Origin of the sequence: Bradyrhizobium sp. th-b2 (assembly GCF_000426785.1) — a bacterium.
GTDB classification, from domain to species: domain Bacteria; phylum Pseudomonadota; class Alphaproteobacteria; order Rhizobiales; family Xanthobacteraceae; genus Bradyrhizobium; species Bradyrhizobium septentrionale.
The window spans coordinates 105172-161558 of sequence record NZ_AUGA01000007.1 but is presented as its reverse complement, the minus strand read 5'-3'; the positions used below and the strand labels follow the sequence as shown (position 1 = coordinate 161558).

Genomic DNA, 56387 nt, shown 5'->3' with positions numbered 1-56387 from the left:
TTGACGCTGACGCGTGGCGAGACCTTCAGGATGATGCCGGTGTTGCGATAGTCGATGGTGTTGACCACCGTGTTGCTCGTGGTCAGCACTGTCGCGCTGCCGGTCGAGACCGGGACGACGTCGCCGACCTGCAGCGTCGCGACCTGGTTGTTGATCACGACCAGCGAGGGATTGGACAGCACCTTGACGCTGGTGACGGCATGCAGCGCATCCAGGATCAGGCTCGGCTGCGTCGCGGAGCCAACCAGGAAGTTGAAGCCCGGGAAGGTCTGGTTGATGAAAGCATTGGTGAGCGAGCCCGCGACCGAGACGGCGCCGGTGGTCGCGTCCGTGGTGGTGGCGGGCGCCGATGTGGCCTGGGTGCCAAGGATCGAGCCGGTGTTCGGCTTCAGGCCGAGGTTTTGGCTGGTGAGATAGGTCTGCACGCCGTAGGACAGGGTGTTGTTGAGCGTGACCTCGGCGATCGTAGCATCAATGGCGACCTGGAGCTGTGGCTCGTCGATCTGCAGCAGCGTCGACTCGATGATGCGGTAGTTGGCCTGGTCGGCATAGATCAGGAGATTGTTGTTCACGACATCGGGCGTGATGCGGACGTCCTGCAGCACGGGCTGGCCGTTGCCGCCGCCGACGCCGGCGCCGCGTCCGGCATCCAGCGCGGCATTGTTGCCCTGGCCCGCATTGGGATTGTTGGCTTGACCACCGGCGCCAAATCCCTGGCCCAGGCCTTGGCCCGTCGCACCTGTCCCCGACGTGCCGCGGGATGCGAAGCCGCCCATGCTCGAATTCGAGCCGTTGTTGTTGTTGAGCGACAGACGATCGGCGACGCTTGACGTCGACGAGGTGCCGGAGCCCGGCGCGAGCTGGCTGTCGGCACTGTCGAGCAAATTGCCTGAGGAGCCGCCGAGGAACATGTCGGTCAGGACCCGCGCGATCTGGCGCGCATCGCCATACTTGACGCGGTAGACATGGACCGTGGTTCGCGCGGTGTCGTTGCGGTCGAGGCGCTTGATCCAGGTTGCGGCCGTGTGCAGCATGTCCGGCTTCTTGGTCACGACCAGCACCGCATTGAGGCGTGCGATCGGCATGAACTTGATGACGTTCTGGCTGAGGCCGTTCTCGCCGGAATCGACGATCTTCTCCAGCTCGGCGATGACAGGCGCGGGCGAGCCGCTCGAGATCGGGAAGATGCCGACCGATTGACCCCGCATCCAGTCGACGTCGAAGCTGAGCACGGTGTCGACCGCGGTGCGGCGCTCGGCCCCGGTGCCCTGGATCAGCAGAAGATTCCGCGTGGTGTCGGCGCGGATTGCGCCCGCCCTGGTGGCAAAGCTGTCGGTCAGCTTCAGCAGAGTCTGGGCCGACACATATTGCAGGGGAACCACCGAGATGCCGAAACCGGGTTCGGGATTGGCTGCCGCGGTATCGATGCGTCCGCCGCCGACGGCGTCGCCGAGCGGGGTCAGGCGATAGCCCGCGGTATCCTTGAGCAGCACCACGCCGCTCAGCCGCAGCGCGTTTTCAAGCACGAACACCATGTCGGATTTCGGCACCGGGCGGACCGAGACCAGGCTCACCGTGCCCTGTACCCGTGGGTCGATGGTGTAGCCGACATGAAGGATGTCGCCGAGCACGACCTTGGCGACGGTCGCCACCGGCGTGCTCTCGAAATTCAGATCGAAACCATTGCCATTCGCGGTCGGCTGCGGCCGCGCGTCGGCGACGGCCGTCACGTCGCTGCCTTCATACATCGATGCGCGGACGTTCCCGCCCTGGTTGCCGGGTGCCGCCGCGAGTGCGCTCACCGGTTGCGGCTGGCGCGGCAGCAGATCCAGCGAGCGCACCTTGTCGGTGACGTCGAGCTGGGACGCATCCACACTCTCGCCGACTGTTGCGGAATTGCAGGACGCCAGCAACCCCAGCGACGTCAAGACGAAAATGGCTGTCAGGCCGCCACGGATCGTCGGGCAGCGGCCCACTGTGCCTACGCGTTGCATGAAGGCCCTTCGCTACTTGCTGGCTGATATTTCGATGGCTTGCGACGATCGGTCCTGCCCCGCAGGACTCTTAGCGAGCGTTCATGACAGAAATAAATTGGTTACATGATTGTCGTTCGCGACCTGCATCGTGTCGTGCCAAAATTTGTGCAGCCGGCGCGTTGCTTGTGTCCGCGATGCCACCTCAAAGTTTCTTGAGCGCGGCGGACGATGTGACTTCGCACAGCTGTCACACTTCGGGTCGATAACCGCGCAGTTAACGGGAGCCGAACGGTGCCAGCGGCTCGGCGCGAGCTGATCCAGGATAGCGTGGCGGGATAAGAGAATGGCCAACGACCTGTCCGTTCGGTTTGTGGATTATCTCCGTCAGAACAATCACCTCGCGCCGACCGATGGGCCGGTCGAGCGGGCCGGGCAAGGCGCCGACCACAGGCAATTGAAGCTGTGGGAGGTCACCAGTCTTTCGCCTGTCGAATTCGCCGACGAAGCCGCACGCTTCTTTGCACTGGGCCGCCTGACGCTCCAGGAAATGACCTCGGCCGAGCCGCTGGTCGGGTCGTTCTCGCCGCGTTTCCTGCGCGAGACCATGGTCTATCCGTGCCGGGAAGCGGATGGAACCACTGTTCTCGCGGTCGTCGACCCCACCGATCAGGCGACGCAGCGGGCGGCGCAGATTGTGCTCGGCGCCGGGATAACAGTGAAAGTGGCATCGTCGGAAGATGTCGCCATCGTGCTGAACAACCGCGCCAGTGCCGAGGAGGACGAGGCCACCGAACTGACGGCGGCGCTGCCCCGCGAAGACGACATCGAGAGCCTGCGCGATCTCGCCAGCGGCGCCCCGGTGGTGCGCGCGGTCAACGATCTGATCGAGAAGGCGGTCGAGCTTCGCGCCAGCGACATCCATATCGAGCCATTCGCCGCCGGCCTGATGGTGCGCTTACGGATCGATGGCCTGCTGCGGCCGGTCGCGGCGCTGTCGGGCGTGCTGCCCCAGGCCGTGGTGTCCCGCATCAAGATCATCGCCAATCTCAATATTGCCGAGCGCCGCCTGCCGCAGGACGGCGCGGCGCGGCTGCGGGCCGGGCGTACCGATATCGATATCCGCGTCGCGATCATGCCGATGCAGCATGGCGAATCCGCCGTCATCCGTATCCTGCCCAAGGATCGCGGCCTGCTGGTCGTGGAAAAACTCGGGTTCTCGCAGGCTGATGAAGCCAAGCTGCGGCGGCTCTTGAAGTTGCCGCATGGCATGGTCGTGATCACGGGACCGACCGGCAGCGGCAAGACCACGACGCTGGCGACGATCCTGTCGATCCTCAACGAGCCCAGCCGCAAAATTCTCACGATCGAGGACCCGGTCGAATACGAGATCCCCGGCGTCAACCAGTCCCAGGTCAAGCCGGCGATCGGTCTGACCTTCGCCACCGCCTTGCGCTCCTTCGTTCGACAGGATCCCGACGTCATTATGGTCGGTGAAATCCGGGATACCGAGACCGCGCATGTCGCGGTGCATGCGGCGCTGACCGGGCATCTGGTGCTGACGACGCTGCACACCGAGACGGCGGCGGCCGCGGTGCCGCGCCTGCTCGACCTCGGGGTCGAAGGCTATCTGCTGCGCTCGGTGCTGCGCGGCGTGATCGCGCAGCGCCTGGTCCGGCAATTGTGCGAGCGCTGCAAGACGGCGCGGCCGCTGGCATTGGCTGATTTCACCGAGGACCCCCGGCTTGCGGCGATCGGATTGCGGGCTGGCGAGATTGTTCACGAGCCATGCGGCTGCGAACGCTGCGGCGGAACCGGCTATCGCGGCCGCCTCGGCGCATTCGAGCTGCTCGAACTATCGAATGAATTGCGCGAACTGATCGGGGAGCGAACCGACGGACTGAAGATCGATACGATGGCGATCCGGGCGGGCATGACCACGATGCTCGATGACGGGGTCGCCAAATGCCGCGCCGGATTGACCTCGCCCGCCGAGATCCTCCGCGTTGCGACGGTGCGGTGACGTCGTGCCGAATTATCGCTATCGCGCTTTGACCCAGACCGGCGAGATCGTGAACGGCACGATCGCCGCCCCGACTGCGGCCGAGGTGGCGCGGCGGATCGAATATCTCAAGCTGCTGCCGATCGAAACCACCGAGGACAAGCGCGCGTCCGGCGCCGCCGGTAGCCGCAGCCTGTTCGGCGGGCCGAGCGCCGCTGAGGTCACCACATTCACGCGCGACCTTGCGCTGCTGCTCAAGGCCGGCGCGCGTCTCGACGATGCGCTGGAGCTGCTGTCCGGCGATGCCGATGTCGGGCGGATGCGTCCGGTGGTGGCAAAAATTCGCGCGGCCCTGCTCACCGGCGAGAGCTTTGCCGATGCGGTCGCGGATCATCCGACCCTGTTCCAGCCGATGTACATCGCCCTGGTCCGGGTCGGGGAAATCTCCGGCACGCTCGACTCCGTGCTGGAGATGCTCGGGACCGAGCGCGCGCGTTCCGAGCAGATGCGGCGCAAGCTGACTGACGCCATGCAGTATCCGGCCTTTGTACTGGTCGCGGCGTCCGGCGTGATGCTGTTCTTCCTGCTTTTCGTGCTGCCGCAATTCTCGACCGTGCTGGGCGATTTCGGCGGCAAGTCGGATACGGCGCTCGCCAGCTTCATCGCGGTATCGGATTTCCTCCGCGCCAATGCCACGGCGGCAAGCCTGATTAGTGCGGCCACGATCGCGCTCGCATGGTGGCTGCTGCGGCAGGCGCGGGTGCGCGCCGCGCTCGTCAACGCGATCTCGCGGGTTCCCGGCATCAGCAGCGCCTTCCAGTTCTATCGCGCCAGCCTGTTCTGCCGCAATCTCGGCGTCCTGCTCGGCAGCGGCGTCAACCTCACCGCTGCGCTGCGCATCCTCGTCGACATCATGGCGGTGACCGGGAGCGAGGCGAACTGGACCGCCGCCGCCGACCGCGTCCGCCATGGCGGAAAACTGTCGGAAGCGCTCTCCGTCGCGGACAGCCTGCCGCCGATGGCGGTGCGCATGCTGCGGCTCGGTGAAGAGACCGGGCAGCTGCCGGTGCTGGCCGGGCGGGTCGCGGAATTCTACGAAGCAAAATTGCAGCGCAGCCTGGACCGTGTCGTCGGCATCGTCGGTCCGCTGGCGATCATCACCATCAGCACCGTCGTCGGCGGACTGATCGTATCGGTGATGACGGCGCTGCTCTCGGTCACGCAGCTAGTCGGTTAGAGCAGAGGTCATCGGTCATGATATCGCGCAACACCATCATCGGGGCATTTTCCATGCGAGCGGGACGCGCTCGGGCGCGGTCGCAAGGGCCGCGGCGTTCGGGGCAGGAGGGTTTCACCCTGGTCGAGATGCTGGTGGTGATCGCGATCATCGGCCTCATCATGGGGCTGATCGGGCCGCGCGTGCTCAACTATCTCAGCGAATCCAAGGTCAAGACCGCGCGCATTCAGCTGCAGAGCTTCTCCAGCGCGCTCGACCTGTTCTATCTCGACGCGGGCCGCTTCCCGTCCACGGCGGAGGGGCTCGCCGCTCTGGTCCGGCGCACGCCGGGGGTCGCGGCCTGGAATGGTCCGTATCTGAAGGGCGGCAACGTTCCGAGCGATCCCTGGAATCACGCCTATCTCTATCGGTCGCCCGGCGAACACGGGCCGTATGACATCGTCTCCTATGGATCGGACGGTCAGGAGGGCGGCAGCGGTACCTCCGCCGACATTTCGCTCGAGAAGGCGACAGCCGCCAACAATGAATAACACGGGTGCATGGCGAGCATGAATGACGCGACGCAGCGCGGTTTCACTTTGCTCGAGATGGTGTGCGTGCTCGCCATCATCGCGCTGCTCGCGGCCGTGCTGCTTCCGTTCATTCCGCACCAAACCTCGCGTTCGCGGTTGCAGGCCTATGCGCTGCAGACCGCGACGCTCTTGAAGGCCGACCGCAATGCCGCCATCGAGCGCAGCACCAGCGTTGCGACGCTGGTCGATGCGGCGAGCCGGGTGATCCACTCGGGCGCATCGCGCATGGCGGTGCGAATTCCCGACGATGTGCGGTTCGATGCCGTGCTGCCGCAGCGCTGCCAGCGGCAGGCCGCGCTATCGACCATTCGTTTCTTCGCCAATGGCGGTTCCTGTGGCGGCTCCATCGCGCTGACGCGGCTCGATGCGGGATATGAAGTGCGCGTCAACTGGCTCACCGGAAGGGTTGAAATCGTTGCTCGTGACGTCGCCGCCAACTAACCGCGCTGACGCGGGGTTCACGATCATCGAGGTGCTGGTGGCGCTGGCGCTGGTGGCCGTCTCGATCGTCGCGATCGGCGCCGTGATGGGTGTCAAGACGCGCGGTGTTCGCGCCATGGAGCAGCACGTCGCGCTGATGCAGGCAGCGCGCACCTTGATGACGGTCGGCATTCCGCCCCGCGCCGAATTGCAGCCGGGCTCATCGACCGGGCAGGCGGAGGGCTACCGGTGGACCGTCGACGTCAGTCCGCTCGGTGGTGACTGGACGGTTCCCGAGGGCAACGTGCCCTGGGCCCCGGAGCTGGTGAGAATTCGCGTCAAATCTCCGGGCGGCGCATTGTCCGACGTCCGCACCGTGCGCCTGATGCCGAGGTCCTCGCAATGACCCCGGCGAACACAGACCAGCGCGCGCATGAGCGCGGCTTCACGCTGATCGAGACCATCGTCGCGCTGGCGCTGATGGGGCTGTTGCTGTCGGCGCTCGCCAGCATCACGGCGCAATGGTTGCCGAGCTGGAACCGGGGGCTCGACCGGATCCAGCGCAGCGAGCTGATCGGGATCGCGCTGGAACGGATCGGGGCCGACCTCGCCGCGGCGGAGTTCGTTGCCGCCAATCGCGACGCCCACAAGCCGCTGTTCGATGGATCGGAATTGTCGGTGACGTTCGTGCGGACGTCGGTGGGACCGAATGCGGGGCCGGGGCTCGACATTGTGCGGCTTGGCGAGATCAGGGATCGCGGCGAGTTCGTCACGGTGCGTTCGCAGGCGCGGTTTACACCGCTGGCCGACGGAGTGTCGCTATCGGAACAGGTGCATCTCGGCAGCCCGGTCGTGCTGCTGCGCGCGCCCTATCGGCTGTCCTTCGCCTATGCCGGTGCGGACCGGGCATGGAAAAGCGTGTGGCGGGATGCCGACAGACTGCCGGCGATGATTCGGCTGACGGTGCGTGATGCTGCCAGCGAACGGGTGCTGTCGGTGTCGACCATCGCGCCGGTCCATGTCCAGATTCCGAGCGACTGCACCAAGCCGGACGGCAATTGCGGCGACAAGCGCAATTCCGACGGCAACGCCGATCAGGGCAAGACGTCTACCGATCAGGGGAAGACGTGATGGGCGCGACCGGCAAGTGCGGCCGAACGCCGGCCGATCGCGGCTTCGTCATCGTTGCGGTGCTCTGGATCCTGCTGGCGCTGTCGTCGCTGGCGATCATCTTCTCGGCCTATCTCGCCGCGTCGGCGCGGGCGCTGGCCGCCAGCGACCTGTCGTTGCAGACCGAGGCGCTGATGTCGGCCGGAGTTGAGCTCGCAGCTTATCAATTGACGCTGACGGATGAGAAGACGCGGCCGCAGAGCGGGGCTTTTCATTTTGGGCTGGACGATGCCAGCGTCGGCGTGACCTTCACGTCGGAGGCGGGCCGCCTCGACCTGAATTACGCATCGAAGGAGATGCTGATTGGCCTGTTCGTCGTGCTCGGCGCCGGCAAGGACGCAGCCGGCGAATACGCCGACCGGATCGTCGGCTGGCGAACCCGGCCCGCGCCGGGCAGCGAGAATGTCGAGGCCGCCCGCTACAATGCGCTTGGCTACTCGCCGCGCCAGGGCCTGTTCGTCCATGTCAACGAGCTGGCGCTGATCGCCGGTATCCCCGAAGCCCTGGTCGACCGCGCGCTGCCGTTTGTCACGGTGTTCAACGGCAGCCCGGATGTCGATCTGAAGATCGCGGCGCCGGAAATCGTCAGGGCGCTGGACAAGGCATCGGGCAACGATCAGGACGGCTTCGGGGCGCGTTCGGCCTCGCCAAACGGCATCGCGGCCGGAACGCAGGCGCCGAACGCGCAAAGTGCGGCATCGACGGCGCAGAGCCCATGCTACCGGATCGCGATCTCGATCCGTTTCCGCAACGGCCATCGCACCACGTCCGAGGCGGTGATCGCGCTCGGCGACAAGGTCGAGCCCTATCGTGTGTTGTCCTGGCAGAACGATGTCGAACCGCGAAATCCGGTTCTGCTTCGCGGGAGAGGTTGATGGCAATATTTGCCGAAGCACGACAATGGTTCGAGCGTTGGATCGGCGCCGTCGCGGTCACCGTTGACGGCGTCGCTGATAGGTTCGTGCGCCGGCGTGGCGTCGCGCTCGACGAAAATGCCGACGGCACATTCACCGCCCGTCTCGCGGTGTCGAAGGATGGTTCACCCTCGGTGCCGGTTTCGTTTCGGCTCGATCACGATGTGCCACAGCCTCCACTGTCAACGGATTGGAAGACGGCGTTCGACGGCAGCCGGATCGAGGTGCGCTTGCGATCGGATCAAATCGTCAGCCGCGTGCTCGATTTCCCGAGTCAGGCTGGCGATTTCCTCGACGGCATGATCCGCGCGCAGGTCGACCGGCTGACACCATGGAGCGCCGCTGACGCGGTGTTCGGCTGGGGCGCGCCGCGGCCGGTCGGCAATGATCGTATTGAAGTCGCGTTCAGTGCGACCGCGGCGGCCAAGGTCGATCCGTTGATCCGGTTGGCCAGGACGCTGGGCGGCGCTTCCATCGCGGTCTCGGCGCCGGCGGTTGGCGGCGACGGCACGCTGCAGCAGGTGACGTTGCTCGATCGGCCGCTGCGGGGTCTTGCCGGACATCTGGTTCCGCGCCTGTTGCGCATCGGCCTGGTCTCGACGGCCGCCGCAGCCGCGGTCTCGCTGCTGCTGAACATCTATCTCGGCGGCTGGCTGCAATCGGAGCAGGACGATCTCCAGCACCGGATCTCGCAGCGCCGTGCCGCGCTGCGCCTTGACGCCAATGGCGATTCGTCCGGTCTCGGCCTGTTGGCCAAGCGCAAGCAAACGACGCCATCGAGCGTCATGGTCCTGGAAGCGATCTCGCGTGTATTGCCCGATACCACCTATGTGACCGAGCTGCGCATCGAGGGCAACAAGGTGCAGGTGGTCGGAATGACCCAGGATGCGCCATCCCTGATCAGGCTGCTGGAGCAGTCGCCGCAATTCACCCGCGCCACGTTCTTCGCGCCGACGACGCGCGCAGCGAATGAGACGGCGGAGCGGTTCCACGTCGAGGCCAACATCACCGCGAATTTTGGGTCCGGCACATGAGCACAGCATCCCGATCGCTGGCCGCCGTCAGCACCTCGCCACTGGTCGCGACCGCGAGCTATCTCGGCCTTTTCGTGCTTTTGCTCTTTGTCGTCATTTCGTCGCTGTCTGATATCGCTGGCCTGCGCAGCGATGTTGCGGCCTCGGCCGGAATGCTGGAGCAGCTCGAGGGACGATCCAGGGCGAACACCGCGCCAGGTCAGCCCGCGATGCCGACCGGCTCCGCTTATCTCGAGGGCGCCACCGTCACGGTTGCCGGCGCCACCTTGCTGCAACGTGTGTCGGGTGCCGTGATCAAGGCCGGCGGCAACGTGCTGTCGACGCAGCTAGACGTTCCCAACGTGCCGGCGAAGGCCGGCTTTCTCAGTATGGTCGCGAGCTGCGAGATCGAGCAGGCGCAATTGCAGCCGGTGCTCTACGATCTCGAAGCCAGCATGCCGTTCCTGTTCATCGACCAATTGGTCGTGCAGCCCGTCGCCGACGAGGCCGCCAAGGGCGCCGATCCCGGCAAGATGCGCGTGCTGCTCGGCGTGTCCGGACAATGGCGGGGAGCCAAGTGATGCGACGCTTTGCAGCGATCATCGTGCTCCTGGCCGCGTCGGTTCATGCTGCAGCGGCCGCCGTGCCCGACCGGTCCGGCGATGCGCTCGATGCCGGGCTGCTCGATGATACCCGCCTGGGCGGTCCGGTGCTGAGCTCGCCGCCGCCGTCCGAACCTGTAACGTCGGTCCGCGTGGCCCCTTCGCCGGCGCCGCCGCCGCGGCCACTCAGCGCAAATCCGCTGTGGGGCATCCCGCTCAAGACGCTGTCCAACACGCGCGACCGGCCGGTGTTCTCGCCGTCGCGGCGGCCGCCGCCCGCCGTCGTTGCGGAACCGGAGGTCAGCAAGCCAGCGCCGACGCCGCCGCGCAAGGTCGCGATCGAGCCGCCGCCGCTGTCGCTGGTCGGCACGATCGCGGGAGATGATGAAAGTTTCGGGATATTTCTCGATCAATCGAACAAGACCGCGCTGCGACTGAAGGTCGGTGACGATTTCCAGGGATGGAAGCTGCGAGCCATCAACGGACGTGAAGTCAGGATGCAGAAGGACGAGCAGGAGGCCGTGCTCTCATTGCCCCAGCCCGGCGGTGAAGAGAGCGGCGACGTCCGGCTCGTTCCGGTCAGCACGGAGCGGAAGCCTTTGGCCGCGCGGCGCCAGATGTGATTGCAGCGTCCAGCGGAAACTAGATCAGCGCGAGCCAGCTCTGAAGTGCCGCCGTCAGGAGAAGGCCGAGCGCAAGAAAAGGACCGAACGGGATCGACGTCTGGCGCTTCATCTCGTGTCCTGCGAGTTGCAGGCCTCCGGCAACTGCAAGTGCCGCGAGTGCCGCGATCAGCAGCAAGGTCGGAACCCCTGTCGCGCCGACCCAGATCGTGGCGGCGGCAAGAAACTTGACGTCGCCAAGTCCCAATCCGTCGACATGCCGCAAGGCGAAGTAAAGCCGCTGCAACAGCCAGAACACGGCGCCGACGAGGACCGCGCTCGCCATTGCGGTGAAGGCGGCTGTCGTGCCTTCAGTGACGACGACGTTCGCAAGACCGAGCGCGGCGATCGCAAGGTTCAGCCAATTTGGAATGATGCCGTGGCGAAGATCGATCAGCGCGACCGCGCAGCAGAGCATGCAAAGCGCGCCGTAAGACCCGATAAAATAAAGAACTTCGCGATCGATATGCATGGTGACGGGATAAGTGTGACGCGTGCTCAATGTGTTGCAACAACTCGCGCGCGTTGAACAGTCCATTCTCAATTGATCCGTCACCGCGCGACGGGTTTGCGAAATTGTGATCGTCATCGACGATAGCGAAGCAGAAAAGATGCGACAAAATGTCTGCGCTGTCACAAATCCGCATAGGACACCGACAATAGTCCGCACCACTACGTGCCGCGAGCCCTTCGTGGCAGATGAGTGGGTTGACTATGCACAAGATGCGAGTGGCGGCGTGCCTTGCTTTGCTGGCAGCGTTCGCGGGCGTGCGCGCCGCGAATGCCGGCGCTCTGGAGGAAGGTGCCGAGCGCTATCGGCCGTATTTGATCGAGGGCGTCGCCAGTGCGCTGACAGGCGCGCGTGCATTGCGCGAGCGCGCCGCGGCAGCGGATTTGCCCGGTGCGAAGAAGGCCTGGCTGTCGGCGCGCGCCGGCTGGGAGCGCTCGGAAGTGTTCACCGCAGGATTCGTTCCCGAGCTCGATGCGCAGATCGACGCCTGGCCGAACGCGGACAGCGGGTTCCACGCCATCGAGGCAAAGCTGTTCGGTGCTGCAAGCACCGACGTCGCCACTGACGCGGCGGGCCTTGTCGAGCATCTGAACGACCTTCACGGCAAGCTCAAGGACATCAAGCTGACGCCGCAGGGCCTCTTGGACGGCACGGTGCGGCTCGCTTACGAGGTCGGAGAGAGCAAGGCTGATGGCGGCGAATCGCGCATCAGCGGCACCTCGCTCGACGACATGCGCAACAACATCGCCGGCATCGACTTCGCTTACCACACGATTTTCTCTGCCGCGCTCAACACGGTCGACGGCAAGCTCGACGAGACGGTGAACAACCGGATCGAGCAGCTCGAGGCGATCGTCGCGACGCCCGACTTGCCGCGTGTCAACATTGCCGATCTGCGCCAGACCAGTGAGGAGCTGGTGATCGCGTTGCAGAGCGCATCGGCGAAGCTCGGCCTGCAGCGGCCGACCTTGGAGGCCCAGGCGCGATGACATCGCTTCAGCTGCGTCTGGCTGCACTGCTCTCCGGCGTCATCGCCCTTGCACTGCTCGGGCGCGCCGTGGCGTTTCCGGTCGATGGCGACAAGACCGTGCTGCCGGTTGCGACCGAGCTGAACGAGGATGCGCTCGACAAGCCGCGCGAGGTGTTCCAGTCCGAGCGCACCGGCAGCAAATCCTATCTGGTGAATCTCGGCGATCTCGCTTTCAATTCGCCCGGGTTGCTTGGCGAGGTGGCGCGGCAGGCCGGCGTGAGCTGCGGCACCTGTCACGTCAATGGTGCCAACAACGCCAAATTCTTCATGCCGAAGATGTCGAGCCGGCCCGGCACGTTCGACACCACCGGTCCTCTGTTCAATCCGAAGGCCAACAATCTGTCGTTCGATCCCGTGCGGATTCCGAGCCTGCGCGGCGCCCGCTACCTGGCACCCTATGGCGCCGACGGCCGGTTCGCCTCGCTGCGCGATTTCGTCCACAACGTCATCACCAGCGAGTTCGCCGGACCGGAGCCGTCGCCGGCAACGCTCGATGCGATCGTGGCCTATATTCACGACATCGACTTCCTGCCCAACCCGAGCCTGGGCCCCGCGGGACGGCTGGCTGGCAAGATCACCGAGCCGGAACGCCGCGGCGAGGCGTTGTTCTCGCGGCCGTTTCCGCACGATCCTGCGCTGAGCTGCGCCGGCTGCCATGTTCCATCGTCGGGCTTTGTCGATCATCAGCAACACGACATCGGTTCAGGCGGACTGTTCAAGACGCCGACCCTGCGCAACGCCGACTTCAATGCGCCGTATTTTCACGACGGCCGCTTCGACAATGTCAGCCAGGTCGTCGATTATTTCGACCGCACGTTTCAGCTCGATCTCTCGGCGCAGGACAAGGGCGACCTCGTCGCCTATCTCACGGCGGTGGGCGATGGCGTGCAGCCCTATGAGCGCGACGGTGCCGGCGCCACGCTGAAGGAGATCAACGATTTCTCGACGGTGCTTGCGACCGCGATTCCTGCCGGCGACAAGGACATCGTCGCACTGGCGGTCGATACGATCGGCCGTGAGCTGCGCGAATTGACCGAGCAATACCCGGATCGCAAGAACACCAGCGTATCAGGCGGCGAGCAGCAGCGCGTGCTTGCGCGCAGCGGTCTCAAGGAGCTGGTGCTCACGCTGCGGCGAATCGAAATGGCTGTTGCAGCGGGGCGCAGCGCGGATGCTGCAACCGAGTTCAGGAACTATCGCAATCTGATGGCCGCTGCTGTTCCGGCGTTGCTGGCCAGTGCGGAGCCGTGGTCGTTGTTCAATCAGAACGTGCATGATCAGCATTATGCTGCGCTTCGCCAGGTGATGCGCTCCAAGCATGTTTCGCATTGATTGGGCTGTATTTAAGCTCTTTTGCTGACCCGCTTCGCTGCGTGGATCGCTTGATCGTTTCTCAACCAATGATTGAATATTTGAATCGCGGAGTTGCGCGCGCTGCTGATGATGTCTCCGCGAAAATATTTGAACGTTTCGAAATTTCTTGCGCGCATTCATGTAAGCGAAAACCATGCGTCATATTGCCGCACTAAGCAGGGTGCGTTGCTAACCGCAAACACCTGAGGTCGACAATGAGTTTGAATTACAAAAAGCACTGGCGAACCAGCACCGCGCTCTGCATCGCGTCTACGGTGCTCGTTGCGACAGCCGCATATGCCGCTCACTATCCGGGCGGTCACAGTGATTGGGACAAGCGCCCGCATCACAACAACAAGGCGCACCACGACGCCGATCGCGCCAAGAATGACCACGATCATGGTGACAAGGATCACGGCGACAAGGTGAAGACCGCCTCGCCGATCAAGCACGTCATCATCCTGATCGGTGAGAACCGCGGCCTCGATCACACCTTTGGCATCTACAAGCCGAAGGGCAAGGGGCAGACGATCTCCAACCTGCTGTCGAAGGGCATCGTCAACGAGGACGGAACGCCGGGTCCGAACTTTGCGCAGGCGCAGCAGTACTCGGTCGCGGGCCAGACGTCCTTCTATATCGGCGCGCCGACCATCTCGAAGTCGCCCTACAACGCGACCAACCTGATGCCGCAGCCGAACACCAACGGCACGCCGACCGCGCAGAGCGACACCTCGCCCCCGTTCAAGACGATCGCCGAAGCCAGCGTCGAGAAGGACATGGACCCGGCGGATCTCGACATCCTCACCACCGGCTTCAGCGGTCTGCCGACCGGTGTGCTTGATACCCGCGTTCCCGGCGCCGGCGGTCTGAACGGACCGTTCCAGTTGCAGGGCGAGCAGCTCTCTGACGACGACTACACCGGCGACTCGACGCATCGCTTCTATCAGGACTGGCAGCAGGAAGACTGCAACGCCGCCAGCGCCACCAAGAAGAACAACTCGGGCTGCCTGAACGACCTGTTCCCGTTCGTGATGGCGACCTATTCGGCGTCCAACAAGAGCATGGCCAACTCGATGGGCTTCTACAACGCCCAGCAGGGTCAGGCCCCGGTCCTGAAGATGCTCGCCGACCGCTTCACGCTGAGCGACAACTTCCACCAGTCGTTCCACGGCGGCACCGGCGCGAACCACTTCATGCTCGGCACCGGCGATGCGGCGTTCTGGAGCGACGGCAAGGGCAACCCGGTGACGCCGCCGGCCAGCCTGATCGCCAACCCCAACCCGGCCGCGGGTTCGGTCAACCGCTACACCGTCGATGGCAATTGGAGCAACTGCTCTGATGTCTTCCAGCCGGGCGTGAAGCCGATCGTCACCTATCTCAACAATCTGCCGTACGCGGCCGAGCCGAACTGCAAGCCCAACCACTACTACATGCTCAACAACGTCAATCCGGGCTATCTGCCGAACGGCGCGCTGGCGGGCGGCAACAACGTCCCGCCGTCGTCGGTTCGCACGATCGGCGACGCGCTCATGGAGAAGAACATCTCCTGGGCGTTCTATGGTGGTGCGTTTAACGACGCCGTGGCGCTTTCCAACGCCGCGGTTGCCGCCAATCCGTCGAACCCGAACCTCAGCGCCGCCGCGGTTGCCGATCCGGCACACGCGCTCGGCGTTGCCTACTGCCAGATCTGCAATCCGTTCCAGTATGCGACCTCGATCATGGCCAACCCGGCCGTGCGCCAGGCTCACATGAAGGACACTGCCGATCTAATCACGTCGATCGAGAAGAACACGTTGCCCTCGGTGTCGTTCGGCAAGCCGGATGGCCTGCTCGACGGTCACCCGCAGAGCTCGAAGGTCGATCTGTTCGAGGCCTATGTCCTGAACGTGCTCAACGCGCTGGACAACAACCCCGAGCTGAAGGCTGAAACCGCTGTCTTCATCACCTGGGACGAGGCCGGCGGCTATTGGGACTCCGGCTACCAGCAGTCCATCGACTTCTTCGGCGACGGACCGCGGATTCCGACCCTGATCCTTTCGCCCTATTCGACGGGCGGCAAGGTCAACCACAACTACGCCGACCACGTTTCGCTGCTGAAGTTCATCGAACGCAACTGGGCCCTCCAGCCGCTCACGAACCGCAGCCGCGATAACCTGCCGAACCCGAGCTACTCGAAGAACAACGAGTATGTCCCGACCAACAGCCCGGCACTGTCTGATCTGTTCGACGCGTTCGACTTCAGCAAGCCGGTCACGTTGTCCTACACCGAGTGATCAAGCTCTCGCCCAGCGCGAGGTCTTGAATCCATCCGAGGCCGGCGCCGATCGAACCCATGGTTCGGTCGGCGTCGTCATGTTTTGCCTGCCCACCAGATGATCGATCGGGAATATGCGATGAAGCGTAACGAGAAGATTTGTTCGGGAAGCCCTGCGGCCTGCCTGCTTGCCGTTGCCGTCCTGGCCAATGCGACGATGCCGGCCCAGGCGCAGCAGTTTTCCGCCGACCTCGTCGCGAGGAAGGATGATACGGCAACAGCCATGGGAACCTTGCGGGTCTCGGACGGAAAAGCACGGATCGAGACAGCCGCGTTGCCCGATGGCTTCTTCCTGATCGATACGGCCAGGCCCGCGGCCTGGTTCGTCCGTCCGGGCGCCCGCGTCTTCATGGACGCAAGACAATCGAGCCCGCTCACCCAAATGTTCGTTCCGGTCGATCCGGACCAACCCTGCCGGCAATGGCAGGCGATCGCGCAACTGGCCGCGCCGATCGATGTCGCGACATGGCATTGCCAACGCGACGGAGAGGAGACGATCGCGGGGCGCGCCACCGATGTCTATCGGGTCACGGCGTCGTCCGGTCCCGGCTTCGTCGGGTGGATCGACCGCGCGCGGAAATTCCCGGTGCAGATCAAGACCGCGGATGGGACGGTGATCGCCGTCGATCACATCCGCGACGAGCCCCAGCCGGCGCAGGCCTTCGAAATCCCGGCGAACCTGCGCAAATTCGACCCGCAGACACTGATCCGCAGGATTCAGCAGAGCGACGTATGGGTTGCGCCGCCGGCTTCGGAGTGAGCCGATGTGTGCCGGTGCCTACTGCGATTGCCGGCTAAAGCATGATCCGGAAAAGTGCGAAGCGGTTTTCCCTCGCGACAAACGCAATGCGTTTGCGCGGAGATCATGCGCAGACAAGGAGCCATAGCGCGACGATGATTCATCGCGCATTGGTCACCGGCAGGATCCGGCCGAGCGCCGTGTAGTGCGACTGATGCACGTTGCTGTTGAACAGCGACCAGGGCTCGACCTTCTTCAGGGCGACGGGAACGTCGAAATTCACCAGCTGGGCGAATTGGCGATATTCGGCCATCGCATCGTCGATACGGCCGGCTCCAACGTCGAGATCAATGCGGCGCAGGGTGAGGACGAGGTCCTTCAGGATCGCGCGCGCCGCCAGCCGCTCGTCCTTGCCGCCGATCGAGCTGTTCCTGATGTCGGGAATCCGCTCGGTCAATTCACGCAGCTCGGCGCCGACGCCGGTCACGGCCAGCGACACCACCGCGGTATCGGCGGCCGGGATGGCGACCTCGAGGACGCTCGACAGTTCAAGCACTTCCTTCATCCGGAGCACGACGCCGTCCTTTTCGAACGGACGGTCGCCGTCACCGACCGCAGTCAGATAGGCGACGAGGTCCTGCGTGTCCTCGGTCGACAGGTCGAGGTCGAACACGCGGTCGAAATGCTCCACCACCTGCTCGTAACTGTCGTAGCGGCCATCGTGGAAATACGGCGCGTTGAAGTTGGCGTTCAGCAAAGTGGGGGTCTTGACCAGTCCGCCGGATCCGACGTCGTGACGCAGCTGGTCGTTGAAGGTTGCCCCCGGAACATGACAGCCGGCGCAGCTCAGCTCGGCCTGCTTCGGGAACGGCTTGAAGAACAGGTGCTCGCCGCGGCGCTCCGCAACACTGGCCTGTGCGGCAAGCCTGCCGCCGGGCCCGAGCTTTGGATTCGGCAGGAACTCGATGTCGTTGATATAGGCGACCAGGCCGTCGAGAATCTCGTCGCGCGGCTTTGGACCCGAAAATTCATTGACGATGACATTATAGACGAAGTCGCGGAGCGAGCCGATGCGCCCGTCATGTCCGTAGGGCGCGAGGAAGCGGGCGCCGCGCAGGCTCGGTATCCTGACCGGATCGAGGATGCTGTTGAACGTCTTGGCATTGAAGAGAAGGCTGGTCGTGTCGAAGGTGCCGGGACGCGAAGAGGCTCCGGGGACGAATAATTTCGGGTTCGATGCGCCATTGACGTGGCAGGTGCCGCAGCTCATCTCGGCCTGCCGGGCCTTGCCGCCCAGGATGGAAGGCGAATTGAAGGCGAGATCGCCGAGATTGACCAGATAGGACTTTCGGCCGCCCATCGCTTCGGAATGAAAAAGCTCGCGCGGCCGCGCCAGCGCCTCCTCGGAAAATTCGGTGCCGGCCGGCAGCACCGTCTGGTCGCCGCCGAGCGGGAACGCGGTCGCGCGCAACGGAAGGAAGGCCGCGACGAGCGTCAGCAGCGCGATCGGCGCGTGCTTCACGCCGCGACCGGCGATTGCGGTCCGACCTGCTCCGGAATCGCGCGCAACAATTTCGCAAGCCATCGCGAGAATTCGCCCCTGTCACAAATCGCTTCGTGCCGCCGCCCGATCGGAAGATGTCACGGAGGTGACAGTTTTCTGTCGGCGGGACCAATGACCGTCTGATTGGATAGACGAAGGTTGATTGCGGTTTGATGACGGCAACGAAGCCGAAACCGATGGTTACGCTTCTTACCGGGCGATACTCTGTCGCGGCGTGAACGACACGTCATGCCTTCGCGCGCGCGTCGAAAAACGGTCATCCCAGCGAAATGTGTTTTGCTTAGCGTGTAGCTCCATTTCTATTTCTTTCTAAATCAGGAGAGCACTATGCGGCTTTGGGGAGCCATTCCGGCGCTCGCAATTGTTGCTGGCACCGTTGCCACCGCACCGGTGGCAAACGCCGAGAATCTGGTCGAAAAGATCATCGATGAATTCAAGCACGAGGTCAGGGACGAGCTGCGTGATCTGCGCGATCGCGGTCATGAAGGTGTGCATCAGTACAAGCACATCGTGGTCATCTACCAGGAGAACCACAGCTTCGATAACCTCTACGGTCACTGGGGCGATGTCGGCCGTGACCGGATCAATGGCACCCCCGACGCCGATGCGGCGCACACCTTGCAGGTCCGGCAGGACAATCAGACCGTCTATGCCTGTCTGCTGCAGAACGACGTCAACCTGACCTCGCCGTCGCCGCAGCCGACGAGCTGCACCGACAATACGGGCACCGTCGCGATCCTGAGCGCCTTCAAGAACAAGCCGTTCGAGATCAACGACTTCATTCCGACCTCGGCCACCACCTGCCCGAAACCGGTCGGCGCTTTCGCTGCGCACGGCTTCCTCAACGGCACCGGCGCGCCCGGCGGCTGCACCGAGGATATCGTGCATCGCTTCTACAACGAGCAGTACCAGCTCAACGGCGGCCGGCAGAACCGCTACGTGACCGGCAGCGACGCGTCGGGCCTGACGATGGGCTACTACGACACCAAGAAACTGCCGATCTACAGCTATCTGCACGGCCACGGCGCCCCGAACTACGTCATCGCCGACAGCTTCTTTCAGGGCGCCTTCGGTGGTTCGTTCCTCAACCACCAGTTCTTTGTTGCAGCCGCGGCGCCGCAGTTCGTCGGTGCCTTGAGCGACGGCAGCGCCAACGACTTCCACTCGATCGTCGATGCCAACGGCATGCCCACCAGCACGCCGCTCTATACGCCGGTCTCCACCGTGAAGGATGCGCAGCTGACGGCAAAGTGCAGCCAGACCGGGCTGCCGGCGGGCCTCGCCTGCGGCGACTATGCGGTCAACACCACGCAGCCGACCTACCAGCCCTATTCGCCGGGCACCCCAGACATCAAGCGCCTGCCGCCGCTGCACACGCCGAACATCGGCGATCGGCTGTCGGCAAAGCACGTTGACTGGGCCTGGTATTCGGGCGGCTGGTCGAACGCCAATGGCGACGTCGGCGCTTCCGGCTGGACCAACGGCAACGGCACGACCTGCACCGATCCGAACCATCTTTCGACGGCGGTGTTCCCGAATTGCGCCGACGTGGACTTCCAGTTCCACCATCAGGCGCTCAACTACTTTGCCAACTACGCGCCGGGAACGCAGGCCCGTAGGGATCATCTGAAGGACGAGGCGGAGTTCATCCAGGCGGCCAAGAGCGGCCGGCTGAAGCAGGTCAGCTTCATCAAGCCGATCGGCGAGGAGAACGAGCATCCGGGGTACACCAGCGAGTCCGAAGGCAGCCAGCATCTCGTCGATCTCGTCAAGGCGATCGCCGAAGGGCCGGATGGCAAGGACACGCTGATCGTCATCACCTATGACGAGTTCGGTGGGCAGTGGGATCACGTTCCGCCGCCGCCGCACAACCGTCATGGTGCCGAAGCCAGGGCTGCGGACCAGTGGGGCCCGGGCACCCGCATTCCGGCGCTGCTGATCGCCAAGCGCTTCAACAAGTCGGGCGTCGCGCATGAGGATTTCGACACCACGTCGATCCTCAAGATGCTCGAAAAGCGCTTTGATCTCGATCCGCTGGTGACGCGCCCGGTGCGCAGCCTTTCGGCGGCGCTGAAGGCCGGCGACCACTGACAAGAGAAGCGATCCTGGCCCGCGTCAACGTCTGACGCGGGCCGGAGTGTGTGGAGGAGTAGTTAGACGATCAGATCATGAGGCGTATGGGTCACGACGGCGTCCGGCATGTGGTTTGAGAAGTAATCCGGCTGGTGCTCCGGGATAGCTGGCCCAGTTGCTGGCGCTCCGTCTGCAGCCCCTTGTGCCAGGCGAAATCCGGCGGAATCCTGATGGTAACCGAACCACGTGGCGGTTTGATCGAAGTCTGGAGGAGGCGAAGCTCCCTGCTGTTCAAGGCTCGGAAGCTCCGCCGCGAAATGAAAGGACTGCCCGGTCGTTGCGGATGTTCCGCCGTCTACAAAGGGCAACATGGCCTGAGACAAGGCCGCGTCGACATGGCCGCTCGTTGACGTCGGGCTAACGTCGGGCGCTGGAGCGCTGGTGCTGCCGCCGACCGGCGGTGCAGCACTGTCCGGGCTGGCCGCGAATGTGAAGGCATCCATCCCCGCCGTGTGGCACTGAATATCGACCTGAAGGTTGGTCGTGGCCGAGTCGCCGTCTCCGTCGACCGCAGTTACATCGAACAGGAGATCTGCGTTGATACTCGTCTTTTCAGTATAGCTGATGTTGTTGACCGCGAAGGTGGGGTGCCCGGCCTCCGCCCGATCATAGTCGACCTGGACTTGATTGAACGCCCTGTCAACGTACAGCGTGTACGTCGTCGTCGTGGCATTAAAAGTGTAGGTGTCGATCAGCGAAGCATCCGATGTCTCCTGGACCACGAAGCTGGCGCTGCCGCACAGCGGCTTGGGAACATCGATGCAGAAGTCGTGAACGTCGGAGCTGCCGTCAAGAACCTTGAGGATCACACCGGCCGTGCCATAGCCCTGCCATTGCGTGAGATTGAAACTGACCTGCGACTGCTGCCCGGTGAACGCGAGGTTCAACTGCTCGGTCGGGTCCATTTGCAGTCCGCTGTCGCCGACCGCGATACCGCAACTCGATGCCTTGACATCGAGCGGATGGCCGGCGCAGTCAGACCCGGTAATCACCAATTGCCCATCCGGAGCAGTCAATGACGGCGTGCCGCAGGGCGGCGCGTCGAAATCGGAGCCGCTAACGGTGACGTCCTTCGACGGCCCGGCGTGCTCGAGATCAAAGCAATATGTTCCGTCCGGACTGATCAGCAACCTGAAGTACGGATCGGCCAGCGTGCCGCCGCAATCCGCAAGATAGGCGTCCAGTTCAACGCCGCCGCCCACCTGATGGGTCGTATAGTAGAAGCTGTAGTCATCGCCATGTCCGGTGACGTGCACCGAGGTAACGCCGTCACCCAGGCAAGACGTAGCCAGATCGTATCCCGTGCAGCCGACTGCACCGTCGTGGACGGCAACGCGCATCGCGGCGTCGCCATCCGCGCCGAAATCGACATGGTAAGTGCCGGTCGCGGTTTGATCGTCCCGGGCGGTGACGAAGGTCTCCGGGAAGCCGCAAATGGTCGGGTGATCGTCCGTGATCGTCAGTTGCTTGCCGAGGTCGATGCACGCAGTCTGGAAGTCGCCATCCTTGTCCGTAATGGTGGCGACCAGGTTTACGACGCCGGCGGTTAGTGAGACGGCTTCGTCAGCGCTGGTGCAGGACGGATGCGTCACCGCGCGATACTCGGTGAAAGTGACGCTTCCCGTGGCCGGATCAACCGCGATGGTGAATGCCAGCTCCCCGCTTGCGGTGCCGACGTGACCTTCGATCGTGTTGCCGTGCTGAACCAGCACGTCGGCGAGGCCGGTATGCGAGTCGGTCAGACCGGACGGGGTGCAGTTACCTCCGTTGATCGTCAGCGCATAGTGGGTCGTCGCGCCATCGGCGCCCTGGAGCGAAGTGAACGCCGTCGAGAAATCGGCTGATATTGTCGTCAGCGCCGCGTCCGGCGCGGAGCCGGCAATGTGGCCGTCCAGCGCCGTTGCCGTCAGATGCGTCTCGCTCAGCGTCAGCGACGGAGCGGTGCCGTTGGCCCGGATGCAGGGGCCATCGTCGCTGATGGATAGCCTGCTGCCGAGGTCGAGGTTGGCGCTCTGGAAGTCGCCGTCCCTGTCGGTGATCGTGGCAGTCAGGTTTACGATGCCGGCGGCCAGCGATATGGCCTCGTCGCTGTCCGGGCTGGTGCCGAGCGGCTGCTCCACCGGCCGGTAGTCGGTGAAGGTCACACGTCCCGTAGCCGGATCAAGCGTGATAGTGAATGCCAGTGTGCCGTTGGTCGCGCCGACGCGGCCTTCGATCGTGTTGCCATTCAGAACCAGCAGGTCGGCGAGGCCGGTATGCGAGTCGATCAGCCCCGACGCTGCGCCGTTGCCGCCCGTGATCGTCAGCGCGTAGCGGATGGTCGCGCCATCGGCGCCTTGCACCGAAGTGAAGGCCGCCGAGAAATCGGCTGAAGTCGTCGTCAGCGCCGCGTCCGGTGCCGAGCCGGCGATGTGGTCGTCCAGCGCCGTTGCCGTCAGATGCGTCTCGCTCAGCGTCAGCGATGGGGCTGTGCCCGCCGCCGCAATGTGCGGGCCATCGTCGGTGATCGTCAGCTGCTTGCCGAGATCGATGCTTATGTCCTGGTACCGGCCGTCGCTGTCCGTGACCGTCGCGATCAGGTTTACAATGCCGGTCTCCAGCGCGATCCCTTCGCCGTTGTCGGGGCTGGTGCCGGACGATTGCTCCACCGCGCGGTGCTCGACGAAGGTCACGCGGCCCGTGGCCGGATCAACCGCGATGGTGAATGCGAGCGCCCCGCCTGCTGTGCCGACACGGCCTTCGATGGTGTTGCCGTTCAAAACCAGCACGTCGGAGAGGCCGGTGTGCGAGTCGATCAGCCCCGACGCCGCGCCGTTGCCGCCAGTGATCGTCAGCGCGTAGCTGGCGGTCACACCCGGTGCGGTGACGAACGCTGCCGAGAACTCGCCTGAGGTCGTCGTCAACGCGGCGTCCGGTGCCGAGCCGGCGATGTTGTCGTCCAGCGCTGTCGCTGTCAGATGGGTCTCGCTCAGCGTCAGCGACGGCGCCGGTCTGGCCTCGATCAGCGGGCCGTGGATGGTGATCGTCACCACCTGCGGGGTTCCGCCTATCGTGGCCACCGTGAAGCTGTCGGTCAGGGTTTGGCCGACATGGAGGGCTTGCACGGAGCTGTCGGCGTTGTTGAGCGTATAGGTCCACACGCCGGCCGTTGTGAGCGTGAATGAGCCGTGGCCGCCCGCGCTTGTCGTCGGCGCGTTGATGGCGGTGAAGGTATTGGCGGGATCGTCGACATCGGTGTCGGTGAGCGTGCCGGTCGCGATGAGCAGACCGGGCGAGGCCCCACTGACGCCGACTGCACCCACAACTGCGCCGGCCTTGGCGCCGGAAATGATAGAGGCGTCGTCGACACCAACAATGGGGATGTCGAAGCTCTCGCTGGTCGAGAGCGTGCCGTCCGATACGGTGATAACGAAACTTTGGGTCGAGTTGACCTTCAGCGCGTTGATCGCGGCATTGTTCGGAACGAAGGTGTAGTTTCCGGTCTCGCTGTTGAGGTAGAGCGTGCCAAACGCGCCGGTGCTCGACACGTCGTAGGTCAGCTGGCCCTGCACCACGTTGCCGGCACTTCCTCCGCCGATGCCGAATGTCACCGCACCGTTCTTGCTGCTCGCGGAAAAAGTTCCGCTCGCCGTACCGAAGTCATCAAATTTCGCGGTATCGATTTCCGTCAGTCCTGCTCCGAGGTTCAGGTGCGGCGGCACCGGCGGCGGCTTGAAGGTCTCGACGTTGGCAAAGATGACCACCGGCACGGGCGCGAGCGGATCTGGCGTCAGCGGTTGCGCGCCAGGCTGAAAATTGATCGGTTGCAGCAACGGCGACCCGTCGAAGGTCGACGTGCCGGACCCTTTCGATCCCGGTCCCTTCTCGAAATAGGCGAGCGTCTCCTGCTGGGCCTCCCGCAATTCCTGCATGTGCGAAGGGGAATTCGTGGCCTGGCTGACGCCGACGGAGGACCCCTTTCTGCTCAGGATGATCGTCTCTCCGGGATCCTCGACGATGATATGCCGGGGGATCGCCTCCTTGGTCACGAGCTCGAAGACGCCGTGGTGGAGGTCCTTGTAGTTGATGCTGTCGTCGTCCAGGAACGTGACGTTCGACTCCGCGGCCCGGGCTTCTTTCAGGAGCGAGAAGGTCAGCGCGGTGAGCGTCAGTGTGCCGAAGCCGCCCGCTCGAAAGTTGCCAACCGGTGGGTCCGCGGCCGGGGTGCCCGACCTTGCCAGCCAACTGCCAATGGAACGGAAGATGTCCCTGGTCCTCGCGAGCAGGCCCGGTCGCGCGATCTCGTTGGGGTCCTGCGCGCATGCACTTAGCTCGAGGCAGGTGCCACCTGGCAGATCGAGCACCCTGCCACCGATCAACCGTATCTCGATCCGCCCGCCGGCTTCGACCTCGATGACGTCACCCTCGCGAACGGGATCGCCAATCGTGCCTCGAACCGCGATGCCGCTTGCACGCCTGATAGTGCCGCAGCCGATCGCCGTCTGAATGTTGCCGATGAATCGGGGCGGCTGGCCCAAATCGGCCATGCACACGCCCCCGAACTCGACGCCGGACGCAACTGACATTGGCTTTTCGCCTGTTGAGCAGCTCAGACCGGAACGCGGTGCCGTAGTTTTTTGGTTTGGCTCGCCGCGAGGTGAAAAATCCTCGCGCCAGCAGCCATAGGCTTGCCCGCCGAAACGTCCTGATTGAAACTAAATTCGGTAGTGAAAATCGAACTCCAAGTAGCGGAGAGCCATGGCGAAAATGGCAGAACAGCTGTCCTTTATCGCGCGTGCAGCCCCGCAAAATTAATAGTATAGTTACTGAGTAAATTGTCCACTTATTAATTTTTAATCGAACTGCGTCAGGCACTTATGCCTGTTTTCGGTAGCTCATCTGGCACTCAAGGCCCTGCGGTCTCGGCCCGGCGGTTCCGATCACCATCGAGCCACGACACGACAAAATCTTCTCAAAGGAGGGGATCGTGCGCATTCATTTGATTGTTCAATTGCTTGCAAGCTTCGTCCTGGCGCTCGCAACTTTTGTGCCCGGCCAGGTGCAGGCGCAAACCGAGCCGGCCCAGCCCGCGGTCCAGACTTCTCAATCGAAATTCATCGGGAGAGTCGTGGCGGCCACCGGTTCGGTCACGATCGAACACGTGAGTGCCGTCGTCGTTCAGGCGGGGCTGCCTGACAAACTGCCTCAGACGCAGGTTGGCGACCCCGTCTATCTGGGCGATGTGGTGCAGACCGGAGCCGACGGGCGGGTGGGGATCAACTTCACCGACGGCACCTCGTTCAATCTGTCGAGCAACGCCAAAATGGCCATGACCGAGTTCGTGTACGATCCAAACGGCAAGTCAAACTCGACCTTGCTCAAACTGACCAATGGAACGTTCACCTTTGTTGCCGGCAACATTGCGAAGACCGGCGACATGAAGATCGACACCCCCGTCGCAACGATGGGCATTCGAGGCACCACGCCACGCATCGAAATATCTGAGGATGGCACTGTGAAGTTCGCCACGCTCGTTGAAGAGGGCAAGAGCAAGGTCCGGAAGACCGGGACCCGAACGACGCAGCAACCTGAGCAAAACCCCCTCCACAAGTTTAATCCAAACATCTGTCGAGGATGCTAGGGCAGGTGCAGGCCTTTTCGAGCATGCAAGGGCCGACATGAAACCTCGTGCAAGCGCCGGCGCAATTGTCAGCCTGATATCGCTTCTCGTTGCGATGCTCTCCGCCTGGCCGGCGATCGCGCAGAAGCCGAAGCCAAAGGACAACTATCTGCGGAATGTCGAACTGTGCAGCGGCCGCGACCGCGCGCCGCTCGACGCGCGCATTGGCGGATGCACTGCGCTGATCGATGCGGGGCAGGACATGACGACGGCTGGTCTGGCGATCGCCTACAACAACCGTGGCAACGCCTATGCCGCCCAGGGAGATTACGACCGCGCTATCCAGGATTTCGATCGGTCCATCGAGCTCAATCCGACCTACACCAAGCCGTTCAACAACCGCGGCGTGGCCCATTTCAGGAAACACGAATACGAGCTTGCGACTGCGGCTTTCGATCAGGCGATCAAGCTCAACCCGAACTACGGCCAGGCCTTCGCCAATCGCGCGGAAGCCTACCTGAAGACGAATGACTATGCCCACGCAGCGCAGGATTATGATCAGGCCATTCGCCTCGAGCCGAATCTCGAAGGCCTATGGAACGGACGCTGCTGGAGCCGGGCCGTCCTCGGCGCGTTGCAGGCGGCGCTGGAGGATTGCAACAAGGCCCTGCAATCGGGTTCGGCCAATGCCGCGACTTACGACTCGCGCGGCCTGATCTATCTGAAGACGGGCCAGCTCGGCTCGGCGATCGACGATTACAGCGCCGCACTCCGGATCGACCCGAAGCTCGCAAGCGCGCTCTATGGACGCGGACTGGCGAAGCTGAAGCAGGGCGACAAGGCCGGCGGCGATGGCGATATCTCGGCGGCCAAGGCGATCCAGGGCAGCATCGGCGACGATTTTGCACGCTACGGCGTGCAATAGACGAACTTGGCCGACAGAGGCACAGCAAGCGCGGGTGGTCCGCTTGACGCCGCCACGCCGGTGCGGCCCGCCCGGCCGGCTAGTCCATGATCTCGACCGTTGCCGAACGGCCGGCGACCAGCGCGATGCGATCCGGCAGGTGATCGAGCGCGATGCGCACGGGAACGCGTTGCGCGAGCCGAACCCAGCTGAAGGTCGGATTGACGTTGGCGAGCAGGTTCGCGCCTTCCGTGCGGTCGCGGTCCGCGATGCCGGCCGCAATGCTCTCGACATGTCCGGTGAGCCGGACCGGCTCGCCCATCAACCGGACCTGCGCCTTGTCGCCGACGCGAATGCGCGCGAGCTTGGTCTCTTCGAAATAGCCTTCGACATGCAGCGTATCGGTGTCGACCAGCGCCATCACGCCCTTGCCCGCGCTGACATAGGCGCCGGGCCGCAGATCCATATTGGTGATGGTGCCGTTGACCGATGCGTGCACCTCGCTGCGATCAAGGTTGAGCTGCGCGACCGCGCGATCGGCGACCGCCTGATCATAGGCGGCCTTGGCCTGGAGCTGCGTGGCCAGCACCTGCTCCTGCTTCTGCTGCGACACCGCATCGGTGGTCAGCGCGCTGTAGCGTTTGAGGTCGGCATCGGCCTGATCCAGCGTCGCGTGATGGCCGGCGACCGCAGCATCGGCCTGCTGCAACGCCAGGGCAAAGCGCGCGCGATCGATCCGGAACAGGATATCGCCGCGATGTACCGGTTGATTGTCCTTGACCAGCACATCGGTGACAAAGCCGGAGACGTCGGGAGCGACCTGAACCACGTCGGCGCGGACCTTGCCGTCACGGGTCCACGGCGACTCCATGTAGTAGACCCACAGCGCGCGAGCGACGGCGAGCGCGACAACCAGCGCGATCGCGGTCAGCGCGACCCGGCCAAGCCAGGCAAAATTCCCCTTCATGGCAGAAACTCCGAGAGATAGACGACAACGCCGAGCAGGCAGACGTAAAGGGCGAAATTGAACAGTGCGCGGTGCCAGACCAGCCGGTACAGCCCGAAGCGCTGCATGATCCGGCTCACGATGACGCTCAGCGCATAGGCCACGATCAGCCACAGCAGCAGCGCCGGGACCAGGACACCGTAGATATCGAGCTCATATCTCATGCAGCAAAACTCTCCTCGGGCTGCGATCGATACGCCGGCGCATCCGGAAACAGGCCGCGGCGGATGCCGACGAGGCCGAGCAATGCATCGTCCCGCGCGCCCGCGTTGGAATCCTTGACGACCGCGGTCAGCGCCGCATCGATGCATGACAGCAGTCCGGTCGGCATTGCCGCGTCCGCATGGCCGCGAAACGCCGCCGCGAGGTCGTCCAGCATGTCGTCGATGGCGCGCACGGTCGATGCGGCGAGGCCGTAACGGGCCCGCCTGAGATCGATGATGTTGAGCCCGATGCGCAGCTGGACCAGGCTGTCGGTATCGCGGCGGTCGCTCTCGGAGATGAAGGCGACGCGCTGGGCCAGGAGTCCGAGCCGATGCAGCATCAGGCCGGCAAACTGCGCGCGATCGCCGTGGCCACGCCGCTCGGCCGCGACCGCCAGCGTCTGCCAGCTCGACGTCGTCAGCCGCCTGGCGATCCATTCGGCGCCGACGCCGCGCGCGATCCGCGTCACGATCTCGGCAATCACGATACCGAGGAAGAAAGCGACGGACGAGTTGGCAAAACTGGCAAAATCCGCGCTGTAGGTCGATTGCAGCGCGAGCAGCGTTGCGGTGTTGACAGCGAGAGCCGAGCCGATTGGCGCGGTTTTCGGCCGCGCGATCAGGAAGCCGTACAGGAGGAAGGTCGAAGCCAGCGCGGCGATCAGCACCTCGACATGGGTGATGCCCGGCACCAGCGCGAACTGGTAGACCGCGACCACGACGATCGCGACCAGCGAAAACAGGCCGAAGGCCCGGATGCTGCGCGCCGGCTCATCCTGCGCGGCGAAGAAGGAGCAGGCGACGGCCGCCATCATCGGCGCCGAGGCGCCGTCGGGCCAGCCGGTCGCAATCCACAGGCCGCAGCAGATCAGGATCGCCACTGCGGCCCCGGCGGCCGACCACAGCGCCATGCCGTGATCGCGATGGCGGACCGGCGCGGCCCCCGACTCCGGGTGGAACGCCAGCGGGATGGTGGATATCTCCTGGCCCGCCGAAATCGCATCGCCCAGCGCGCGGCAGTCGGCCGAGATGTCGATGAGCTCGCGCAGCCGGAGCAGCAGGCTGATCGTGATAATGCGCTCCCGCGGCGCGACGCCGTCGAGCGCGGATTGCCGCTCGGCGATTGCAGCGCGGATCTGCTCGCCGGATTGCCGCTGGCGATCGTCGTCCACGATCCATGCGGCGAGATCGTCGAGCAGATGCCGGAGCTCCGGCTGTCTTTGCAGCGCCGCCTCGCCGAGTGCGGCGAGCCGGTCTTCGATCGACGTGATGATCGGCAACAGCATCAGCATGCGCAGCCGGACCTCACCGAGGCCACGGACCGTGCTGGCGTCGGCCAGCCGGTCATAGGCGACATGGGTCGAGAGCGTATCGATCTCGACGATGTCGGTTGCAAGCCGGAGGCGCTGAGCCCGGCGCGTCTCGCCGGTCCCGCGATCAAGCAGCACGTCGCGGGACAGACCGCGCGCATCCGACAGCCAGCTCCTGACGCGGCCGCCGACCGCAGGCGCGACGCTGCGGGGAAACACCACGGTCGACACCAGGCTCGCACAGACGATGCCGAGCGAGATCTCCTCGACCCGCGCCAGCGCCACGTCGAAGATGCTGCCCGGGTCGGCCACCGACGGAAAGCCGATCAGTGCGACAGTATATCCGCCCAACATGAAGATATAACTGCGCGGCGTGCCGTCGAGCAGCGACAGATAAAGACAGAGCCCGACCCAGAGCGCGATCGCAAGGCACAGCAGCTCCGGCGCATCGACTAGGTTCGGCACCATGGCGACCGTCATGCTCGCGCCGGCCAGGGTGCCGATCACGCGGAAGAACGCCTTCGAGCTGGTCGCGCCGGCGAGCGGTTGTGACGTGATATAGACCGTCGCCATTGCCCAATAGGGCCGCGGCAGATCGATCGCCAGTGCGATGACAAGCGCCAGCATCGACGCGGCGAACGTCTTCAAAGCGAAGATCAGGTCCGCGTGGCGGACCAGGAACGGCTCTTCCGCGCGCATGACTATTTCGCCTCTGCGGCAGTTTTCGCGTCCTGCAGGCGGCTCGCACGCTGTTCGATGCGCTGGAGCGTCTCGAAGGTTATCGCAAGTTTCTCGCTGTCGATATCCTTCAGCAGGCTGGTCCGCACGCGGCGCATGATACGGTTGATGTCCGCGGCCTTGGCTTGGCCGCTGGCGGTGAGATGCAGCGTCTTGGCGCGGCGGTCGGTGGGATCCTCGCGGCGCTCCACCAAGCCCTCGCTCGCGAGCAAATCGATCAGCCGCACCAGCGAAGGCCCCTCGATACCCAATTCATCGGCGAGCACGCCCTGCCGGACGTTTTCTCCCTGCCGCGACAGCACCAGCAGCGGAATCGCAGTCGCGTCCGACAGGCCATGATCGGACAGCGCCTGATCCGACTCGCGGCGCCAGATCCGCCCAAGCCGGGTGATCAGGAGCCCGATTTCGGCGTGGATATGAGCTTGCGACGGAGCCATGTCAGTTAGATAGGATACTAATGATTAGGCTGCAATCATATTCCCCAGAATATCTCCGTCGATCACGCAAAAGCGAACGCACTCTGCGGCGAGGACAGAGGTTTATGGTGTCAGACATGCTCGAAGAAAATTCATGGATTCGCGGCAGCAGCCATGGCGCCCACGATCAGCTTGTTTTCGTGTGAATTTCGTCGGAACGTCCGCGCGCCGTATCCGCTACGGATCGAGCTCAGTATCCCAGTAGAGATAATCGAGCCAGCTCTCGTGCAGATAGTTCGGCGGGAACAGCCGGCCGTTGCGGTGCAGCTGATGCACGGTGGGTGCGTAGGGCGTCTGCTTCGGAAACATCCTGGCCTGCTGCGGCGTCAGATTGCCCTTGCGCAGATTGCAGGGCGAGCAGGCGGCGACGACGTTCTCCCAGGTGGTCTGGCCACCCTTGCTGCGCGGAATGATGTGATCGAAGGTGAGGTCGTCGGCCGACAGGCAATATTGGCAGCTGAATCGGTCGCGAAGGAAAACGTTGAACCGGGTGAAGGCGGGGTGGGTGGTCGGCTTGACGAAGGATTTCAGAGATACGACGCTGGGCAGCTGGATTTCGAAGGAAGGACTTCGTACCGCGCGGTCGTAATATTCGACGATGTTGACACGATCGAGGAACACCGCCTTGATCGCGTCCTGCCAGGACCAGAGCGACAGCGGGTAATAACTCAGCGGCCGGAAGTCCGCATTCAAGACCAGCACCGGCCAACCGCCTTGCGAGACATGTGCGTTCAAATAACGCTCCTGACTCCCATTAGCTGCGAAGCAGCATGCACTCACATACTACAGGCAGCGTGACGGGATTGTGAAGAGCAATGAGCGGCTTATCCGCCGCGCACTGCCATGTTCCTGCCCCGATTGCCTCCCGCCCGCGAGGCCCGTAAAGGGAGCGCAAGGCCGTGTCGGCCAGTGACGGACCCTGCCGATGACCACGACGTCAAGCTATCTCGAGGCGCCGCGCCGGTTGCGCGCATTCGTACGCGCGCACGAGACGAGCCTCGTGGTGCTCGCGGTATTGATCGGCGCCATTGGCGGCCTCGTGGTGGCGGTGATGAGCAGCCTGGTCACGGTGCTGCATTCGGTGCTGTTCAATCTGCCGCTGGGCGACCGGTTGTCGAGCCAACCCAGCATCGATCCGCTGCGCGCACTGCTGGTTCCCTCAATCGGCGGCCTGCTGCTCGGCATTGCCTTTCTTCTGCTGCTCCGGGTCCGGCCGGCTCGCGAGATCGACCCGATCGAGGCCAACGCGCTCTATGGCGGTCGGATGTCGTTCCGCGGCAGCGTGATCGTGGCGCTGCAGACGATCTGGTCGAGCGGCATCGGCGGCTCGGTCGGGCTCGAGGCCGGCTACACCCAATTGTCCAGCGGCCTGGCCGCCTCGCTCGGCCGCGGCTTCCACCTCCGCCGCAACGACCAGCGAATCATGGTCGGCTGCGGCGCTGCGGCGGCGATCGCCGGCGCCTTCAGCGCCCCGCTCGCTGGCGCGTTCTACGCTTTCGAACTTGTGATCGGCGGCTACACGCCGGCGAGCCTGACCCCGGTCGGCGTGGCGGCGGTGACCGGCTACTTCGTCGCCCATGCCTTCGAGCCGCTGCCGCTCGGTGTCGGTGTCGGAACCGTCGGCGACGTGCTCGGACGGGACCTCGCGATCGCCGCGCTGCTCGGCATGGTCGCGGCCCTGACCGGCATTGCGATCATGCGTGGCGTGACGCTGTGCGAGGCGCTGCTCGCCAAAACGAGGCTTTGGCCGCCGCTGCGGCCGGCGATCGGCGGGCTTGCCGTCGGCGCGATGGCGCTGCTGACGCCGCAGGTGATGTCGTCGGGCCATGGCGCGCTGCGTTTTGCCGGCATCGTGTCGATGCCGCTTGCCTTCATCGCCGGCGTGTTCGCGCTGAAGGCGGTGGCCTCGATTGTCTCGCTCGGCTCCGGCTTCCGCGGCGGATTGTTCTTCGCCACGCTGTTCATGGGCGCGCTCGGCGGCCGGCTGTTCGCCGCCGGCGTCGACATCGTGTGGCCGGGGCTGAATCTCGATCCCAACGCCTATGCGGTGATCGGCATGAGCGCGCTGTCGGCCTCGGTGATCGGCGGTCCGCTGACGATGTCGTTCATCGCGCTGGAATCCACCGGCGACCTCTGGCTCACCACTGCGGTGCTGGTCGCGGTCATCATCTCGACCACGATCACGCGCGAGTTGTTCGGCTATTCGTTCGCGACCTGGCGACTGCATCTGCGCGGCGAGACCATTCGTAGCGCCGCCGATATCGGCTGGATCCGGGATCTGACGGTCGGCAAGATGATGCGGCGGGACATGATAACGGTGGACGCCGCGATGCCGATCGAGGCGTTCCGCGAGGAATTTCCACCGGGGTCGAAGACCCAGGTTGTCGCGATCGACGGCGAGGGACGTTATGCAGGCCTTGCGCTGGTCGCCGAAGCGCATGCGCCCGATCTCGAGGCCGACAAGGGGCTCGCCGGCATTCTGCGCTACGCCGACGTGATGCTGCATCCCGGCATGAACGTCCAGGAAGCGATCGCGGTGTTCGACGCGGCCGAAGCGGAATCGCTCGCGGTGGTCGAGGGCGATGGCGACCGGCGGCCGATCGGCCTGCTCACCGAAGCGCACGCGATGCGGCGCTATGCGGAAGAATCCGAACTGCGCCGCCGCGAGGTGATCGGCGAGATCTGATTTCGGTGGGGGGTAGCCGAGGCGTCGGGCAGCAAGCGGGAGTGAGGCTCTGTCCGTCGCAATCTATCAGACCCGTCATCCTGAGGTGCGAGCGCAGCGAGCCTCGAAGGATGCCCGGCCGAGCTGCGGCGGCGGGGGCCGTCGATGCTTCGAGACGCGCGTTCCGCGCTCCTCAGCATGACGGGGATAAGTAAGCGGGCCGGCGCTGCGCCGTCACCCGTTCCAGCTTCTGCAAACACCGCGTCACGCGCACGGCAGCCGGCATCTCGGTGTCCGGAAAGCTGGTCTTCCAGTCGGTGACGCCGACTTCGCCGACATAGATGTCGCCGCGTGAATCCAGTGCGATGCCGTGCGGCGCCAGGAATTTTCCGGTCTCCACGCCCGGGCCGTGCTCGCCGCCGAGCCGGGCGATCCGGTTGCCCTTGTGGTCGACGATCGACAGCCGCGGGCCGAGATTGGGCACCTTGCGATTGACCGCCATGCCGGGGCCGAGCTCGCCGATCACGAATTTCGGCTGCGTGCCGCCGCCGCAGCAACACAGCGCGCAAGGCCGGTGCAGATTGTTCCACTGCGTCTCGTATTTGCCGTTGCCGTCGAACACCTGGACGCGGTGGTTCTCGCGATCGGCGACATAGACCCAGCCGTCGGCGTCGGTCGCGATGTTGTGCACGATGTTGAACTGGCCGGGATCGGTGCCGGGCTCGCCCCAGGTCTTGATGAGTTTTCCGTCAGGCGTGTATTTGTGGACGCAGGCATTGCCGTACCCGTCGGAGACATAGATATCGCCCTTCGGCGACAGCGCGGTATGGGTGCAGCGATGGAACGGCTCGCCGCTCATGAATGGCGCCGGCTTGTTCGGGATGCCGATCGTCAGCAGCACCTTGCCGTCGGTCGAGCACTTGCGCACGGTGTGGTCGCCGTCGTCGGTGCAATAGAGATGGTCGTCGGCGTCGATGTGCAGGCCGTGGGCGCGCGAGAACAGGCCTTCGCCCCAGCTCCTGATGAAATTCCCCTCGCGGTCGAGCACCACCATCGGGTGTTCGCCGCGGTTGAAGACATAGACGCGGTCCTTGCTGTCGACCGCGACGGAGGCGACATCCGTCAGGCTCCAGCCGTCGGGTAGCTTCGCGAAGTTCTCAACGACGCGGTAGCGATGCTCGCCGGTGCCGAGGATGGTTGGCATTTTTGTTCCTCTCTCTCTTCTCGTTATTCCGGGATGCGCGAAGCGCAGGCCCGGAATCCATTTCTCCGCAGAGATTGTGGCCCAATGGATTCCGGGTTCGCGCTGCGCGCGCCCCGGAATGACGGTGGATGGTTAGGTCAGCCTCGCCACCGGCCCGACATCGCGTGGCAACAGCCCTTCCTCGATCGCCTTGATCTGCAGCGCGAGGGTGCGCGAGTTGATGCGGCATTGCGCGAGGCTGCCGGCGATGAACCAGAGGCCCGGCTGTGGCGTGCGGGTGTACATGTTGCGCAGCTCCTGGCCGTCGCCAAAGCCCCAGATCGGGCCGACGCGCGCGGCCATGGCTTCGCCGAACAGTCTCTTCACCAGCTCTTCCTGCGGCCGGTAGCCAGTCGCGAGCACGATGAGGTCGGCCGCAACCGTCTCGCCGTTCTTCAGCCGCGCGCCTTCGCTCACGAAGGTCTCGATGTCGGAGAACTGCTTCAGAGCGACGGCGCCGCCCGCGACGAGATCGGAGCAGCCGACGTTGAAATAATAGCCGCCGCCGCGGGTCAGGTATTTGAACTGCCAGCCGGTGCCGCCCTCGCCGAAATCGAGCTTGAAGCCCTTGCGCGCGAGGCCGTCGAGCAGCGGCTTGTCGAGCTCCTTCGACTGCTCGGTTATCAGCACGTGGCTGCGCTTGGCGAGCGCCAACGGCATCGAGGTCGCGATCAGATCATTGTCCTCGAGCGAGCCTTCATTGTAGGCGGCATAGGCAAGCTGCGCGGACGGCTCGATATTGGTGACCAGCGTCGAGGAGCGCTGCACCAGCGTGACCTCGGCGCCGGAGGAGTGCAGGTCCTGCGCGATGTCGTGACCGCTGTTGCCGGTGCCGATCACGAGCGCCCGCTTGCCGGCCCAATGCTCGCCGTCCTCGTAGCCGCTGGAATGCAGCACCTTGCCGGCAAAGTTCTTCAAGCCCGGGATGTCGGGCACGCTGGGGATGCCGCTGACGCCGGTCGCCATCACGACATGGCGCGGCTGCATTTTCCTCATCGTGCCGTCGGCGCGGCGCAGCTCGATGGTCCAGCGTCCCTGTGCGTCGTCATAGCTGCCGCCGACAAACTCCGTGCCGGTCCAGAAGTTCAGCTCCATGGCGTCGACGTAGGATTCGAACCAGTTGGCGAGCTTGTCCTTCGGGATGTAGGTCGGCCAGTTCGGCGGGAACGGCATGTAGGGCAAATGATTGACCTGCACCTGGTTGTGCAGGGTGAGTGCGTGATAGCGCTTGCGCCAATTGTCGCCGACGCGCGCCTCGCGGTCGACGATCAGCGCGTCGATCCTGAGCTGTTGCAGCCGCGCGGCGATCGCAAGCCCGGCCTGGCCGCCGCCGACCACCAGCACGTCGGGGTCGTGGTCGGCATATTCGGCGGCTGCCTTGCGCAGGTCGAGCCAGTTGGGTCCGCGGAAGTCGCGGGAATAGGCTTGTCCGCGCGGCCGCGTATGACCTTGCTGCTCTTCAAAGCCCTTCAACTCCTCGAGCGCCGTCAGCAGCGTCCAGGCCTTCAACCGATCGACATCGGCCGCATCGGGGACCAGCCGCACGATGCCGTGGCCGCGGCCAACAGCGGTTTCGAACTTGAAGATCGCCTCGATCGCATCGGTGCCGGCGCGCTTCACCCGGCGTGGCGCGGCGCGCTCGGCGTCGATGCGGAAATTGCTCGGCGTGCTGCGGCGGGCATGCGCGGGCATCTCCTCGAGGATCGCGAAGGCGCGGTTGACGGTCTGGATGTTCCAGCTCAGCGCCAGCACGTCGCGCCAATAGCTGTCGGGATGGAACAGCGGCTTCAGCAGCACATCTTCGGGGCTCGCCAGCGCATCCTCGAACTGCACAAGCCAATTGTCGGCGGCGACCGAAATATCGTCCGTCTTGTCGAGCATTGAGCGTCTCTCGTCATCGGCCGTCTTGGTGACGGCGTTCCCATTGCCGCAAAGCCTATACCTATCCGAAGGCCTGCAGAAAGGGCGTGACGGGATATCGCCTATTCGGCCAGCGACAGGATCAAGCCTTGATCGGGCGGGACCCGGCCCTGCAGGGTGTCGAGATAGGCCTCGCGCACTGCGGCTGGTCCCCGCCGCTCGACGACCTCGAGCCAATCGGGCAAATGCGGCACGAGCTCGGTCCAGGCGGCGCCAAAACGCTGATCGATGCCGCCGGGCCCCCATTCCTTGGCGCGCTTGCGGATCTGGTCGGGCGCGAAGAACCAGACCGGCTTGGCGCCGGGAAGCGCAGGTTCGTCCGGCTCGTTGGCGCGATGCGTCAGCCCGACCCGGCCGGAATAGACCATCTGCGCGCCGAAGTGCCGGTGCAGCGTTTCGCGCAGCGCGCTGTTGCCGGCCATGTCGACATAGGCGACCGGCTCGGCCGGCGGGATCGCGCTGACCTGGTCATAGGTGACGACCTCGTCATAACAGCCGAGCGAGCTGACGAAATCGACATTGCCCTTGGAGGTCAGCCCGATCACCCGGATGCCCCTTCTGTGCAGCAGATGGGCGAGGCCGAACGCGGTCTTGCTCGAGGCCGACGACAGGATGACGCGGCGGGCGCCGTAGAATTCGTTCTCGGCCAGGAAGTCGTCGACCAGGAACGACAGCATGAACAAGGGCAGCAGCAGTGCACGGAAATCGCCCTGCCGGCCGGCATCGGTCGGATCGCCGGAGACCCGGGCATAGGCGTTATACACCGGCGAGACCTCCTGCCGGTGTGCGGCTCCATCGCGCAGGCCGCGCTTGCTGACGTCGGCGGCCTCGATGACAAGATGGGTCGCCATCGGGAAATAGCCGAACAGGGTTTCGCCGACCGTGACGTTCGGATGCTTCGAGGCAAGCACCTCGCCAAAGCCCCACACCGGGATGATGCCGTAGCCGTCAGGCGCCGGGAACAGCTGCCAGTATTTCAGCTGCTCGCCGATCACGGCGTAGGTGATGTTGTTGGCGGTGAAGGCGAAGCGGGTGACCTTGACCAGCAGCGCGTCGGCCGGCAGCGCCGCGGCGTCGGGGAGCTCCGTCTCGATCACCTTGCACTGCTGCAGGTCGTTGCGGATGACGATGAAGTCGGTGGAGTTCATGGCGATGATCCCGGCCTCGGATGAGCGCCGGCATCGTCGCGTCGATTGCCGGCCTTTTGCAACAGCAACAAAGTTTCAAACGCCGTTCGGCGTCGCCGTCATTTCGCTCAGCGAAGCTGTCCTTCGCGGTAGAGGTCGCGCAGCTTGCGCTTGAAGATCTTGCCGGTCGCCTCACGCGGCAGCGCGTCCATGAAGCGGATGTCTCTCGGCACCTTGAAATTGGCAAGCTTGCCGCGCAAGAAATCCTGGATCGCTGCAACCGAGAGTGCTGCGCCCGCTTCCGGCTCGACGCAGGCGAACAGCCGCTCGCCATATTCGTCGTCGGGAACCCCGAACACCGCGCAGTCGCGGACGCCTTCCATGCCGATCAGGGTGTTCTCGATCTCGGCGGGATAGATGTTGACGCCGCCCGAGATCACCATGTCGCGCTTGCGGTCGCACAGGAACAGATAGCCGTCCGCGTCGAGATAGCCGACGTCGCCGACGCTGACGAGGCCGTCGCGGTCGGCCTCGGCGCGGGCCTTGGCATTGCCGTGATAATCGAAATCCGACGCCGTCGTCTGGCGCATGAAGATCTCGCCGGGCTCGCCGACGTCGCATTGCGTGCCGTCGGGCCGGAATATCTTGACGATGCCGCCCTCGATGGCGCGGCCGACCGTGCCGGGCTTGGCGAGCGCTTCCGCCGCCGAGTGCCAGACCGGGATGCCGGTCTCGGTCGAACCGAGATATTCGTTGATCACCGGTCCCCACCATTCGATCATCGCGCGCTTGACGTCGACCGGGCAGGGCGCCGCGCCATGGACGATGAAGCGCAGCGACGACAGGTCGTAGCGGTGCCGCGTCTCTTCCGGCAGGCGCAGCAGCCGCACGAACATGGTCGGGACCATATGCATGTGCGTGACGCGGTGGCGCTCGATCAGTTGCAGCAGATCCTCGGGATCGAAGCGCGGCTCGAGCACGATCGCGCAGCCGTTGCGGAACGCGAGCATTCCATAGGAGTGCGGCGCCGAATGGTACATCGGGCCATTCATCAGGATCACCTGGCCCTCGTTCGGCTTGACGCCGTAAGTGATGGCGCCGACGCGCGCGGCCGCCGCCTGCTGCTCCGGCCGCATCGGCTTGCGCTTGACGCCCTTCGGCAGTCCGGTGGTGCCGGAGGTGTAGAACATCGGCGCCGCGCCGATCGGCGCGTCGGCGAGCAGTTGATGCGTCTCACGCCAAATATCCCAATCGGTCATGCCGTCGGGCACGCGCGTGGATGCAGGCGCCACGCCATAGGCCGCGGCGATCTCCGGTGGCGTCGTCACGACCAGGAGCTTGATCCCCGGCGGCAACCCGTCGCGGATCTGCGGCAGCAGATCGGCATGGCAGACCAGCGTGTCGGCGCCGCTGTCGGACAGGATGTAGGCGACCTCGTCGGCCTTCAGATGCCAGTTGATCGGCACCACCGGACTGCCGAGCGCGGCCGCGGCGGCGACCGCCTCGAACAGCGCGAAGTCATTGCGCAGCATCATGCCGACCGGCTTGCCGCCCTGCACGCCGAGCGCGCGGAAGCCGGTCGCCGCCCGCGCGATGCGGGCGTGAATCTCGCCATAGCTGATCTGTCGGTCGCCGCTGATGATCATGCCATTCTCTCCAGGCGGTCGTCGTCAGGCGCTGGCTCGCAGGAAGTCGCTGCGCGCCTCGGTGTACTCCGCCTTCAGCCGCGCCACCAGTTCGGCGACCGGCGGGGCGTCGACGATCTGGCCGATACCCTGGCCGGAGCCCCAGATGTCACGCCAGGCCTTGGCCTTCGTGTTGCCGCCGGAACCGAAGTTCATCGTGGATTTGTCGGCGACCGGCAGATTGGCCGGATCGAGGCCTGCGGCTGCGATCGACGGTCCGAGGTAGTTGCCGTGCACGCCGGTGAACAGGTTCGAATAGACGATGTCGTGGGCGGCATATTCGGTCAGCGCCTGCTTGTACCTGAGGTCGGCATTGGCTTCCTCGGTCGCGATGAAGCGGGTGCCGACATACGCGAGATCGGCGCCCAGCGCGAGCGCGGATGCGATGCTCCAGCCGTCGGAGATCGCACCCGACAGCAGGATCGTGCCCTTGAACCATTGCTTGACCTCGCGCACCAGCGCGAACGGCGACAGCGTGCCGGCATGGCCGCCGGCGCCGGCGCAGACCAGGATCAATCCGTCGACGCCCTGCTCGGCGGCCTTGCGGGCGTGCTTGACGTTGATGACGTCGTGGAACACCACGCCGCCAAAGGAATGCGCGGCCTCGACGATCTCGGACGGCGGGCGCAGCGAGGTGATGATCACAGGCACCTTGTGCTTCACGCAGGTTTCCATGTCGCGCATCAGTCGGTCGTTGGAGGCGTGGCAGATCTGGTTGACGGCGTAGGGCGCGACCTTCTTCTCCGGATGCAGCGCCTGGTACTCGCCGAGCTCGTTCTCGATCTGCGTCAGCCACTCGTCGAGCTTCTCAACCGGGCGGGCGTTCAGCGCCGGGAATGAGCCGACGATGCCGGCCTTGCACTGCGCGATCACTAGTTCCGGCCCCGAGACGATGAACAGTGGCGAGCCGACGACCGGCAGTTCAAGCTTGTTGGCGAGCGAAGCAGGCAACGGCATTCGGATCCTCCCTTGTCGCGAGGCCGGCCAGGGCCGGGGCGCGTTCATTGATGTTGATTTGAGCGCGTCGGGCCGGGCGGAGCCGCTGGCCTGCGCTTGCTGCTGTGCATTATAGAGCTGGACGGCATCGCCGGGCCGTTCAATATTGAACAGACAGCTCGTCAAGAGTGAACAGGACGGTCGCAGCATTGCCGTGGGGGAGCCGATGGACTGGGACCTTTGCAAGACCTTCGTCGCGGTTGCGGAAACCCGTAGCTTCGCGGCCGCAGCGCGCCGGCTGCGCTCCAGCCACCCGACGGTCGGTCGCAAGGTCACCGAGCTGGAGGATCAGCTCGGCGTTCGCCTCTTCGCGCGATCCAATGACGGTCTTTCGCTGACATCGCAGGGGCGCAAATTCCGCGAGCATGTCGAGGCCATGGCGGCGGCGGCCCTGCGCGCCGAAGCCGCGGTGTCGGCGACCGGCGCCCAGGCGCGCGGCGTGGTCAAGCTGTCGATCGGTGCGACGCTGGCCTCGCACTGGCTGATGCCGCGGCTCGGTCCGTTTCTCCGTGCCCACGCCCACATCCAGCTCGAAATCATCACCCATCCGTTTCCGGCCAGCGTGCGCCGCCGCGAGGCCGATGTCGTGCTGCGGCCGGTGGATAGCGGCGACGAGAATCTGATCGGCCGCAAGATCGGCCGTCTCGGCACCGGCTTCTTTGCCTCGCGCGACTACGCCGCGGGGCGGCGTCTGCCCGAACGGCGCGACGAGTGGAAAGGACACAGCATCATCGGCTTCGCCGATCGAGCCTCCAATGAGCGCCTGGCGCGCTGGAGCGATGCCATTACGCGGCAGGGATCGGTGGTGATGCGGTGCTCGTCGCAGGGCGACATGCTCGCCGCGGCGCGGGCCGGGCTCGGAATTTCCGCGCTGTCGTGCTTTGTCGCAGCCGACTATCCCGATCTGGTGCGCGTCGCACCGCAAAAGCTGTTCAGCGTGGCCGACATCTGGCTGCTTGCGCACCCTGATCTTGTCGAACTCCCCGCGGTGCGCGCGGTACTCGACTTCGTCACCGCTTCCGCGCGCGAGGACCGGGTGAGGTTGCGCGGATAGAAGGTAGGTGAGAGGTGGCTGCATTTCGGACCGCTTTGCCGTTCTCAGGCACGCGCCCGCCACAGCGTTGCCGCAAGCAGCAAGAAGGCGGCGCACGTCCACAGCGACTGCCAGTTCTCCGGACCTTCGTTGAGCCCGACATAGATCGCCGCCACGGCAAAAATGCCAGCAAATATCGATTCCGCGAGCGGACGGATTCCTTTCGCGGGAGGATTGAGCAGCGTGATCGCCGCAAAGGGCACAACCGCCATGGTGAGCGACGCAAAGGGAAAATCGATGAAGCGCGGGTCGAACACGAGGCCGATCGCGGCCGCGGTGCCGATCACGACGGTGACCATCAAGGCCAATCCGTGCAGGGTCACCAGCACCGATTCAGTATGGTGGCCCTTCGGACCCAACAATTCCAGGAAGCTCGGCGATGTGCGACCCGACATCAGGGCGTTGGCGCCAAGCACCGGCGAAGCCGTTGCCGCCGCCAGCAGTGAGCCCCACAGCAACCAGCCACCCGTTCCGTAACTTTCATAGACCATCTTCTGGGCGGCCACCCCGAACAGGATTCCGGCTGTCGTCGCCGATACGCCGACCGTAAGCCATGACGCGAGCCCGGGTTGTTCGGGCTTGCGGCGTGAGGTCAGCCATGCCGCGCCGAACACCAGGATCGCCAGCGCCATTCCGCCCAGCATTTGCAGCTTCCAGCGCGGGAAATTGCTGATCGGCACGCCCGCCGGATATTTCAGCGCGCGCTCTTCGGAATCGAACAGGCCCCAGGTTCCGCCGATCGTGCCTTCGATCTCCCGCTTCCATCCTTCATCATAGGCCTCGAACAGGTTGACGCGGAAATGCTCGCGCCGCGCGAGGTCCAGTACCTCCGCCACCACCCGCGCCTGATTGGTGCGCGACGGCAGCGCTGATTCGCGCATGCGCCCCTCGCTCGGCCAACCAAATTCTCCGATCAGGATCTCCTTGCCCGGAAAAACCGCCGCGATCTGCCGGCGAATCTCGTCAGCGTGGGCGGCGGCACGCTCCGCCGGAATTGGAATGTTCTCCCAATAGGGCAGGATATGAATCGTGACGAAATCGACCACGTCGGAAAGTTCGCGATTGCTCAGCCAGAATTCCCAGACGTCGGCATAGGTGACGGGGACGCTGACCTGCGCCTTGATCGAGCGGATCAGGGCGGCGAGGTCGGAAGCCGACATTTCCTTACGCAGCAGGACCTCGTTGCCGACCACCAGCGCGATGATGGTTTCCGGATATTCCCGTGCGAGGCGGATCGCCGTTTCGACCTGCGTTGCATTCTTCTTGCGGTCGCGGTCGAGGAAAATGCCCTGGATGACTTTCAGTCCCGCCTTGGCCGCGAGTTCGGGAATCTGATCGAGGCCGAGATCGTTCGCGTAGGTCCTGATGCAGTTGGATACTTTGGCAAGCTGGGCGAGATCTTCCGCGATCTGTTCCTTCGACACCTGCGTCGTCTGCGAAAGCGACGTCTGGTGGTTGCGGAACGGCGCGTATGAGATGCACTGCACCTTGTCGTTGGGATCGATCGGTGCCCGCACCAGGTTGACCGGTATGCCCAGCCACCACCACACCGCGGCGATGGCGGCCAGGGACAGCAGGAGAAGCGTCAGCGGAGTGCGGAGAGAAACCAGGTCGGTCCTCCTTGCAGGAAGGATGTGTTGGGCGTGCAAAATGCGCGAGGCCGTCAAATTGATAAAGTATTGGTCTACTGATGATATACCACGCGATCACACGGCAAGCGTTTTTTTGCGCCCTACTTTGCGCCGGCGATCACGCCTTCGCGATTCCTGAGCACGCGATAATACGCCCACCACAGATGGGCGGCGGCGCCGCGCAGCGGGCGCCACGGCTCCGCAAGCGGCGCCATCTGCTTCGGCGTCGGCCGTTCCTTCAGGCCGAGCCCGACCTTGACCGCTTCCTGCACGGCGAGGTCGCCGGCGGGCCACGCGTCGCCATGGCCGAGGCAGAACAGGAGATAGACGTCTGCGGTCCAGGGGCCGATCCCGGGCAATGCGGTCAGGGTGTTGTGCGCGGCATCGGCATCCTCGTTGGCGAGCACGTCGAGGTTCAGCCGCTCCTCGGCAAGCTCGCGGGCGATGTGCTTCAGGGTCTTGATCTTGGCCGCGGACAACCCGAGCCGGCCGAGGCGGTCGGCCCGCGCCTTGCGGATCGCATCATGGTGGAACGGGTCGAACGCCTTGCTGACCCGTCCCCAGATCGCCGCCGCGCTCGCGGTCGAAAGCTGCTGGCCGCAGATGATCGCGGCAAGCCCGGCAAAGCCCGGCTCGCGCTGCCGGATCGCCGGCATGCCGGTCAGTTCGAGGATCGGCCGCAGGCGGCGGTCCTGTGCGACCAGCTTGTGGATCGCGTCGTCGAGGTCGGCCTGGGTTTCGAGATGGATCAGCATTGCGGGATCTGCATCGACTTGTCGTGCGCGGGCTTGACCCGCGCATCCATCTCCTATCGTAACAGAGTCTTGTCCAGCCGCATGATCCGGGAAAGTGGAAGCCGGTTTTCCGGAAAGATCATGCCTAAACAAGGATTGCCGGGTCGAGCCCGGCAATGACCTACGACCAAACGCCATGCCACCAGTTTTCCGCTTTGCGCCGAGTCCGAACGGCTATCTCCATCTCGGCCACGCCTATTCGGCGCTGCTCAACTTTGACCTCGCGCGGCAGTCGGGTGGACGTTTCCTGCTGCGCATCGAGGACATCGATGCGACGCGCTGCCGTCCGGAGTTCGAGCAGGCGATCTACGAGGATCTCGGTTGGCTCGGCATCGGCTGGGAAACCCCGGTGCGGCGGCAGTCCCAGCATTTTTCAGCCTATCGCACGGCCGTCGACCGGCTGTCGGCGCAGGGGCTGATCTATCCCAGCTTCGAGAGCCGCGCCGACATCGCGCGCCTGGTCGCGGAGAGGGAGTCCGGTGGTGCATGGCCGCGCGATCCGGATGGCGCGCCGCTCTATCCGGGGGCGGCCAAATCGCTGTCGGCCGAGGACCGCGACCGGCTGGTTGGGCAGGGCGCGCCATTCGCGCTGCGGCTCGACATGGCGGCCGCGTGCGTGCGCGCCGGAAGCCTGCGCTGGCGGGAAGCGGGCGAGTGGCCGGCCGGCGAGCGCGGTGACGTCGCAGCGCGGCCGAAGGCCTGGGGCGATGTGATCCTGGCGCGCAAGGAAACCCCAACCAGCTACCATCTTTCCGTCGTGATCGATGACGCCCTGCAAGGCATCACCGATGTGGTCAGGGGCGTTGACCTGTTCTGGTCGACCAGCGTGCACCGGCTGTTGCAGGAACTGTTGGACCTGCCCGCGCCGGCCTACCGGCACCACCGGCTGATCCCGGACGCCGCCGGCCAGAAACTGTCGAAATCGACCCAGGCGACCGGGCTGCGCGAGCTGCGGGCGGCGGGGGCGAGCCCGGCCGACATCCGCCGCCTGGTCGGCCTGCCGTAGATCCCGACCGAATTTCGATCGCGAGTAAGCGGGTTACCATCGTGCCGCTTTGCTCAGGAAAGCCGCAAACGCCGCCGTGACTCCGGCACGCCTGGCATGCCATGTTGCGATCAGGGGCGGGGATCACGGAGACCATGGCGTCAAAATCGCGCGTACGGCGCAGTACGCGGCCATCCGGAAGGGTGCCGCCGAAGACGCGCGCCGCAAAAACGCGCTCCGCCAAGAGCACAGCCAAAACTGCCGCCAAGACCGCAACCAAGCCGCGCCGCAAGCGGGCCGCGCCGAAGCCGTCCGCGAATGCCGCTCCCAGCATGGTCGAGACCGCGCTCGCCGCCTTTGCCCATGAGGTGCGGACGCCGCTGACCGGAATCCTCGCGATCAGCAATCTGCTCGCGACATCGGATCTCGGTGAGCGCGAGCGGCGCTGGGTCGATACCATCAAGGCCGGCGCCGAGCATCTGGCGAGCCTTGCGACCCTGTTCGTGGATGCGGCCCGGAACGAGGGGCCGGGGCTCGAGATCCGGCAGGACTTTTTCGATCTGCGTGCGCTGGCGCGCCTTGCCGGGGATTCGCTGGCCGGCCGCGCGGCGGCCAAGGGGCTGCAGGCCTCGGTGGAGGTCTCCAGCAAGCTGCCGGCGTTTGCGGTCGGTGATCCCGTCCGACTGCGTGCGGCGCTGGAAAACCTGATCGACAACGCCGTCAAGTTCACCGAGCAGGGCAGCATCGAGCTGCATGTCGCGCCGGTGCGCGCCGCCAAAGGCAAGATCGGCGGCGGCAGGTTCGGCGTCGCTTTCGCGGTCTCCGACAGTGGCATCGGCCTGACGCTGGCAGAGGTCAAGCGCCTGTTCCGGCCGTTCTCGCAAGCCAACGTCTCGATCGCCTCGCGGTTCGGCGGCGCCGGGCTCGGCCTGTCCTCGGTCCGGCAGCTCGCGCGCGCCATGGGCGGTGACATAGTCGCGGCCCAGCGCGCGGGCGGCGGCACCATCTTCACGCTCAACGTGGTGCTGGCGCGCGCCGAAGGGCCGGTCGGCGCGGCGCCGGGCCAAAGCGGGGCGGCGCTGCTGTCGCAAGGGCTGCGGCTGCTCAGCGTCGAGGACAATCCGTTCGGTCGCGTCGTGCTCAACACGATCCTGACCGAGCTCGGTCACCACGCCGAATTCGTTGGCCAAGGCGAAGCCGCGCCTGATCGGCTTGGGCAGGGCGCCTTCGACGCCGTGCTGATGGATATGGTGCTGCCGGGCATCAACGGCGTCGAGGCAATCAAGCGCATCCGCGCGCTGCCGCCGCCGCACGGCCGTATCGTGATTGTCGGGATTTCCGGCCGTGCCGAGGACGAGGCCGCGGCGCGCGCTGCCGGCGCCGACGCCTTCCTGGTCAAGCCTGTTTCTCCGCGGGCGCTAGCGACTGCGCTGCTTGAAGCGACACGCCGTGCGGCAACCGCGACTTAATGATTGCCGCGTTCAGCTCGCCGCCGAACACGAAGATCGCGGCGATGAAATACAGGAACACCAGCGCGATGATCACCGAGGCGAGCCCCGCATACATCGTGACATAGTTGTTGGCGAAGCGCGCCAGGTACATGCCGAAGCCGATGCCGGAGACCAGCGACGCCACCACGGTGAAGATGATGCCGGGCAGGATCTGCGTGAAGCCGCGGCGCCCCGCCGGCAGCCAGGCATGCAGGATGAACAGCGCCACGACCAGCGCCAGCACCGTGATGCCGTAACGCACGGTGTTGAGCAGGCTCTCGTTCGATTCGACGAAGAACGGAATATGGCGCCGCGCCGCCTCGATGATCAGCGGGCCGAGCACGATCAGGAATGCCATCGCGAGCGAGGTGAACGCCGCGACCAGGGTGTAGCCGATCGATTCCAGCCGCAGCCAGTACCAGCGCCGCGGTTCGATCACGGCATAGGCGCGGTTCAGCGCCACCCGCAGCGCCTCGACGCCGTTGGAGGCGAAGTAGACCGCGAGCACCGCGCCGATGGTCAGGATGTCGCCCCGGGTGTTGGTCAGAACGTCGTGGATTTGGTCGGACAGCGCCTCGGCGACCTGCTCCGGCCAGACCTGGAGCAACAGCCCGACCGCCTGGTCGGCAAGCTCCTTGGAGCCGAAGAAGCCGGCCAGCGACGTCAGCACGATCAGGAACGGAAAAAGTGCCATCAGGGTCGACAGCGCGATGTGGCTCGCGATCGCCCAGCCGTCATCGGCGAGGAACGTGTAAAAGGCATCCATCACGACATGGGTGACGTAACGAAGCTGCTTCACATTCCACCCGGCATTGTCGACGACGGCTCGGTCCGAAAACCGGTCCAGCATCCAATATTACGCATTGAAAAGCCAGTTGGTTGCATGGCCCAGCTGTGTGGAAGTCCGATCCATGCGGTGTTATGTACCGCAGATGACATCCGTCCTCAGCATGATCGTTCTTCCTATCGCCGTCGGCGCCGTGGCCCTGGTGCTGCTGCTCGGCCTTGTCAACATGATGAGGGGCGGCTCGCCGAACACGTCGCAGAAGCTGATGCGGCTGCGCGTGCTGTTCCAGTTCGTCGCCATCGTGATCGCGATGGTCGTGGTCTGGGCGATGGGGCGGTAGATGCGCTAACCTTCACCTCTCCCATTGGGAGAGGTCGGATCGCCATCGGCGATCCGGGTGAGGGATTCAGGTCCGTCGTTAGACCGCATCCCCTCACCCGCTCGCAAGATGCTCGCGACCTCTCCCTGTGGGAGAGGTGACAACACCGGAGCCAACCATGGTCGTTCTCAATCGGATCTACACGCGCACCGGCGATGACGGCACCACCGCGCTCGGCTCCGGCGAGCGGCGGCCGAAATACGATCTGCGCGTTGCTGCCTACGGCACGGTCGACGAGACCAATGCGGCGATCGGCGTGGTGCGGCTGCATCTGGCCGATAGCCCCGATGTCGATGCGATGCTCGGCCGGATCCAGAACGATCTGTTCGATCTCGGCGCCGACCTTGCGGTGCCCGAGCGCGAGGGCAAGACTGAGCGTCTGCGGATGCTGGCGAGCCAGGTCGAGCGGCTCGAGCGCGATATCGACAGCCTGAACGACCAGCTCGCGCCGCTGACTTCGTTCGTGCTGCCCGGCGGGACACCCGCTTCTGCATATCTGCATCTGGCCCGGACGATATGTCGCCGCGCGGAACGCATGATGGTGGAACTCGCTGCCCGGCCCGACGAGCCGGTCAATGAAGCTGGCATCCAGTATATGAACCGGCTGTCGGATTTCCTGTTCGTTGCCAGCCGCTTCCAGAACAACAAGGGAGCCGGAGACGTGTTGTGGGTGCCGGGTCAGAACCGCTAAACTGGTTCAAAACCGGGGACGGTTTTTTGGCTTTGCCGCGTTGACCGGGGGGTACGGGACCTTTAGGTTCCGCGCCAGCCAACCGAAACCCATACAATCAAAGCGAAAGAGGATCGATGAAGGTTCTTGTGCCGGTAAAGCGGGTCGTCGACTACAACGTCAAGGTCCGCGTCAAGAGTGACGGATCGGGCGTGGAGCTCGCCAACGTCAAGATGTCGATGAACCCGTTCGACGAAATCGCCGTCGAGGAAGCGCTGCGGCTGAAGGAAGCCGGCAAGGCGACCGAAGTGGTGGTGGTCTCGATCGGACCGGCGCAGGCTTCCGAGACCATTCGCACCGGGCTTGCGATGGGTGCCGACCGCGGCATCCTGGTCAAGGCCGAAGGCAATGTCGAACCGCTCGCGGTGGCCAAGATCCTGAAGGCGGTGGTCGAGGCGGAGCAGCCCGGCCTGGTCATCCTCGGCAAGCAGGCGATCGACGACGACTCGAACCAGACCGGCCAGATGCTGGCCGCGCTGCTCGGCTGGTCGCAGGCGACCTTCGCCTCCAAGCTCGAGGTCGAAGGCTCTGACTTCAAGGTCACGCGCGAAGTCGACGGCGGCCTGCAGACCATCAGGCTCAAGGGCCCGGCGATCGTCACCACTGACCTCCGCCTCAACGAGCCGCGCTATGCGTCGCTGCCCAACATCATGAAGGCGAAGAAGAAGCCGATCGACGACAAGAGCGCTTCGGATTACGGCGTCGATCTCACGCCGCATCTCGAAGTGCTGAAGACCGCGGAACCGGCGGGCCGCAAGGCGGGCGTCAAGGTCAAGGACGTCGCCGAACTCGTGAACAAGCTCAAGACCGAAGCCGGGGTTCTCTGATGACGACGCTGTTGATTGCTGAACACGACCACGAGACCCTGAAGGACTCGACCAACAAGGCGCTGACCGCGGCGAGCCAGCTCGGCGGCGACGTCCATGTGCTGGTTGCCGGTGGCGGCCAGGGCACCAAGGCGGCGGCGGAAGCAGCAAGCAAGCTCGCCGGCGTCGCGAAGGTGCTGGTGGCCGAAGGCCCGGCCTATGAGCACGACCTCGCCGAGCCGCTGGCCGCGCTGATCGTCGCGCTGGCGCCGAACTATGACGCCTTCGTCGCCCCCGCGACCTCGCGCTTCAAGAACGTGATGCCGCGCGTCGCAGCGCTGCTCGACGTCATGCAGGTCTCGGAGATCATCAAGGTCGTCGCGCCCGACACCTTCGAGCGTCCGATCTATGCCGGCAACGCGATCCAGACCGTGAAGTCGAAGGACGCCAAGAAGGTGATCACAGTCCGTACCTCGACCTTCGCCGCAGCCGGTGAAGGCGGCAGCGCGGCGATCGAGAATGCCGCATCGGCGGCCGATCCCGGCCTGTCCACGTTCGTCGGCGAGGAAGTCGCCAAGAGCGACCGTCCGGAACTGACCTCGGCCAAGATCATCGTCTCGGGTGGCCGCGCCATGCAGAGCCGCGAGAACTTCGCCAAGTACATCGAGCCGCTCGCCGACAAGCTCGGCGCCGGCGTCGGCGCCTCGCGCGCCGCGGTCGATGCCGGCTATGCGCCGAACGATTGGCAGGTCGGCCAGACCGGCAAGGTGGTGGCCCCGGAACTCTATGTCGCGGTCGGCATCTCCGGCGCGATCCAGCATCTGGCCGGCATGAAGGACTCCAAGGTGATCGTCGCCATCAACAAGGATGAGGACGCACCGATCTTCCAGGTGGCCGATTACGGCCTGGTCGCCGACCTCTACCAGGCGGTTCCAGAACTGACCGAAGCACTCGGCAAGCTCGGAAAGTAAGCGACAAGACACCGGCCGGGTGAGTAATCTCCGGCCGGTGTTATTATTCTTGGGGCAACGATCCGGAAACGGTTTTCCGAAAGGATCGAGCTCGATAGGGGAAAATGGGATCGGGGTGTGATTATCTTTAATCACATCATGGTCCCGGGAAACGTTTTCCGGCGGATTGGGCAACCCGGAAGGCTTCGCTTCGGGTATCGTTGGAATTGGGCAGGCGCGACATGCGCGCCGTTCCGGTGGATGACAAGATGACGGTGGCAATCAAAAAGGTCGGCGTGATCGGTTCGGGCCAGATGGGCAACGGCATCGCCCATGTGGCGGCGCTGGCCGGCTTCGACGTGGTGCTCAATGACGTGTCCGGCGACCGGCTGAAGTCGGCGCTGGCGACCATCAACGGCAATCTGACCCGCCAGGTCGCCAAGAAACACATCAGCGAGAGCGAGCGCAAGCAGGCGCTCGACCGCATCACCTCCTCCGAGACGATCGATGCGCTCGCCGACTGCGATCTCGTGATCGAGACCGCGATCGAGAAGGAAGAGACCAAGCGCAAGATCTTCCACGACCTCTGCGCGGTGCTGAAGCCGGAAGCGATCGTCGCGACCAACTCGTCGTCGATCTCGATCACAAGGCTCGCCGCCTCGACCGACCGCCCGGAGAAATTCATCGGCATTCATTTCATGAATCCGGTGCCGGCGATGGAGCTGGTCGAGCTGATCCGCGGGATCGCCACCGACGACGTGACCTTCGACACCTCCAAGGCCTTTGTCGCCAAGCTCGGCAAGCAGGTCGCGGTGTCGGAGGATTTCCCCGCCTTCATCGTCAACCGCATCCTGCTGCCGATGATCAATGAGGCGATCTACACGCTGTATGAGGGCGTCGGCAACGTCGAGGCGATCGACGCCGCGATGAAGCTCGGCGCGCACCATCCGATGGGCCCGCTCGAGCTCGCCGATTTCATCGGCCTCGATACCTGCCTGTCGATCATGCAGGTGCTGCACGAGGGGCTCGCCGATTCCAAGTACCGGCCGTGTCCGCTGCTGGTGAAGTACGTCGAGGCCGGCTGGCTCGGACGCAAGAGCCAGCGCGGCTTCTACGATTATCGCGGCGACAAGCCGGTCCCGACACGATAATTTACGCGCGCTCGTCTCAGATCAGTGCCCGCAACAGCGCAAGCGCCGCGGGCACGAGGCCGACAACCATCGTCACACCCGTTCCAAGTCCGAGCAGATGCGCTGTTAGCGCGAGGCGCTGGCTTTTCTCCTGCGTTGTCATTGCAGTGCCTCGCAGGCGCGCTTCAGCCGCCGTCCGGCCTCTTCGATGGTCGATGACGGGTTGGCGAAGCTGAGGCGGATAGAAGGCGACAGCCCAAAATCCTCGCCGGGAAACACCACCAGATCGGCTTGTTCGAGCAGGTAGCTGGAGAAATCGCGGTCAGTCTCGAGCAGCTTGCCGTCGGCAGCACGCTTGCCGATCACGCCGGCGCAACTGACCAGCAGATAGAACGTGGCTTCCGGCGGCGTGCAGGAGAGCCCGCGGCATCCGTTCACGAGTTCAGCAAAGCGGTCACGCCTTGCGCGAAGGATGACGGCGCGCTCGGCCAGCACATCCTGCGCGCCGTCGAGGGCGGCCACCGCGGCGGCCTGGCTGATCGACGACGCACCGGACGTGGTCTGCGACTGGATCGTGATCATCTCGCGGATCAGCGCCGAGGGGCCTGCGGCGTAGCCGATGCGCCATCCCATCATGGCGTAGCTCTTGGCGAGACCGCTGACGGTCAGCGTCCGCACCTTCAGGCGCGGCTCGATTTCCGCAAGCGTCGGCGCGGGAGCGCCGTTGAACACGATGTGCTCGTAGAGCCCGTCGGCAAGCACCCAGACGTCCGGATGGCGCAACAGGATCGCGGCGATCTCAGCCAGATCCTCCGGAGAATACAGCGCGCCGGAGGGATTGACCGGATTGTTGACGACGACCCAGCGGGTTCGCGGCGATATCGCCGCCTGCAAATCCTCCGCACGCAGCCTGAAGCCGTTGTTCTGCGCGCAGGGCACGATCACCGGCGTGCCGCCCGCCAGCCGGACCTGATCGAGATACGGCGCCCAGTACGGCGCGGGGACGATCACCTCGTCTTCAGGCGCCAGCGTCGCCAGCAGCGCGTTGAACAGCGCCTGGGTCGAGCCATTGGTGATGACGATCTCGTTCAGTTCGTAATCGAGATGGTGGTCGCGCAGCAGCGCGGCCTGCACCGCGCGCTTGAGCTCCGGCGTGCCGTCGACATCGGTGTAGCGGGTCTCGCCGCGCCGTGCCGCTTCATGCGCCGCCGCGATCACATGATCCGGCGTCGGGAAGTCGAGATTGCCCGACGACAGCTCGATGATCTCACGCCCGGCGGCGCGCAATTCGCGGGCGCGGCGGCGCAGCACCGATGCGGGCGATGCCTTGATGCCGCTCATGCGCGGCGAGAGGATGGGTGTCGCGGTCATCGGACGTACTGCGCCTCACCGTTGCCGAACGACCAGTTTTCGGGAAGCACCTCGACAAGGTTGATGAAGATGTCCTCGGCGCGCAGGCCGGGACTTTCGCTCAGCAGTTCGGCGATGCGTCGATAGAGCTTCTGCTTCTGCGCAACCGGGCGGGTGTTGCTGACCGTGACCTGAATGATGACCAGATCGTCGCTGCGCCTGATCCCGAGATAGTCCGCGCCATAGGCGAAATCGTCGTCGTCGTGCTCGGAGATCGTCATGAAGCGATCGCCTTCCGGCACATCGAAGGTCTCGCGCATGGCGCGATAAAGGCTTTCGAGAATGGCCTTGCGGTAGGCGGCGGGCTTGCCCCGTCGCAGGGAGACGCGGGTCAGCGGCATGATGAAGGCTCTCCTGGAGGTGATCGTTGCGTGCAGCCGATCCTAGGGGCTTCTTGATCATTGAAAAATGGTATGATATCGCATTTCAATGATTGCTAATTTAAATGAATGGCGATGAAGGCACTCGACGTCGAGGCGGTGCAGGCCTTTGTCCTGGTGGCCGACCTCAGCAGCTTCACGCGCGCGGCGCAGGTCATGGAGACCACGCAGTCCGCGGTCAGCCTGAAGATCAGGCGTCTGGAAGACGGGCTCGGCCGGCGGCTGCTGGAGCGGACGCCGCGGCTGGTCAGGCTGTCCGCGGAAGGGGCCGCCTTCCTCGGCGCGGCGCGCAATCTCGTGGCCGCGCATCAATCGGCGATCGGGTCGTTTGCCGTCGAACATCGGCGATTGGTGGTCGGCATCAGCCACCACATCGTGGGATCGGAACTGGCCTCGCTGTTGAAGCGGATGAACACCACCGATCCGGGACTGGTGATCCAGCTGCACGTCGATACGTCACGCTCGGTGCTCAGCGCATTCGACGACGGCAAGCTCGATGCTGCGATCGTGCTGCGCCACGACGCCAAGCGCCGCGATGGCGACGTGCTGTTCGAAGAACCCTTCGGCTGGATGGCCGCGCCCGATTTTCACCATCGGCCGGGCGAGCCGCTGCGCCTGGCGACGCAAGCCGAGCCGTGCAGCGTGCGCGCGATGGCGGTCGAGGCTCTCGACGCTGCCGGCATCGCCTGGACCGAGGCGTTCGTCGGTGGCGGGCTTGCGACGATCGGGGCCGCGATTTCCGCGGGCCTTGCCGTCGCAGCGCTGGCGCGCCGAGTGGCGCCAGCCGATACCGTCGACCTCGGACCGCGGCTAGGCCTGCCGCCACTGCCGTCGCGCGACGTCATGCTTCACTCAAAACTGTCAGACGCACGGACACGGCGGGCGTTGCGCACATTAGGTGCGGCCTTCGCGGCGAACGCGGTCTGAGCGGCTCGTCGTCCAAACGATGTGTCAGCCTGACGCGGCCGCCGACACCAAGCGTTAACTTTCCCCGGCTACGTCCAAAGCCGGACTTGGGAGTGCCGCGTATGGACATGATGAGCATGGTCACCAGCATCCTGTCGATGCAGCAGGGCAACCTGCAGGGCGAGATCGCGACCCGTGTGACCAAGCAGAACCTCGACGCGGAAAAGTTCGCCGTTCAGACCCTGCTCGGCAGTCCTTCCACCGCGAACTTGTCCCCCGGCGTCGGCGGCAACCTCAACGCCGTCGCCTGATCAGAACCCCGCTGCGGCCGGCCCCAGCGCCGCCTTCACCAGCTTGATCGCGTCGTCGCTCGCCCATTCGGCGGGGCCGGCGATATTGGCGATTTCGCAGCCCTTGCCGTCGACCAGCACCGAGGTCGGCATGCCCAGCGCCTTGCCTATGTTCTTAAGATCTTGAAAGACCTTGGCTTTCTGGTCGCTGAAATAGCCGAGATTGGTCAGATTGGCCTCTCTCAGGAAATTCTTCGGCTTGTCCGGGTCGCGGGTGTCGATGTTGATCGCGACCACCTCGAAATCCTTGCCGCCGAGCTTGGTCTGCAGGCTGTCGAGCGCCGGCATTTCCTTGCGGCAGGGCACGCACCAGGTCGCCCACAAATTGACGAGTACCGTCTTGCCGCGCCAGTCCGAGAGCTTCTTCGGTTGGCCGTTGGCGTCCTCGAAGGCGAGGTCCGGCAGCCTCAAGGGGGTGGTCGCCATGGTCAGCGCCGCGACCTCGCCATGGGCGAGCGGGGCGATCTTCTTGGCCAGATCCACCGCGCTGTTGCAGGCGACGTCGCCACCCGCGGGATGCTTGAGGCCGGAGACCCCGACATAGCCGATCGCGGCCCCGGCCAGCACGGCGCCGATCACCAGCGGGATGCGCCACCGGGCGGCAGGCTTGGCGGTCGGTTCGGACGGGGTCGTCTCGGGCATATCGTTTGTCATCCTGGGTCAGATGTGGCTAAGCAATGCCGGGAATACGACCGGAACCGCCATGCCGTTTCGCCGCTCCGGCGATGAAACCGCACGGCCTGCAATACAAATTCGTGAGCGAGAAGTCATGAGCAACAAGATGTGGGGCGGCCGGTTCTCGGAGCGTCCCGACGCGATCATGGAGGAAATCAACGTCTCCATCGACGTCGACCGTCACCTTTATGCCCAGGACATCGCCGCGTCCAAGGCCCACGCCGCAATGCTCGCTGCACAGGGCATCATCACCGCTGCTGATGCGAAAAATATCGGCAAAGGTCTAGACACGATTTTGTCAGAAATCGGCAAGGGCGATTTCGACTTCAAGCGCGCGCTCGAAGACATCCATATGAACGTCGAGTCGCGGCTGTCCGAATTGATCGGGCCCGCGGCGGGCCGGCTGCACACTGCGCGCTCGCGCAATGACCAGGTCGCGACCGATTTCCGCCTCTACGTCCGCGACACCATTGATGAGACCGATGCGGCGCTGGCCGCGTTCCAGGAGGCCTTGGTCGCCCGCGCGCTGGAGCATGCCGGAACCGTGATGCCTGGCTTCACCCATCTGCAGACCGCCCAACCCGTGACCTTCGGCCATCATCTCTTGGCCTATGTCGAGATGGCCAGCCGCGACCGCGGCCGCTTTACCGATGCGCGCAAGCGGCTGAACGAATCGCCGCTCGGCGCTGCCGCACTGGCCGGCACCTCGTTTCCGATCGACCGTGCCGCGACCGCCAAGGCGCTCGGCTTCGACCGTCCGATGGCCAATTCGCTCGACGCGGTCTCCGACCGCGATTTCGTGCTGGAGACGTTGTCGGCGGCTGCAATCTGCGCGGTGCACATGTCGCGTTTCGCCGAGGAGATCGTGATCTGGACCTCGCCGCTGGTCGGCCTCGTCAGGCTCAGCGACAAGTTCACGACGGGATCGTCGATCATGCCGCAGAAGCGCAATCCGGACGCGGCCGAGCTCGTGCGCGCCAAGACCGGCCGCGTGATTGGCGCGCTCACCGCGCTGCTGATCGTGATGAAGGGCCTGCCGCTCGCCTATCAAAAGGACATGCAGGAGGACAAGCAGGGCGCGATGGAGGCGTTCGCGGCGCTGTCGCTCGCAATCCGCGCCATGACCGGCATGGTCGAGGACCTGGTGCCGGACGCGGCGAAGATGAAGGCCGCCGCCGGCGAGGGCTACGCCACCGCGACCGACCTTGCCGATTGGCTGGTGCGCACCCTGAGAATGCCGTTCCGCGACGCCCACCACGTTACCGGGCGGATCGTCGGCCTGGCCTCGCAGGAGGGCGTGGCACTGCACGAGCTGCCGCTGAAGGCCATGCAGGAGGTCGAGCCGAAGATCACGGCCGACGCCTTGAAGGTGCTCAGCGTCGAATCCTCGGTGCAGAGCCGGACCTCGTTTGGCGGCACGGCGCCGAAGAATGTGACGGCGCAAGCCAAAGCCTGGGCCAAGCGGCTGGAAAAAGAGCGAAAATCGGGCTGATCGCGAAAATTTGGCCGTGATTTCGTGGCCCTCCGCCTCTCGCCAGAGCACACCAATGTTTGTATGGTGCGGCCCGAATTGGGGATTTCGTCGTGACTAGCAAGAACCGCCTGACCCCCTCGGGATGGGCCATGATTGTGCTGAGCGTATCAGCGCTGACGCTCGGCGGCTGCGGCCGCAAGGGGCCGCTCGACCTGCCGCCGACCGCGAACGCCGCGCCGGGCACGACAGCGGCGCCGGGCGATACCGAGAGCGAGCGGGCGGCGCAGCCCAGCGTGTTCAACCCGACCTATGGATCGGATGCCGCGCCGGCCGCAT

General features: G+C 64.7%; 51 protein-coding genes (2 of these 51 only partly in view). 30 read left to right on the top strand and 21 right to left on the bottom strand.

What is annotated here, in order from left to right; translation table 11 throughout:
* Positions 1 to 1994 carry the 5' portion of a type II secretion system secretin GspD gene (gene gspD, locus K359_RS0113230; protein ID WP_165127528.1) on the bottom strand. It extends 391 nt beyond the left edge of the window, so only the first 1994 of its 2385 coding nucleotides appear in the window; it begins with the start codon at positions 1992 to 1994; its stop codon lies off the left edge, out of view.
* A 325-nt stretch (positions 1995 to 2319) separates the two neighbouring features.
* Here gspD and K359_RS0113225 point away from each other — a divergent pair, with 325 nt between their 5' ends.
* Genes K359_RS0113225 through K359_RS0113180 form a run of 10 tightly spaced genes read left to right on the top strand, consistent with a single transcriptional unit; the run spans position 2320 to position 10526 of the window.
* Positions 2320 to 3996 (top strand): GspE/PulE family protein, encoded by a 1677-nt coding sequence (locus K359_RS0113225; protein WP_029079781.1) that lies wholly within the window; start codon positions 2320 to 2322, stop codon positions 3994 to 3996.
* A 4-nt stretch (positions 3997 to 4000) separates the two neighbouring features.
* Complete coding sequence (locus tag K359_RS0113220) at positions 4001 to 5212, top strand: type II secretion system F family protein (RefSeq protein WP_029079780.1); 1212 nt, start codon at positions 4001 to 4003, stop codon at positions 5210 to 5212.
* Between the two features lie 53 nt (positions 5213 to 5265).
* Positions 5266 to 5742, top strand: a complete 477-nt coding sequence (gspG, locus tag K359_RS0113215; protein ID WP_035976545.1) for a type II secretion system major pseudopilin GspG — start codon at positions 5266 to 5268, stop codon at positions 5740 to 5742.
* A gap of 18 nt (positions 5743 to 5760) precedes the next feature.
* The gene (locus tag K359_RS0113210; protein WP_029079778.1) at positions 5761 to 6225 is read left to right on the top strand and encodes a type II secretion system protein; all 465 of its coding nucleotides are present in this window, start codon (positions 5761 to 5763) and stop codon (positions 6223 to 6225) included.
* A complete protein-coding gene (locus K359_RS0113205; RefSeq protein WP_156928488.1) occupies positions 6206 to 6610 on the top strand; it encodes a prepilin-type N-terminal cleavage/methylation domain-containing protein in 405 nt (134 codons plus the stop codon). Before K359_RS0113210 ends, K359_RS0113205 begins: the two co-directional genes overlap by 20 nt.
* Positions 6607 to 7335, top strand: coding sequence for a type II secretion system protein J (locus tag K359_RS0113200; protein ID WP_029079776.1), 729 nt, complete (start codon positions 6607 to 6609; stop codon positions 7333 to 7335). The genes K359_RS0113205 and K359_RS0113200 overlap by 4 nt, the downstream gene beginning before the upstream one ends.
* Entirely contained in the window at positions 7335 to 8249 is a 915-nt protein-coding gene (locus tag K359_RS0113195; protein WP_029079775.1) for a general secretion pathway protein GspK, read from the top strand. The genes K359_RS0113200 and K359_RS0113195 overlap by 1 nt, the downstream gene beginning before the upstream one ends.
* Entirely contained in the window at positions 8249 to 9322 is a 1074-nt protein-coding gene (locus K359_RS0113190; RefSeq protein ID WP_029079774.1) for a PilN domain-containing protein, read from the top strand. Before K359_RS0113195 ends, K359_RS0113190 begins: the two co-directional genes overlap by 1 nt.
* Positions 9319 to 9882, top strand: a complete 564-nt coding sequence (gspM, locus tag K359_RS0113185) for a type II secretion system protein GspM (protein WP_029079773.1) — start codon at positions 9319 to 9321, stop codon at positions 9880 to 9882. The genes K359_RS0113190 and gspM overlap by 4 nt, the downstream gene beginning before the upstream one ends.
* Entirely contained in the window at positions 9882 to 10526 is a 645-nt protein-coding gene (locus K359_RS0113180) for a hypothetical protein (RefSeq protein WP_245284594.1), read from the top strand. Before gspM ends, K359_RS0113180 begins: the two co-directional genes overlap by 1 nt.
* Before the next feature lie 19 nt (positions 10527 to 10545).
* Here the strand turns inward: K359_RS0113180 and K359_RS0113175 are convergent, their stop codons facing one another.
* The gene (locus K359_RS0113175; RefSeq protein WP_245284593.1) at positions 10546 to 11067 is read right to left on the bottom strand and encodes an A24 family peptidase; all 522 of its coding nucleotides are present in this window, start codon (positions 11065 to 11067) and stop codon (positions 10546 to 10548) included.
* 212 nt (positions 11068 to 11279) lie between these two features.
* Between K359_RS0113175 and K359_RS0113170 the strand changes: the two genes are divergently transcribed.
* From K359_RS0113170 to K359_RS51830, 4 genes are all read left to right on the top strand, one after another.
* The gene (locus K359_RS0113170; protein ID WP_029079770.1) at positions 11280 to 12065 is read left to right on the top strand and encodes an EfeM/EfeO family lipoprotein; all 786 of its coding nucleotides are present in this window, start codon (positions 11280 to 11282) and stop codon (positions 12063 to 12065) included.
* Complete coding sequence (locus tag K359_RS0113165; RefSeq protein WP_029079769.1) at positions 12062 to 13438, top strand: cytochrome c peroxidase; 1377 nt, start codon at positions 12062 to 12064, stop codon at positions 13436 to 13438. Before K359_RS0113170 ends, K359_RS0113165 begins: the two co-directional genes overlap by 4 nt.
* A gap of 242 nt (positions 13439 to 13680) precedes the next feature.
* Complete coding sequence (locus K359_RS0113160) at positions 13681 to 15732, top strand: alkaline phosphatase family protein (RefSeq protein WP_029079768.1); 2052 nt, start codon at positions 13681 to 13683, stop codon at positions 15730 to 15732.
* Positions 15733 to 15852: 120 nt separating this feature from the next.
* Positions 15853 to 16533: a hypothetical protein gene (locus tag K359_RS51830; RefSeq protein WP_245284591.1), complete on the top strand. Its 681-nt coding sequence runs from the start codon at positions 15853 to 15855 to the stop codon at positions 16531 to 16533.
* Between the two features lie 139 nt (positions 16534 to 16672).
* Here the strand turns inward: K359_RS51830 and K359_RS0113150 are convergent, their stop codons facing one another.
* Positions 16673 to 18097, bottom strand: coding sequence for a cytochrome c peroxidase (locus tag K359_RS0113150; RefSeq protein ID WP_029079767.1), 1425 nt, complete (start codon positions 18095 to 18097; stop codon positions 16673 to 16675).
* 306 nt (positions 18098 to 18403) lie between these two features.
* Here K359_RS0113150 and K359_RS0113145 point away from each other — a divergent pair, with 306 nt between their 5' ends.
* Complete coding sequence (locus K359_RS0113145; RefSeq protein ID WP_029079766.1) at positions 18404 to 20167, top strand: alkaline phosphatase family protein; 1764 nt, start codon at positions 18404 to 18406, stop codon at positions 20165 to 20167.
* 62 nt (positions 20168 to 20229) lie between these two features.
* Here K359_RS0113145 and K359_RS57225 read toward each other — a convergent pair whose 3' ends face one another.
* Positions 20230 to 24735 carry a DUF5801 repeats-in-toxin domain-containing protein gene (locus K359_RS57225; RefSeq protein ID WP_051346111.1) on the bottom strand — a complete coding sequence of 1502 codons (4506 nt, stop codon included), beginning with the start codon at positions 24733 to 24735 and terminating at the stop codon, positions 20230 to 20232.
* Between the two features lie 440 nt (positions 24736 to 25175).
* On the opposite strand from K359_RS57225, the gene K359_RS0113135 reads away from it, so the two are divergent.
* Together K359_RS0113135 and K359_RS0113130 are read left to right on the top strand one after the other, a co-directional pair.
* Complete coding sequence (locus K359_RS0113135; protein ID WP_245284590.1) at positions 25176 to 25829, top strand: FecR domain-containing protein; 654 nt, start codon at positions 25176 to 25178, stop codon at positions 25827 to 25829.
* 37 nt (positions 25830 to 25866) lie between these two features.
* Entirely contained in the window at positions 25867 to 26733 is an 867-nt protein-coding gene (locus K359_RS0113130; RefSeq protein ID WP_029079764.1) for a tetratricopeptide repeat protein, read from the top strand.
* A 79-nt stretch (positions 26734 to 26812) separates the two neighbouring features.
* Here the strand turns inward: K359_RS0113130 and K359_RS0113125 are convergent, their stop codons facing one another.
* From K359_RS0113125 to K359_RS0113105, 5 genes are all read right to left on the bottom strand, one after another.
* Positions 26813 to 27679 (bottom strand): HlyD family secretion protein, encoded by an 867-nt coding sequence (locus tag K359_RS0113125; RefSeq protein WP_029079763.1) that lies wholly within the window; start codon positions 27677 to 27679, stop codon positions 26813 to 26815.
* Positions 27676 to 27882, bottom strand: coding sequence for a DUF1656 domain-containing protein (locus tag K359_RS0113120; protein ID WP_029079762.1), 207 nt, complete (start codon positions 27880 to 27882; stop codon positions 27676 to 27678). The genes K359_RS0113125 and K359_RS0113120 overlap by 4 nt, the downstream gene beginning before the upstream one ends.
* A complete protein-coding gene (locus K359_RS0113115; RefSeq protein WP_029079761.1) occupies positions 27879 to 29930 on the bottom strand; it encodes an FUSC family protein in 2052 nt (683 codons plus the stop codon). Before K359_RS0113115 ends, K359_RS0113120 begins: the two co-directional genes overlap by 4 nt.
* A gap of 2 nt (positions 29931 to 29932) precedes the next feature.
* On the bottom strand, positions 29933 to 30406 hold the full coding sequence (locus K359_RS0113110; RefSeq protein ID WP_029079760.1) for a MarR family winged helix-turn-helix transcriptional regulator: 474 nt from the start codon (positions 30404 to 30406) through the stop codon (positions 29933 to 29935).
* A 216-nt stretch (positions 30407 to 30622) separates the two neighbouring features.
* Positions 30623 to 31180, bottom strand: a complete 558-nt coding sequence (locus K359_RS0113105; protein WP_029079759.1) for an HNH endonuclease — start codon at positions 31178 to 31180, stop codon at positions 30623 to 30625.
* Positions 31181 to 31370: 190 nt separating this feature from the next.
* Between K359_RS0113105 and K359_RS0113100 the strand changes: the two genes are divergently transcribed.
* On the top strand, positions 31371 to 33131 hold the full coding sequence (locus K359_RS0113100; protein WP_029079758.1) for a chloride channel protein: 1761 nt from the start codon (positions 31371 to 31373) through the stop codon (positions 33129 to 33131).
* A 172-nt stretch (positions 33132 to 33303) separates the two neighbouring features.
* On the opposite strand, the gene K359_RS51820 is transcribed toward K359_RS0113100, so the two are convergent.
* The 5 genes from K359_RS51820 to K359_RS0113075 form a co-directional block, all read right to left on the bottom strand.
* A complete protein-coding gene (locus K359_RS51820) occupies positions 33304 to 34314 on the bottom strand; it encodes a peptidyl-alpha-hydroxyglycine alpha-amidating lyase family protein (RefSeq protein ID WP_051346109.1) in 1011 nt (336 codons plus the stop codon).
* A gap of 132 nt (positions 34315 to 34446) precedes the next feature.
* A complete protein-coding gene (locus K359_RS0113090; protein ID WP_029079757.1) occupies positions 34447 to 36234 on the bottom strand; it encodes an NAD(P)/FAD-dependent oxidoreductase in 1788 nt (595 codons plus the stop codon).
* A gap of 101 nt (positions 36235 to 36335) precedes the next feature.
* Positions 36336 to 37421: a DUF2855 family protein gene (locus K359_RS0113085; RefSeq protein WP_029079756.1), complete on the bottom strand. Its 1086-nt coding sequence runs from the start codon at positions 37419 to 37421 to the stop codon at positions 36336 to 36338.
* Positions 37422 to 37528: 107 nt separating this feature from the next.
* Positions 37529 to 39046: an acyl-CoA synthetase gene (locus tag K359_RS0113080; RefSeq protein ID WP_029079755.1), complete on the bottom strand. Its 1518-nt coding sequence runs from the start codon at positions 39044 to 39046 to the stop codon at positions 37529 to 37531.
* Positions 39047 to 39070: 24 nt separating this feature from the next.
* Positions 39071 to 40042 (bottom strand): nitronate monooxygenase family protein, encoded by a 972-nt coding sequence (locus K359_RS0113075; RefSeq protein WP_029079754.1) that lies wholly within the window; start codon positions 40040 to 40042, stop codon positions 39071 to 39073.
* 205 nt (positions 40043 to 40247) lie between these two features.
* On the opposite strand from K359_RS0113075, the gene K359_RS0113070 reads away from it, so the two are divergent.
* Positions 40248 to 41135 (top strand): LysR family transcriptional regulator, encoded by an 888-nt coding sequence (locus tag K359_RS0113070; RefSeq protein WP_029079753.1) that lies wholly within the window; start codon positions 40248 to 40250, stop codon positions 41133 to 41135.
* A gap of 44 nt (positions 41136 to 41179) precedes the next feature.
* Here K359_RS0113070 and K359_RS0113065 read toward each other — a convergent pair whose 3' ends face one another.
* On the bottom strand, positions 41180 to 42742 hold the full coding sequence (locus K359_RS0113065) for a glycosyl hydrolase family 17 protein (protein WP_035976540.1): 1563 nt from the start codon (positions 42740 to 42742) through the stop codon (positions 41180 to 41182).
* 164 nt (positions 42743 to 42906) lie between these two features.
* Complete coding sequence (locus tag K359_RS0113060; protein WP_029079751.1) at positions 42907 to 43560, bottom strand: DNA-3-methyladenine glycosylase; 654 nt, start codon at positions 43558 to 43560, stop codon at positions 42907 to 42909.
* Between the two features lie 175 nt (positions 43561 to 43735).
* Here K359_RS0113060 and gluQRS point away from each other — a divergent pair, with 175 nt between their 5' ends.
* On the top strand, positions 43736 to 44605 hold the full coding sequence (gene gluQRS / locus K359_RS0113055; RefSeq protein WP_029079750.1) for a tRNA glutamyl-Q(34) synthetase GluQRS: 870 nt from the start codon (positions 43736 to 43738) through the stop codon (positions 44603 to 44605).
* Positions 44606 to 44739: 134 nt separating this feature from the next.
* Positions 44740 to 46053: an ATP-binding protein gene (locus K359_RS0113050; protein ID WP_029079749.1), complete on the top strand. Its 1314-nt coding sequence runs from the start codon at positions 44740 to 44742 to the stop codon at positions 46051 to 46053.
* Here the strand turns inward: K359_RS0113050 and K359_RS0113045 are convergent.
* Complete coding sequence (locus tag K359_RS0113045) at positions 45980 to 46840, bottom strand: YihY/virulence factor BrkB family protein (RefSeq protein WP_371261153.1); 861 nt, start codon at positions 46838 to 46840, stop codon at positions 45980 to 45982. The two genes, K359_RS0113050 and K359_RS0113045, sit on opposite strands and share 74 nt — an antisense overlap.
* Before the next feature lie 166 nt (positions 46841 to 47006).
* Here K359_RS0113045 and K359_RS0113040 point away from each other — a divergent pair, with 166 nt between their 5' ends.
* From K359_RS0113040 to K359_RS0113020, 5 genes are all read left to right on the top strand, one after another.
* Complete coding sequence (locus K359_RS0113040; RefSeq protein ID WP_029079747.1) at positions 47007 to 47201, top strand: twin transmembrane helix small protein; 195 nt, start codon at positions 47007 to 47009, stop codon at positions 47199 to 47201.
* Positions 47202 to 47358: 157 nt separating this feature from the next.
* Positions 47359 to 47931 carry a cob(I)yrinic acid a,c-diamide adenosyltransferase gene (locus K359_RS0113035; protein WP_029079746.1) on the top strand — a complete coding sequence of 191 codons (573 nt, stop codon included), beginning with the start codon at positions 47359 to 47361 and terminating at the stop codon, positions 47929 to 47931.
* Positions 47932 to 48047: 116 nt separating this feature from the next.
* A complete protein-coding gene (locus K359_RS0113030; protein WP_029079745.1) occupies positions 48048 to 48797 on the top strand; it encodes an electron transfer flavoprotein subunit beta/FixA family protein in 750 nt (249 codons plus the stop codon).
* The gene (locus tag K359_RS0113025) at positions 48797 to 49747 is read left to right on the top strand and encodes an electron transfer flavoprotein subunit alpha/FixB family protein (protein WP_029079744.1); all 951 of its coding nucleotides are present in this window, start codon (positions 48797 to 48799) and stop codon (positions 49745 to 49747) included. The genes K359_RS0113030 and K359_RS0113025 overlap by 1 nt, the downstream gene beginning before the upstream one ends.
* A gap of 248 nt (positions 49748 to 49995) precedes the next feature.
* On the top strand, positions 49996 to 50877 hold the full coding sequence (locus K359_RS0113020; RefSeq protein WP_029079743.1) for a 3-hydroxybutyryl-CoA dehydrogenase: 882 nt from the start codon (positions 49996 to 49998) through the stop codon (positions 50875 to 50877).
* Positions 50878 to 50893: 16 nt separating this feature from the next.
* Here the strand turns inward: K359_RS0113020 and K359_RS65775 are convergent, their stop codons facing one another.
* From K359_RS65775 to K359_RS0113010, 3 genes are read right to left on the bottom strand one after another with little or no spacing between them, the layout of a single operon-like run.
* Positions 50894 to 51019 (bottom strand): hypothetical protein, encoded by a 126-nt coding sequence (locus tag K359_RS65775; RefSeq protein WP_256375148.1) that lies wholly within the window; start codon positions 51017 to 51019, stop codon positions 50894 to 50896.
* Positions 51016 to 52227, bottom strand: coding sequence for a pyridoxal phosphate-dependent aminotransferase (locus K359_RS0113015; protein WP_035976518.1), 1212 nt, complete (start codon positions 52225 to 52227; stop codon positions 51016 to 51018). The genes K359_RS65775 and K359_RS0113015 overlap by 4 nt, the downstream gene beginning before the upstream one ends.
* On the bottom strand, positions 52224 to 52607 hold the full coding sequence (locus tag K359_RS0113010; protein ID WP_029079741.1) for a tautomerase family protein: 384 nt from the start codon (positions 52605 to 52607) through the stop codon (positions 52224 to 52226). The genes K359_RS0113015 and K359_RS0113010 overlap by 4 nt, the downstream gene beginning before the upstream one ends.
* A gap of 108 nt (positions 52608 to 52715) precedes the next feature.
* Here K359_RS0113010 and K359_RS0113005 point away from each other — a divergent pair, with 108 nt between their 5' ends.
* Positions 52716 to 53573 (top strand): LysR substrate-binding domain-containing protein, encoded by an 858-nt coding sequence (locus K359_RS0113005; protein ID WP_084518376.1) that lies wholly within the window; start codon positions 52716 to 52718, stop codon positions 53571 to 53573.
* 101 nt (positions 53574 to 53674) lie between these two features.
* Positions 53675 to 53863 (top strand): putative motility protein, encoded by a 189-nt coding sequence (locus K359_RS0113000; RefSeq protein WP_029079739.1) that lies wholly within the window; start codon positions 53675 to 53677, stop codon positions 53861 to 53863.
* On the opposite strand, the gene K359_RS0112995 is transcribed toward K359_RS0113000, so the two are convergent.
* Entirely contained in the window at positions 53864 to 54544 is a 681-nt protein-coding gene (locus tag K359_RS0112995) for a TlpA disulfide reductase family protein (RefSeq protein WP_029079738.1), read from the bottom strand.
* A gap of 127 nt (positions 54545 to 54671) precedes the next feature.
* Between K359_RS0112995 and argH the strand changes: the two genes are divergently transcribed.
* Positions 54672 to 56069 carry an argininosuccinate lyase gene (gene argH, locus K359_RS0112990; protein ID WP_029079737.1) on the top strand — a complete coding sequence of 466 codons (1398 nt, stop codon included), beginning with the start codon at positions 54672 to 54674 and terminating at the stop codon, positions 56067 to 56069.
* 92 nt (positions 56070 to 56161) lie between these two features.
* Positions 56162 to 56387: the 5' portion of a lipoprotein gene (locus K359_RS0112985; RefSeq protein WP_029079736.1), read on the top strand. 50 nt of this gene lie beyond the right edge of the window; only the first 226 of its 276 coding nucleotides appear in the window; its start codon is at positions 56162 to 56164; its stop codon lies beyond the right edge, outside the window.

Excerpts from the sequence above, each read along its gene's own strand:
- K359_RS0113000 (WP_029079739.1), top strand. The coding sequence starts at position 53,675 with ATGGACATGATGAGCATGGTCACCAGCATCCTGTCGATGCAGCAGGGC.
- K359_RS0113190 (WP_029079774.1), top strand. The coding sequence starts at position 8,249 with ATGGCAATATTTGCCGAAGCACGACAATGGTTCGAGCGTTGGATCGGC.
- K359_RS0113030 (WP_029079745.1), top strand. The coding sequence starts at position 48,048 with ATGAAGGTTCTTGTGCCGGTAAAGCGGGTCGTCGACTACAACGTCAAG.
- K359_RS0113020 (WP_029079743.1), top strand. The coding sequence starts at position 49,996 with ATGACGGTGGCAATCAAAAAGGTCGGCGTGATCGGTTCGGGCCAGATG.
- K359_RS0113050 (WP_029079749.1), top strand. The coding sequence starts at position 44,740 with ATGGCGTCAAAATCGCGCGTACGGCGCAGTACGCGGCCATCCGGAAGG.
- K359_RS0113025 (WP_029079744.1), top strand. The coding sequence starts at position 48,797 with ATGACGACGCTGTTGATTGCTGAACACGACCACGAGACCCTGAAGGAC.
- K359_RS0113115 (WP_029079761.1), bottom strand. The coding sequence starts at position 29,930 with ATGCGCGCGGAAGAGCCGTTCCTGGTCCGCCACGCGGACCTGATCTTC.
- K359_RS0113165 (WP_029079769.1), top strand. The coding sequence starts at position 12,062 with ATGACATCGCTTCAGCTGCGTCTGGCTGCACTGCTCTCCGGCGTCATC.
- K359_RS0113060 (WP_029079751.1), bottom strand. The coding sequence starts at position 43,560 with ATGCTGATCCATCTCGAAACCCAGGCCGACCTCGACGACGCGATCCAC.
- K359_RS0113225 (WP_029079781.1), top strand. The coding sequence starts at position 2,320 with ATGGCCAACGACCTGTCCGTTCGGTTTGTGGATTATCTCCGTCAGAAC.
- K359_RS65775 (WP_256375148.1), bottom strand. The coding sequence starts at position 51,019 with ATGACAACGCAGGAGAAAAGCCAGCGCCTCGCGCTAACAGCGCATCTG.
- gspG (WP_035976545.1), top strand. The coding sequence starts at position 5,266 with ATGCGAGCGGGACGCGCTCGGGCGCGGTCGCAAGGGCCGCGGCGTTCG.
- K359_RS0113080 (WP_029079755.1), bottom strand. The coding sequence starts at position 39,046 with ATGATCATCAGCGGCGACCGACAGATCAGCTATGGCGAGATTCACGCC.
- K359_RS51830 (WP_245284591.1), top strand. The coding sequence starts at position 15,853 with ATGAAGCGTAACGAGAAGATTTGTTCGGGAAGCCCTGCGGCCTGCCTG.
- K359_RS0113120 (WP_029079762.1), bottom strand. The coding sequence starts at position 27,882 with ATGAGATATGAGCTCGATATCTACGGTGTCCTGGTCCCGGCGCTGCTG.
- K359_RS57225 (WP_051346111.1), bottom strand. The coding sequence starts at position 24,735 with ATGGCCGATTTGGGCCAGCCGCCCCGATTCATCGGCAACATTCAGACG.
- K359_RS0113110 (WP_029079760.1), bottom strand. The coding sequence starts at position 30,406 with ATGGCTCCGTCGCAAGCTCATATCCACGCCGAAATCGGGCTCCTGATC.
- K359_RS0113180 (WP_245284594.1), top strand. The coding sequence starts at position 9,882 with ATGCGACGCTTTGCAGCGATCATCGTGCTCCTGGCCGCGTCGGTTCAT.
- gluQRS (WP_029079750.1), top strand. The coding sequence starts at position 43,736 with ATGCCACCAGTTTTCCGCTTTGCGCCGAGTCCGAACGGCTATCTCCAT.
- K359_RS0113010 (WP_029079741.1), bottom strand. The coding sequence starts at position 52,607 with ATGCCGCTGACCCGCGTCTCCCTGCGACGGGGCAAGCCCGCCGCCTAC.
- K359_RS0113210 (WP_029079778.1), top strand. The coding sequence starts at position 5,761 with ATGAATGACGCGACGCAGCGCGGTTTCACTTTGCTCGAGATGGTGTGC.
- K359_RS0113035 (WP_029079746.1), top strand. The coding sequence starts at position 47,359 with ATGGTCGTTCTCAATCGGATCTACACGCGCACCGGCGATGACGGCACC.
- K359_RS0113015 (WP_035976518.1), bottom strand. The coding sequence starts at position 52,227 with ATGACCGCGACACCCATCCTCTCGCCGCGCATGAGCGGCATCAAGGCA.
- K359_RS0113150 (WP_029079767.1), bottom strand. The coding sequence starts at position 18,097 with ATGGCTTGCGAAATTGTTGCGCGCGATTCCGGAGCAGGTCGGACCGCA.
- K359_RS0113075 (WP_029079754.1), bottom strand. The coding sequence starts at position 40,042 with ATGCCGTTGCCTGCTTCGCTCGCCAACAAGCTTGAACTGCCGGTCGTC.
- K359_RS0113200 (WP_029079776.1), top strand. The coding sequence starts at position 6,607 with ATGACCCCGGCGAACACAGACCAGCGCGCGCATGAGCGCGGCTTCACG.
- K359_RS0113090 (WP_029079757.1), bottom strand. The coding sequence starts at position 36,234 with ATGCTCGACAAGACGGACGATATTTCGGTCGCCGCCGACAATTGGCTT.
- K359_RS0113130 (WP_029079764.1), top strand. The coding sequence starts at position 25,867 with ATGAAACCTCGTGCAAGCGCCGGCGCAATTGTCAGCCTGATATCGCTT.
- K359_RS0113100 (WP_029079758.1), top strand. The coding sequence starts at position 31,371 with ATGACCACGACGTCAAGCTATCTCGAGGCGCCGCGCCGGTTGCGCGCA.
- K359_RS0113195 (WP_029079775.1), top strand. The coding sequence starts at position 7,335 with ATGGGCGCGACCGGCAAGTGCGGCCGAACGCCGGCCGATCGCGGCTTC.
- K359_RS0113170 (WP_029079770.1), top strand. The coding sequence starts at position 11,280 with ATGCACAAGATGCGAGTGGCGGCGTGCCTTGCTTTGCTGGCAGCGTTC.
- K359_RS51820 (WP_051346109.1), bottom strand. The coding sequence starts at position 34,314 with ATGCCAACCATCCTCGGCACCGGCGAGCATCGCTACCGCGTCGTTGAG.
- K359_RS0113070 (WP_029079753.1), top strand. The coding sequence starts at position 40,248 with ATGGACTGGGACCTTTGCAAGACCTTCGTCGCGGTTGCGGAAACCCGT.
- gspM (WP_029079773.1), top strand. The coding sequence starts at position 9,319 with ATGAGCACAGCATCCCGATCGCTGGCCGCCGTCAGCACCTCGCCACTG.
- K359_RS0113125 (WP_029079763.1), bottom strand. The coding sequence starts at position 27,679 with ATGAAGGGGAATTTTGCCTGGCTTGGCCGGGTCGCGCTGACCGCGATC.
- argH (WP_029079737.1), top strand. The coding sequence starts at position 54,672 with ATGAGCAACAAGATGTGGGGCGGCCGGTTCTCGGAGCGTCCCGACGCG.
- K359_RS0112995 (WP_029079738.1), bottom strand. The coding sequence starts at position 54,544 with ATGCCCGAGACGACCCCGTCCGAACCGACCGCCAAGCCTGCCGCCCGG.
- K359_RS0113145 (WP_029079766.1), top strand. The coding sequence starts at position 18,404 with ATGCGGCTTTGGGGAGCCATTCCGGCGCTCGCAATTGTTGCTGGCACC.
- K359_RS0113040 (WP_029079747.1), top strand. The coding sequence starts at position 47,007 with ATGACATCCGTCCTCAGCATGATCGTTCTTCCTATCGCCGTCGGCGCC.
- K359_RS0113085 (WP_029079756.1), bottom strand. The coding sequence starts at position 37,421 with ATGAACTCCACCGACTTCATCGTCATCCGCAACGACCTGCAGCAGTGC.
- K359_RS0113045 (WP_371261153.1), bottom strand. The coding sequence starts at position 46,840 with ATGGATGCCTTTTACACGTTCCTCGCCGATGACGGCTGGGCGATCGCG.
- K359_RS0113005 (WP_084518376.1), top strand. The coding sequence starts at position 52,716 with ATGGCGATGAAGGCACTCGACGTCGAGGCGGTGCAGGCCTTTGTCCTG.